55 protein-coding genes and 1 pseudogene are annotated in these 53,903 nt (G+C 39.4%); 22 read left to right on the top strand and 34 right to left on the bottom strand.

Going from position 1 to position 53,903, the window contains the following annotated elements:
* Positions 1 to 180 precede the first annotated feature (180 nt).
* The 5 genes and pseudogenes from V7150_RS04925 to V7150_RS04905 form a co-directional block, all read right to left on the bottom strand.
* Positions 181 to 433, bottom strand: a pseudogene (locus tag V7150_RS04925) (DUF2573 family protein).
* Complete coding sequence (gene fhuF / locus V7150_RS04920; protein ID WP_335514270.1) at positions 405 to 1,190, bottom strand: siderophore-iron reductase FhuF; 786 nt, start codon at positions 1,188 to 1,190, stop codon at positions 405 to 407. Before fhuF ends, V7150_RS04925 begins: the two are co-directional and overlap by 29 nt.
* Positions 1,183 to 2,001 carry an ABC transporter ATP-binding protein gene (locus tag V7150_RS04915; protein ID WP_335514393.1) on the bottom strand — a complete coding sequence of 273 codons (819 nt, stop codon included), beginning with the start codon at positions 1,999 to 2,001 and terminating at the stop codon, positions 1,183 to 1,185. Before V7150_RS04915 ends, fhuF begins: the two co-directional genes overlap by 8 nt.
* A 71-nt stretch (positions 2,002 to 2,072) precedes the next feature.
* Entirely contained in the window at positions 2,073 to 3,128 is a 1,056-nt protein-coding gene (locus V7150_RS04910; RefSeq protein ID WP_335514267.1) for a FecCD family ABC transporter permease, read from the bottom strand.
* Entirely contained in the window at positions 3,125 to 4,129 is a 1,005-nt protein-coding gene (locus V7150_RS04905) for a FecCD family ABC transporter permease (RefSeq protein ID WP_335514263.1), read from the bottom strand. Before V7150_RS04905 ends, V7150_RS04910 begins: the two co-directional genes overlap by 4 nt.
* Positions 4,130 to 4,368: 239 nt before the next feature.
* Between V7150_RS04905 and V7150_RS04900 the strand changes: the two genes are divergently transcribed.
* Positions 4,369 to 5,337, top strand: a complete 969-nt coding sequence (locus V7150_RS04900) for an ABC transporter substrate-binding protein (RefSeq protein WP_335514261.1) — start codon at positions 4,369 to 4,371, stop codon at positions 5,335 to 5,337.
* A 432-nt stretch (positions 5,338 to 5,769) separates the two neighbouring features.
* Here V7150_RS04900 and V7150_RS04895 read toward each other — a convergent pair whose 3' ends face one another.
* Both V7150_RS04895 and V7150_RS04890 read right to left on the bottom strand, forming a co-directional pair.
* The gene (locus V7150_RS04895; RefSeq protein WP_335514258.1) at positions 5,770 to 6,936 is read right to left on the bottom strand and encodes an FtsW/RodA/SpoVE family cell cycle protein; all 1,167 of its coding nucleotides are present in this window, start codon (positions 6,934 to 6,936) and stop codon (positions 5,770 to 5,772) included.
* 301 nt (positions 6,937 to 7,237) lie between these two features.
* Positions 7,238 to 7,996, bottom strand: a complete 759-nt coding sequence (locus V7150_RS04890; protein WP_335514255.1) for a DUF4931 domain-containing protein — start codon at positions 7,994 to 7,996, stop codon at positions 7,238 to 7,240.
* 205 nt (positions 7,997 to 8,201) lie between these two features.
* Here V7150_RS04890 and V7150_RS04885 point away from each other — a divergent pair, with 205 nt between their 5' ends.
* Positions 8,202 to 8,984, top strand: a complete 783-nt coding sequence (locus V7150_RS04885; RefSeq protein WP_335514253.1) for an undecaprenyl-diphosphate phosphatase — start codon at positions 8,202 to 8,204, stop codon at positions 8,982 to 8,984.
* 158 nt (positions 8,985 to 9,142) lie between these two features.
* Here V7150_RS04885 and V7150_RS04880 read toward each other — a convergent pair whose 3' ends face one another.
* Positions 9,143 to 9,805 carry an FMN-dependent NADH-azoreductase gene (locus V7150_RS04880; RefSeq protein WP_335514250.1) on the bottom strand — a complete coding sequence of 221 codons (663 nt, stop codon included), beginning with the start codon at positions 9,803 to 9,805 and terminating at the stop codon, positions 9,143 to 9,145.
* Positions 9,806 to 10,260: 455 nt separating this feature from the next.
* Between V7150_RS04880 and V7150_RS04875 the strand changes: the two genes are divergently transcribed.
* From V7150_RS04875 to V7150_RS04860, 4 genes are all read left to right on the top strand, one after another.
* Positions 10,261 to 11,202 (top strand): helix-turn-helix transcriptional regulator, encoded by a 942-nt coding sequence (locus tag V7150_RS04875; RefSeq protein WP_335514248.1) that lies wholly within the window; start codon positions 10,261 to 10,263, stop codon positions 11,200 to 11,202.
* Positions 11,199 to 12,065, top strand: a complete 867-nt coding sequence (locus V7150_RS04870; protein ID WP_335514245.1) for a substrate-binding domain-containing protein — start codon at positions 11,199 to 11,201, stop codon at positions 12,063 to 12,065. Before V7150_RS04875 ends, V7150_RS04870 begins: the two co-directional genes overlap by 4 nt.
* Before the next feature lie 78 nt (positions 12,066 to 12,143).
* Positions 12,144 to 12,842: an ABC transporter permease gene (locus tag V7150_RS04865; protein WP_335514242.1), complete on the top strand. Its 699-nt coding sequence runs from the start codon at positions 12,144 to 12,146 to the stop codon at positions 12,840 to 12,842.
* Positions 12,839 to 13,636 carry an ABC transporter ATP-binding protein gene (locus V7150_RS04860; protein ID WP_335514239.1) on the top strand — a complete coding sequence of 266 codons (798 nt, stop codon included), beginning with the start codon at positions 12,839 to 12,841 and terminating at the stop codon, positions 13,634 to 13,636. The genes V7150_RS04865 and V7150_RS04860 overlap by 4 nt, the downstream gene beginning before the upstream one ends.
* Before the next feature lie 35 nt (positions 13,637 to 13,671).
* On the opposite strand, the gene V7150_RS04855 is transcribed toward V7150_RS04860, so the two are convergent.
* A complete protein-coding gene (locus tag V7150_RS04855; protein ID WP_335514236.1) occupies positions 13,672 to 13,905 on the bottom strand; it encodes a hypothetical protein in 234 nt (77 codons plus the stop codon).
* Positions 13,906 to 14,080: 175 nt separating this feature from the next.
* On the opposite strand from V7150_RS04855, the gene V7150_RS04850 reads away from it, so the two are divergent.
* The gene (locus tag V7150_RS04850; RefSeq protein ID WP_335514234.1) at positions 14,081 to 14,890 is read left to right on the top strand and encodes a (S)-benzoin forming benzil reductase; all 810 of its coding nucleotides are present in this window, start codon (positions 14,081 to 14,083) and stop codon (positions 14,888 to 14,890) included.
* 90 nt (positions 14,891 to 14,980) lie between these two features.
* Here V7150_RS04850 and V7150_RS04845 read toward each other — a convergent pair whose 3' ends face one another.
* From V7150_RS04845 to V7150_RS04800, 10 genes are all read right to left on the bottom strand, one after another.
* Positions 14,981 to 16,354 carry an ATP-binding protein gene (locus tag V7150_RS04845; protein ID WP_335514231.1) on the bottom strand — a complete coding sequence of 458 codons (1,374 nt, stop codon included), beginning with the start codon at positions 16,352 to 16,354 and terminating at the stop codon, positions 14,981 to 14,983.
* Entirely contained in the window at positions 16,332 to 17,042 is a 711-nt protein-coding gene (locus tag V7150_RS04840; RefSeq protein WP_335514228.1) for a response regulator transcription factor, read from the bottom strand. Before V7150_RS04840 ends, V7150_RS04845 begins: the two co-directional genes overlap by 23 nt.
* Positions 17,043 to 17,372: 330 nt before the next feature.
* On the bottom strand, positions 17,373 to 18,893 hold the full coding sequence (locus V7150_RS04835; protein ID WP_335514227.1) for a flotillin family protein: 1,521 nt from the start codon (positions 18,891 to 18,893) through the stop codon (positions 17,373 to 17,375).
* A gap of 14 nt (positions 18,894 to 18,907) precedes the next feature.
* Positions 18,908 to 19,453, bottom strand: a complete 546-nt coding sequence (locus V7150_RS04830; protein ID WP_335514225.1) for an NfeD family protein — start codon at positions 19,451 to 19,453, stop codon at positions 18,908 to 18,910.
* 437 nt (positions 19,454 to 19,890) lie between these two features.
* Positions 19,891 to 20,625: an amino acid ABC transporter ATP-binding protein gene (locus V7150_RS04825; RefSeq protein WP_335514224.1), complete on the bottom strand. Its 735-nt coding sequence runs from the start codon at positions 20,623 to 20,625 to the stop codon at positions 19,891 to 19,893.
* Between the two features lie 27 nt (positions 20,626 to 20,652).
* The gene (locus V7150_RS04820; RefSeq protein WP_335514221.1) at positions 20,653 to 21,351 is read right to left on the bottom strand and encodes an amino acid ABC transporter permease; all 699 of its coding nucleotides are present in this window, start codon (positions 21,349 to 21,351) and stop codon (positions 20,653 to 20,655) included.
* A complete protein-coding gene (locus V7150_RS04815; RefSeq protein ID WP_335514218.1) occupies positions 21,338 to 22,156 on the bottom strand; it encodes an amino acid ABC transporter substrate-binding protein in 819 nt (272 codons plus the stop codon). The genes V7150_RS04820 and V7150_RS04815 overlap by 14 nt, the downstream gene beginning before the upstream one ends.
* Positions 22,157 to 22,309: 153 nt before the next feature.
* Positions 22,310 to 23,734 carry an amino acid permease gene (locus tag V7150_RS04810; RefSeq protein WP_335514215.1) on the bottom strand — a complete coding sequence of 475 codons (1,425 nt, stop codon included), beginning with the start codon at positions 23,732 to 23,734 and terminating at the stop codon, positions 22,310 to 22,312.
* A gap of 326 nt (positions 23,735 to 24,060) precedes the next feature.
* Positions 24,061 to 24,882, bottom strand: coding sequence for an ammonia-dependent NAD(+) synthetase (gene nadE, locus V7150_RS04805; RefSeq protein WP_335514211.1), 822 nt, complete (start codon positions 24,880 to 24,882; stop codon positions 24,061 to 24,063).
* A 42-nt stretch (positions 24,883 to 24,924) separates the two neighbouring features.
* Positions 24,925 to 26,001 (bottom strand): serine hydrolase domain-containing protein, encoded by a 1,077-nt coding sequence (locus V7150_RS04800; RefSeq protein WP_335514209.1) that lies wholly within the window; start codon positions 25,999 to 26,001, stop codon positions 24,925 to 24,927.
* 163 nt (positions 26,002 to 26,164) lie between these two features.
* Here V7150_RS04800 and V7150_RS04795 point away from each other — a divergent pair, with 163 nt between their 5' ends.
* Positions 26,165 to 26,677 carry an acyl-CoA thioesterase gene (locus V7150_RS04795; protein WP_335514206.1) on the top strand — a complete coding sequence of 171 codons (513 nt, stop codon included), beginning with the start codon at positions 26,165 to 26,167 and terminating at the stop codon, positions 26,675 to 26,677.
* A gap of 120 nt (positions 26,678 to 26,797) precedes the next feature.
* On the opposite strand, the gene V7150_RS04790 is transcribed toward V7150_RS04795, so the two are convergent.
* Entirely contained in the window at positions 26,798 to 27,772 is a 975-nt protein-coding gene (locus V7150_RS04790; protein ID WP_335514203.1) for a cation diffusion facilitator family transporter, read from the bottom strand.
* Positions 27,773 to 27,917: 145 nt separating this feature from the next.
* Here V7150_RS04790 and V7150_RS04785 point away from each other — a divergent pair, with 145 nt between their 5' ends.
* Positions 27,918 to 28,625 carry a DNA alkylation repair protein gene (locus V7150_RS04785; RefSeq protein WP_335514202.1) on the top strand — a complete coding sequence of 236 codons (708 nt, stop codon included), beginning with the start codon at positions 27,918 to 27,920 and terminating at the stop codon, positions 28,623 to 28,625.
* Between the two features lie 71 nt (positions 28,626 to 28,696).
* Here V7150_RS04785 and V7150_RS04780 read toward each other — a convergent pair whose 3' ends face one another.
* The 12 genes from V7150_RS04780 to V7150_RS04725 form a co-directional block, all read right to left on the bottom strand.
* Positions 28,697 to 28,930: a hypothetical protein gene (locus tag V7150_RS04780; RefSeq protein WP_335514199.1), complete on the bottom strand. Its 234-nt coding sequence runs from the start codon at positions 28,928 to 28,930 to the stop codon at positions 28,697 to 28,699.
* A gap of 82 nt (positions 28,931 to 29,012) precedes the next feature.
* Positions 29,013 to 30,017, bottom strand: a complete 1,005-nt coding sequence (locus V7150_RS04775) for an AI-2E family transporter (RefSeq protein ID WP_335514196.1) — start codon at positions 30,015 to 30,017, stop codon at positions 29,013 to 29,015.
* Between the two features lie 84 nt (positions 30,018 to 30,101).
* On the bottom strand, positions 30,102 to 31,112 hold the full coding sequence (locus V7150_RS04770) for a polysaccharide deacetylase family protein (protein WP_335514193.1): 1,011 nt from the start codon (positions 31,110 to 31,112) through the stop codon (positions 30,102 to 30,104).
* A gap of 410 nt (positions 31,113 to 31,522) precedes the next feature.
* A complete protein-coding gene (locus tag V7150_RS04765) occupies positions 31,523 to 31,843 on the bottom strand; it encodes a helix-turn-helix domain-containing protein (RefSeq protein ID WP_335514191.1) in 321 nt (106 codons plus the stop codon).
* Between the two features lie 67 nt (positions 31,844 to 31,910).
* The gene (locus V7150_RS04760; RefSeq protein WP_335514189.1) at positions 31,911 to 32,843 is read right to left on the bottom strand and encodes a type II secretion system F family protein; all 933 of its coding nucleotides are present in this window, start codon (positions 32,841 to 32,843) and stop codon (positions 31,911 to 31,913) included.
* Positions 32,844 to 32,847: 4 nt separating this feature from the next.
* Positions 32,848 to 33,810 carry a type II secretion system F family protein gene (locus tag V7150_RS04755; RefSeq protein WP_335514186.1) on the bottom strand — a complete coding sequence of 321 codons (963 nt, stop codon included), beginning with the start codon at positions 33,808 to 33,810 and terminating at the stop codon, positions 32,848 to 32,850.
* Entirely contained in the window at positions 33,807 to 35,153 is a 1,347-nt protein-coding gene (locus tag V7150_RS04750) for a CpaF family protein (RefSeq protein WP_335514185.1), read from the bottom strand. The genes V7150_RS04755 and V7150_RS04750 overlap by 4 nt, the downstream gene beginning before the upstream one ends.
* A gap of 13 nt (positions 35,154 to 35,166) precedes the next feature.
* Positions 35,167 to 36,351 carry an AAA family ATPase gene (locus V7150_RS04745; protein WP_335514183.1) on the bottom strand — a complete coding sequence of 395 codons (1,185 nt, stop codon included), beginning with the start codon at positions 36,349 to 36,351 and terminating at the stop codon, positions 35,167 to 35,169.
* Complete coding sequence (gene cpaB, locus V7150_RS04740; RefSeq protein WP_335514181.1) at positions 36,348 to 36,971, bottom strand: Flp pilus assembly protein CpaB; 624 nt, start codon at positions 36,969 to 36,971, stop codon at positions 36,348 to 36,350. Before cpaB ends, V7150_RS04745 begins: the two co-directional genes overlap by 4 nt.
* Before the next feature lie 181 nt (positions 36,972 to 37,152).
* Positions 37,153 to 37,524 carry a TadE/TadG family type IV pilus assembly protein gene (locus tag V7150_RS04735; RefSeq protein ID WP_335514177.1) on the bottom strand — a complete coding sequence of 124 codons (372 nt, stop codon included), beginning with the start codon at positions 37,522 to 37,524 and terminating at the stop codon, positions 37,153 to 37,155.
* On the bottom strand, positions 37,524 to 38,033 hold the full coding sequence (locus tag V7150_RS04730; RefSeq protein WP_335514174.1) for an A24 family peptidase: 510 nt from the start codon (positions 38,031 to 38,033) through the stop codon (positions 37,524 to 37,526). The genes V7150_RS04735 and V7150_RS04730 overlap by 1 nt, the downstream gene beginning before the upstream one ends.
* Positions 38,034 to 38,113: 80 nt before the next feature.
* Entirely contained in the window at positions 38,114 to 38,281 is a 168-nt protein-coding gene (locus V7150_RS04725; protein ID WP_335514171.1) for a Flp family type IVb pilin, read from the bottom strand.
* Between the two features lie 238 nt (positions 38,282 to 38,519).
* On the opposite strand from V7150_RS04725, the gene V7150_RS04720 reads away from it, so the two are divergent.
* From V7150_RS04720 to arcC, 12 genes are all read left to right on the top strand, one after another.
* Complete coding sequence (locus V7150_RS04720; RefSeq protein WP_335514168.1) at positions 38,520 to 38,858, top strand: DUF192 domain-containing protein; 339 nt, start codon at positions 38,520 to 38,522, stop codon at positions 38,856 to 38,858.
* 193 nt (positions 38,859 to 39,051) lie between these two features.
* A complete protein-coding gene (locus tag V7150_RS04715; protein WP_335514165.1) occupies positions 39,052 to 39,195 on the top strand; it encodes a Tad domain-containing protein in 144 nt (47 codons plus the stop codon).
* A 512-nt stretch (positions 39,196 to 39,707) separates the two neighbouring features.
* Entirely contained in the window at positions 39,708 to 39,875 is a 168-nt protein-coding gene (locus V7150_RS04710; RefSeq protein ID WP_335514162.1) for a hypothetical protein, read from the top strand.
* 130 nt (positions 39,876 to 40,005) lie between these two features.
* Complete coding sequence (locus tag V7150_RS04705; protein ID WP_335514160.1) at positions 40,006 to 40,974, top strand: Tad domain-containing protein; 969 nt, start codon at positions 40,006 to 40,008, stop codon at positions 40,972 to 40,974.
* A 442-nt stretch (positions 40,975 to 41,416) separates the two neighbouring features.
* Positions 41,417 to 41,770, top strand: a complete 354-nt coding sequence (locus V7150_RS04700) for a hypothetical protein (protein ID WP_335514158.1) — start codon at positions 41,417 to 41,419, stop codon at positions 41,768 to 41,770.
* 199 nt (positions 41,771 to 41,969) lie between these two features.
* Positions 41,970 to 42,422, top strand: coding sequence for an arginine repressor (argR, locus tag V7150_RS04695; protein WP_335514155.1), 453 nt, complete (start codon positions 41,970 to 41,972; stop codon positions 42,420 to 42,422).
* 31 nt (positions 42,423 to 42,453) lie between these two features.
* Positions 42,454 to 43,152, top strand: coding sequence for a Crp/Fnr family transcriptional regulator (locus V7150_RS04690; protein ID WP_335514153.1), 699 nt, complete (start codon positions 42,454 to 42,456; stop codon positions 43,150 to 43,152).
* A gap of 301 nt (positions 43,153 to 43,453) precedes the next feature.
* Positions 43,454 to 44,749 carry an arginine deiminase gene (gene arcA, locus V7150_RS04685; RefSeq protein ID WP_335514150.1) on the top strand — a complete coding sequence of 432 codons (1,296 nt, stop codon included), beginning with the start codon at positions 43,454 to 43,456 and terminating at the stop codon, positions 44,747 to 44,749.
* 25 nt (positions 44,750 to 44,774) lie between these two features.
* The gene (gene argF / locus V7150_RS04680; protein WP_335514391.1) at positions 44,775 to 45,785 is read left to right on the top strand and encodes an ornithine carbamoyltransferase; all 1,011 of its coding nucleotides are present in this window, start codon (positions 44,775 to 44,777) and stop codon (positions 45,783 to 45,785) included.
* Between the two features lie 198 nt (positions 45,786 to 45,983).
* Positions 45,984 to 47,351: a M20 family metallopeptidase gene (locus V7150_RS04675; protein ID WP_335514148.1), complete on the top strand. Its 1,368-nt coding sequence runs from the start codon at positions 45,984 to 45,986 to the stop codon at positions 47,349 to 47,351.
* 165 nt (positions 47,352 to 47,516) lie between these two features.
* On the top strand, positions 47,517 to 49,007 hold the full coding sequence (locus tag V7150_RS04670) for a YfcC family protein (protein WP_335514146.1): 1,491 nt from the start codon (positions 47,517 to 47,519) through the stop codon (positions 49,005 to 49,007).
* Between the two features lie 165 nt (positions 49,008 to 49,172).
* On the top strand, positions 49,173 to 50,135 hold the full coding sequence (gene arcC / locus V7150_RS04665; RefSeq protein ID WP_335514143.1) for a carbamate kinase: 963 nt from the start codon (positions 49,173 to 49,175) through the stop codon (positions 50,133 to 50,135).
* A 47-nt stretch (positions 50,136 to 50,182) separates the two neighbouring features.
* Here arcC and V7150_RS04660 read toward each other — a convergent pair whose 3' ends face one another.
* Positions 50,183 to 50,794 (bottom strand): undecaprenyl-diphosphatase, encoded by a 612-nt coding sequence (locus V7150_RS04660; RefSeq protein WP_335514140.1) that lies wholly within the window; start codon positions 50,792 to 50,794, stop codon positions 50,183 to 50,185.
* A gap of 329 nt (positions 50,795 to 51,123) precedes the next feature.
* Positions 51,124 to 52,371 (bottom strand): MFS transporter, encoded by a 1,248-nt coding sequence (locus V7150_RS04655; RefSeq protein WP_335514138.1) that lies wholly within the window; start codon positions 52,369 to 52,371, stop codon positions 51,124 to 51,126.
* A 564-nt stretch (positions 52,372 to 52,935) separates the two neighbouring features.
* Here V7150_RS04655 and V7150_RS04650 point away from each other — a divergent pair.
* Positions 52,936 to 53,403, top strand: a complete 468-nt coding sequence (locus tag V7150_RS04650; protein ID WP_335514134.1) for a hypothetical protein — start codon at positions 52,936 to 52,938, stop codon at positions 53,401 to 53,403.
* The last annotated feature ends 500 nt before the right edge of the window (positions 53,404 to 53,903 follow it).

The following is a 53,903-nucleotide window of genomic DNA, read 5'->3' as shown; positions in this document are numbered from 1 at the left end:
TTCATTGACCTTGTGAAGGCCATTTCTCTAGTTTTCTTGATGGGTTTTGGCCTTCTTTGACCTTGTGAAGGACTGGATGGTTCCTGAAAAGTTCTGAGAGTTAAGCTGTTCTGTTATGCTTTAGACCTTAGTCGTGAACCCGTTAAGAATTCCTACGCATTTTCTAGGTAAAAATAAACCTTACTTCTTTACTGATTTCCGATACTGTTCATTCAATTGTTTAACTTCATGAATGATTTGCTTCATTTCTTCCTTTGCCTCAGGGTATAGTGCACTCCAATGGTTGATTAATGCCGGCATCAACCTTAGCGATATGAGAGTACAACGCCCAAGCCTTCACTTTTTCCTTCGTTTCCGCGTTGCTTTCACCAACTAATAGTTCACTGTATTTTTCAAGCAAAGCTTCAAACTGCTCCGCAAATACTTTCTCCATCGTGACACCTTCCATCTTTACCTAAATGAGTACATGGACATGTTTTGCAGCGCTTACCTGCCGGGAGCTGATAGGAAAAGCAGCATGTTTTTCTAATTCTTACCTCTTCATCGCGTTCTTTCAAATACATCTTTTCAGTAAAGTATTTTTGCAGCGGGTTTAGGTTATAAGCACCAAATATTTGCCCTTCTGCTTCTAATATTAAATATCGAAAATCGTCCTTAGTGTTAGCATTGTCGCTATCATTCAGTTCACTTTCATATAGCCAAAATAAATATACAACAATATTTTCCCACAGAATCAACTTGGAAATACCGACTGTTTTTTCCAGATGAGAAATCATTGGGTAAATGTTATTTGCAAAAAGATCTTTTAGAACACTTTTGCGCCATTCTGGACGATTCTCATTCGAACCCAAGCTTTGCACTTCGGCATCCTTTAAAGAAAAGGAAGGAAGCCAATCTCTCCCTTGTTCGGATGGCTCCATTTTTACGTTATCCAACGATACATGAAGCTTTTTATTCAAAGCGGTCATCGCATAGAGCGACATCACCGCTAAAAAGGCATACCGTTTGATAAAAATCGATGCGGCAACTTTTTCTGTAGGGGCACCAATCGCAAGGGATAAATTTTTCAAAAAGTCCTTAAGGGACGATTCATCCAATAGATCAGCGAGACTAAATGAATGTTCCAAGCTGGTATTGAACCTGAATTTTTTTAATTGAATCCTTTCCTGTTCTGTCAGCATACTAGCCATTCATCGCCACCGCCTGATTAAGGATACATCTTCCTTTGCCATAAGGAATGCAAAGTGGTGTCCCAAATAGTGGGTCCATTGTCACCTCACAGTCCATGCCAAACACATTTTTGACAAGACTGCAGTTGATGACATGCTCTGGCTTCCCTTGGGCAAATACCTTCTTGTCCTTAATGGCAACCACATTATGAGCATAACGGCAGGCAAGATTGAGGTCGTGAAGCACCATGACAACGGTCCGCTTTTTCTTTTCATTTAATTCAAAAAGCAAATCGAGTATTTCAATTTGATGGGTCATATCTAGGTATGTGGTTGGCTCATCTAAAAGGATGATATCAGTGTCCTGGGCCAAGGTCATTGCAATCCATGCCCTCTGTCTTTGCCCGCCGGAGAGAGAATCCACCGTTCTCTCTTTTAATTCCTCCAAACGAGTAGCTTTCAGGGCATCATTAACCTTTTTCTCGTCTTCCTCGGACCATTGCTTTAACCACGATTGATGTGGATAGCGCCCTTGTTTGACGAGTTGGAGAACGGTTAACCCTTCCGGAGCAGTTGGTGATTGGGGCAAAATCGCCATCTTTTTTGCAATTTCCTTTGTTGAAAGTTTGGCAATCGCTTTTCCTTCGAGCAAAACGCCACCGGACTTCGGTTTTAGGAGGCGGGCGATGGAACGAAGGAGAGTGGATTTCCCACAGCCATTTCCCCCGATAAAAACAGTAATTTCACCCTTTGGAATTTTCAAATCCAACTCATTAATAATGAGCGTCTCTCCGTAGGAAAGGGATAAATTTTTCGTTTCAATCGCATTCATCATCTTGCCAGCTCCTTTTGCCATTTATCTAGACAGCAGGTGCGGAATTATGTTCACCTGCATTTTTCGTTTTATGCGTTTCTTGTTTTAAAAAGTAAGTAAATAAAGTATGGTGCACCGATCCCGGCAGTAAACACACCGGCAGGCACTTCTAACGGTGAAAACATCGTCCGGCCGATTAAATCAGCAACCATGACCAGGATGCCTCCCAGCAGTGCTGATGTCGGAAGCAGCGCCCCAAATGATGATCCCACTAGCCTTCTTGCCATATGTGGTGCCATTAAACCGACAAAGCCAATGCCACCTGCAAAAGCGACTGAACTGCCAATCAAGGCGGTGCTGATCATTAATAGTAGAAAACGTTGTTTTTGTACCTTGCCGCCTAAACCGGTGGCAACTTCATCGCCAAGCTCTTGAATATTAATCGTTCTTGCTGCCACGATGGCAATGATGAGAAAAATAACAGTCCACGGTACGAGCGTTGCTACGTTTTTCCAATTAGAACCATAAACCGTACCGGTAATCCAAATATTCGCTTGGCTCGCCTGATAAATTGGCCCCATGACCATCATTAATGTTGTTAATGCCTGCATCAAAGTTGAAATCCCGATACCAATCAACACGAGTCGAATCGGTGAAACACCATTTTTCCATGCAAGGAAGTACACTAAGAACGCCACAATCCCTGCTCCTAAAAAAGCAGCTAACGGTAACCAGGCGATGCTGACGGTTAAGGCATTATTTGAATCACTAAAGAAAGCTAAAAAACCAACAACAGCCACCGATGCGCCACCAGTAATCCCTAGAACATCCGGTGAGGCGAGCGGATTTCGAATCATTCCTTGTAATATCCCACCCGCTACAGCTAATGACATTCCAACCATTAAGGCGACGATAATTCTTGGCAGACGGAAGGATGTAATAATCAGCTTTTCCATCTCCGGGCCGCCGCCAAATAAAACTTTTACCACGGTGAGTGGGTTAATTTTCATATCTCCTATACCAGTACTAAGAACAAACACTATGAATGTGACAAGGATCAGGATGAAAAAAATAAATGCAGCTTTTCGATCGATTAAAAAGGATAGTTTGCCCTTAAAAAGACGGAAATTTTTATATTTGCTCATCGGCCATTAAACCCCCTTCTCGCAATGTAAATAAAGAATGGAGTTCCAATAATGGCAGTCATGACACCGACGGGTACTTCTGAAGGCATTAATATATATCTTGCAGCGATATCTGCTGCAAGTAACAAGATCGCACCAAGAACACCAGATAACGGAATGACCCAGCGATGATCAATCCCGATGACAGACCTTGTAATATGGGGAACGACAATCCCGACAAAGCCAATTGGCCCTGCCACTGCTACGGAACCCCCGGCTAATAAAATAACAATGATACCAATGGCGATTTTAACAAGACCGGTATTTAGCCCCAGTCCTTTCGCGACATCTTCCCCCATGGACAGGATATTCATTTTTCCTGCAATCAGAACGGCACCAACCCAGCCAAGCCCGATGAATGGTAAAACCGAAACGAGCGTCTCCAGCTTCCGGCCTTGAACAGACCCGGCAAGCCAAAACAGAACCTGCTCGAGTGCGGCTTCATCCACAACTAGTAGTCCTTGAGTGAATGAAGAAAACATCGCTCCTATTGCAGCACCAGCTAACGTAAGTTTCATCGGTGTTAAACCTTCTCTTCCGAAAGAACCAATTCCATAGACGCTGACGGCAGCGACTGCAGCTCCTAAGAAGGCAAGACCATTGAAGGCTTGTAAATCATTAACCGAAAATAAAGTTACAGCAGTTACAACTGCAAAACCTGCGCCAGCATTGATCCCGAAGATTCCAGGAGATGCAAGAGGATTTTTCGTCAAGGTCTGCATGAGTACCCCTGCAATTGCTAGGCTTGCCCCTACCGCCGACGCTATTAAGGCTCTGGGAAGTCTTACAGTTTGAATAATAATATGTTCGTTTGAGCCATTATAATGCGTAAAAGCATCGATTGCCGTCCGCCAGCTTGTATCTGTATAGCCAAAAATGATACTAGCACACATAAGCAGCAGCATGACTAATATCGCGATAATAAATCCGATCCATTTTAATGATGTATTTTTTAACAGCATGTGATTGAAACCCTTCTAACTTCTTTTAGTTCATTAAATGTAGTCTATCTCTAATTGATAACTATTGTCAATGAATTTGAGAATCATTTTCAACTATATCTATTACCGTTCACAAATATGTAAATGATTTTGAAAATCATTTTCAATTAATGATTGACAGCCTCCTTTACTTCATTTTATGATAAGAATGTCATTGAAAATGATTATCATTTACAAATATTAAGGAGGATACATACAAAATGAAAGCAATAAAAACTCTACTCTCTCTCTTCTCCATCATGGCAATTTTCTTATTAGCTGGTTGCGGCGGTACAGAGGAGAAAACAACTGACAAGAAAGAAGCGCCAAAAACAACGGAAGAAAAATCGTATACCGTTGAACATGCGATGGGATCTACAACTATTAAGGGTACCCCAAAAAGAGTCGTAATTCTTACGAACGAAGGAATTGAAGCACTTTTAGCAATGGGAGTCACTCCTGTCGGTGCGGTTAAACCTGCTGTAGGTGACACATGGTATGACCATATTGCCGATAAAATGAAAGACGTAAAAGTTGTTGGTATGGAAAGTGAAGTAAATGTGGAAGCGATCGCTGCCCTAAAACCTGATTTGATTATTGGCAATAAAATGCGTCAGGAAAAGATTTACGAACAATTAAGTGCGATTGCTCCAACCGTATTTGCAGAAACTCTTCGCGGCGACTGGAAGGAAAACTTCAATTTATATGCAAAAGCACTTAATAAGGTAGATAAAGGTAATGAAGTCATTCAAAAATATGAATCCCGTATTGCTGATATCAAAGAAAAGCTTGGCGACAAAAAGAATATGAAAGTCTCTATGGTCCGCTTTATGGGTGGCGAGGTTCGTATTTATCATAAGGATACATTCTCAGGTGTTATTTTAAATGACCTTGGCTTTGCCCGCCCCGAAAGTCAAAATGTGGATGATTTTGCTGAAAGAAATGTCACAAAAGAACGAATTCCAGCAATGGATGGAGACATCCTATTCTATTTCACTTACGATACTGGTGACGGCACAGGATCTGAATTGGAAAAAGAATGGATAAACGACCCTCTGTTCAAAAACCTTGAGGTAGCGAAGAAAGGTGAAGTTCACAAGGTGAGCGATACGATTTGGAATACTGCCGGCGGAGTACTGGCTGCAAACCTGATGCTTGATGATATTGAAAAGATCTTTTTGAAAAAATAAGATTTGTGATAAGGACCGCCTGCATGTCAGGTGGTCATTGTTAATTATTCCGCCAATTTGGTGTGTATTTCCGCCGATTGCCGGATTTATTCCGCGAGTTTGAAGCTTATTTCCGCGTACTTTCGAATTAATTCCGCCAATTTTTACATTTTTTCCGCCAACCCCATTCAAAATTACCTTTTTTATGATAATTTCTAACCATGGTTTCGTTTTTTTCATCAGCTGCTTCTCCTTGCCAAGGGATTCCGCTAACTTGAGCCAGATTTCCGCCAACTTGAGCCGGATTTCCGCCAAACTACGCTCGATTTCCGCCAACTTTTATATTAATTCCGCCAAACTACGCTTGATTTCCGCCAACTTTTGTATTAATTCCGCCAAACCAGTTTTCAAGCAACAAAAAAAGAGCGAACTGACCTCGCTCTTTGTACAATTTTATGCCGTTGTTGAAAACATGTATTTTTTATAATGGTAGCGAATTGAAAAAATTAACCCCATCGCAAGCATGTTTGCCATTAACGCGCTCCCGCCGTAACTGATAAACGGCAGCGGAATACCAGTGATCGGCAGGACTCCGATGGTCATTCCGATATTTTGGAAAACGTGGAAGGTAATCATGCTGATGACTCCAACGCAAATATACGTATAAAAATTATTCTTCGTTTCCATGCCAACTTTTGTAATATGGTAGATCAATAGGAAAAATAAACTGATTAATACACTCGCTCCAATAAAGCCATATTCTTCACCGACAACACTAAAAATAAAATCAGTTTGACTTTCAGGTAAATAGACTTCTCGATTACCGAACCCTTTGCCGCCTGTCTGCCCAGAACCGATCGCGAGCAAGGATTTCGTCAGCTGATAGGCATCAGTACCTTGGTAACTATAAGGATCTAGCCATGAATAAATTCGACGCAGCTGATATTCGCCAACCCCAAGATACTTTGACAAAATATCGGGGTGCCAAAGGACAAAATAAAAAACTGTTCCGATCAGGACAATCCCAGCAGAAAACATTGGCACAAGTATTTTCCATGAAATCCCCGAGATAAAAATCATTCCCATTAAAATGGCTAGAAAGACGAGTGCAGTCCCTAAGTCCTGCTTGATGATTAGCGCTAATGGAACCATCGTTACGATCCCCATCTTGATTAACAACCAAAAATCAGATTGCACGGACTTGACCGGATTTTTTTGGTGATGTTGATCGATGACCCATGCAAGAGCTAGGATAATAAAGACTTTGACAAACTCCGATGGCTGCAAAGAAATCCCTGGAAGCTTAATCCAGTTTTTCGCACCATTGATTACCGGGGCAATACTTTCCGGAGCAACAATTAGAAAGCAAAGTAGAAAAATACCAAACCCGTACGCATACCAGGTGAGCTTTTTTAATTGATCCGAATCGAGGGTTATGACGGCTGCAATAATCCCCGTGCCCACTACGTACCAAACAATTTGCTTGATTAAAAAGTTTTCCTTGTACTGCCCGCTAGCCTGCGCACTATAAATTGCTACACAGCTCGCTAAGAAAAGTAATATCAATATAAAAACAAGATTATAATCGAGTTTAGAAGTTGTATTGTTTTTTAAAGTCATTTTGGTTCCACCTTACTAAAAACTTGTACATTCCTTCATTATATTTTTAAAAACAATAAATCTCAACTTCTAACCTGCTAATGGTTTTATTTACATAAAGAAAACTCGCCGATTGGCGAGCCCCAAAGGGCGAAGACAGAGGCGTAGTTGTCCTTATGCCTGATAGGAAAGTTATACTTTCCTATCGGCTAAAAAAGGAAGTGTGTGCAGAGCAGTGGTTTACTTAATTCGTTACGTGAAATGTGTTTTTTTCATTACAATTGGATTTACTGATTGGTTTTGAGACGCTCCGCCCTTTTCCTTAGGAATAGATTCGCCTCACCTCACCTGCCATCCACTCCAAGTTATTCGGCACCTGTGGAATGCCGTATCCGATATAAAGCGGAGTTGTGACAAAACGAGAAACAATTTTCGCATAAATTTTATTGTCAATATGATGAAAAAACACATTATAGCTCGTCGCCTTGAACGGAAAATGGTTCAGGATATAGTGTACAGCCATCTGCATGTATTCCGAAAACTTCTCCTTATAACCAGAATCCTGCATCTCGACATTAAATTCATAAAAACCAACGCGCGGCTTTGTTGAGAGCGTAAACCGAACACCCTCAGCTTCCATAATAACGATTCCCTGGAACATTTCATGGAATACCTTCTCTTTATAGTCAATGTCATGTAAACCGACAATCTGCATATGGGGATGGGCAATTGTCCCACCAGACAATGGTCCATGGTTTTTGAAAAAAATGACCGATCGATATCTTCCAGTTTCCTCCATATCCAACCAATGTCGCAAGCCGAACCTAATCAATCTATGTAGATGGTCTTTTGAATAGGTTGATAAATCAGCATGGCAATTGTCTGTTTCAATCAACACGGTTTGATAGGTATTTTCCAATACAGGATATTTATTTTTCAAAAGAATAATTGGACCGTCCACTGCGATGAGGTCTGTTAGCTTGTCTCTTTCGCAAAACGGGCAGGCCTGTTCTTTGTTCCGAATACTTTCCGGCTTTTTGACACCGATAGACGTATTAAAATACAGATGTTTAGTTTCCAAACGTGTATCTCCTTTCAAAAAGACTATATTTCTATTTTATGGGAGAGGACGGATGGTTTGCACTTATTTTGATTAGCAACTGAAATTTTCATTGACCGTACTGGTAAAATAATCCCAAAATAGAGTTGAATTTCATTAAATGGCTGTTTCTTGCATATCATTTTAGTGTACTGGCTTATCATTATTTAAGAATGAGAGGGAGTTTATGTTAACAAAACTAGAAGCATTTATCCTCGGGATTATCCAAGGGTTAACGGAATTTTTACCGATTAGCAGTACGGGGCATCTTTATTTAGGAAGAAATTTATTTGGCTTACAGGAAGCCGGGCTTTTGCTCGATACGATGCTTCATGTCGGTACACTTCTTGCTGTCTTTGTTTTTTATAAGAATGAATTTATAAAAATTATTAAAAATCCTTTTAGCAAATTAACCTTTTTATTAATTGTAGGGACGATTCCAGCAGTCATTTTAGGACTTGCCTTTAAAGATTATATTGATGAAATCTCGAAGACAGGGGTTACCATCGGCTGGGAGTTTTTAATTACGGGGATTTTTCTGTGGCTCGCTGATTCAGCCAAAAATGGCTATAAGAAAATGGACGATATCAGCTATAAGGATGCATTCATCATTGGTACCTTTCAGGCGGTTGCCATTATGCCTGCGATTTCTCGGTCCGGAATGACCATTGTTGCTGCTTTATGGCGAAAGTTAGACCGTGAAACGGCAGCATACTTTTCCTTCCTCTTATCAACACCAGCGATTGCAGGGGCGATTGTCCTGCAAACAAAGGATTTGATCGGCGGTCAAGGGGAGGAAATCTCTTTATCTGCCTTGCTTGTCGGTATCGTTGCCTCTGCCCTCTTCGGTTATATCGCTGTTAGATGGATGATAGGTTATTTGAAGAACCATTCTTTAAAACCGTTTGCTATATACGTTTGGGCACTAGGATTACTCGTGCTACTTTTCCAATTCACAGGAAAATTTTAACCAAATTTGGTCATGCAAGACGATTTGCAAATAAATGAATTAGTTTTGCAAATAAACTCATCAGTTTCGCAAATAAAAAATTTTTTTTGTAAATAAAAGAGCAATTATGGCAAAATTGAATACTAAAAAGCGACTCACACATCGAGTCGCTCTCTTTTTTATTGTGCAACAGTTTGTTTTGCCATTTCTCTTGCTGCATCTGCTGCTTGTTCTTTCGCTTTTGCCATAATTTCCGGCACCTTTTTTGGAAAATGATCCATTCCCTCTGCAACGACCGTATCAAAGATCTCGAATCCTAGGAATTTAAATACCTTCTGTAAATAACGGTCGCCCATTTCAAATTCAAACATAGGGCCGCTTGAATAAATGCCGCCGCGGGTTTGAATGTGGATGGCTTTTCTTCCGGTAAGCAGCCCTTTTGGTCCTGATTCTGTATTGGTAAATGTTTTTTCTGCAATAAATAAGTTATCAATGAACTTTTTCAAAATTGATGGAGCGCCGAGATTCCAAATTGGTGTGACAAACACATAATAATCAGCAGCGATAAAACTGTCAGCAAGCGCATGCATTTTTTCAAGCTTTGTCCGCTCTACTTCCGATAACTGCTCTTTCGTATAACCCATGAACGATAATTTTGCCCTGGCGTACAAAAGATCCATATCAATATCAGGGATATCCATATTATATAAGTGCCAGCGCTCAATTTCGACATTCGGTTGTGCCTTTTGAAACTCTTCTAAAAAAACTTCCCCGATTTGCATCCCTTTTGATAGTTTAATGTCATTCTTCGGATTTGCAGTAATATACAAAAGTTTTGACATGAACATCCCTTCCCTTTAGCCACAATTTTTTTCTTCAATTACTATACTACAACAAACTTCTTTGCTCACCATTGAACAATAAGTGAAATTTATGAAATAAATGTGAATTCATTAGAAAAGCGGAGGCGTCCGATCAGTGACGTATGGACTAGAGCACCCTGACTGAGATAAAGGAAAATCTAAAAGATTAAGCGACTTGAACAGGCGCTTAATCTAGACAAAATTGAAAACGCTAGTGATTCTATGTTGACTTATGTAGGGAGTAGCTTGATGTACACTTTCCAACGCAGGACCTAGACACTATTCAAAGTTTAAAGCTTATTACTTATTTATTTTCTTGAACAATTCGTGACAATTCTAAACAAAACTCAACGAAACTCAACAAAACTTAACAAAAGTCACATTTAGTATGATATTCTTTTTATAAAATAAAACTGGAAAAAGGAGGGTGACTAATGGACGAAAAGGCGTATACTCCCGATGAGGTGGCACAAATCTTTCAAATCTCAAAACATACCGTTTATGAGCTGATTAAAAGAGGCGAGCTGCAGGCCTTTAAAATCGGAAATAAAATGAGAATTGAACATGCCGAGCTGGAAAGATTTAAGGAGAATATGAAAGCTCCTGCAAAGAAACCTTCAGTGGAACAAACGAGCCCTGTAAGCAATACAAACATGCCAATCCTGCTTTCCGGCAGCCATGACTTTCTTGTCGAACATTTTGCCAAACAAGCAGCACAGGCGTTACATTTGCAAATTCAGCCTTCCTTCATCGGCAGTTTAGAAGGTCTAATGATGCTTTATCGAGGTCAATGTGATATTGCAGCTATTCATCTTTTAGATCCGACATCGCATGAGTATAATCTGCCATTTATCCATCAGCTGTTTGTCTACGAATCTATCTTGGTTGTAAGATTGGCCGTAAGAGAGCAAGGCTTTATTGTCGCAAAAGGCAATTCAAAAAGTATTCTAGATTTTTCTGACCTCACGAGAAAAGATGTTCAATTTATTAACCGCCAAAAAGGGTCAGGGACAAGATTTTTACTAGATTCAAAGCTTTCAAGCTATGGTATTGCCCCTAGTAAAATTAATGGATACGGCAATGAAGAATGGAACCATTTGTCAGCAGCTTCTTACATTGCGAGAGGCATTGCCGATGTTACTTTTGGCATTCATTCTGCAGCCAGCCATTTAGGGCTAGATTTCGTACCGGTAGCGAAAGAACAGTTTGACCTTGTTTTCCGCTTTACCGATGAGAACAAACAAAGCTTAACGGAATTAATTCATTACTTACAGTCTGATCTCTTCAAAAACAGCCTAATTGATTTAGAAGGCTATTCTATTCAAGATTTAGGAAAAATCATCTATCAAACAAGTCAAACGGAGGAACTCGTATGAAAAAAAATCGCTTTTTAATCGCATTATTTGCTCTGATGCTGCTAGTTTTATCAGCTTGCGGAAACTCTGACACAAAAGACACTGCTGCAAAAGAGAAAAAGCCGGCACCGAAACCAGCGCCAACAGAAATGATTCTCGCTACGACAACAAGTACACAGGACAGCGGATTATTGGATGTAATAGTCCCAATGTTCGAAAAGGAAAATAACGTAAAAGTCAAAACGATTGCAGTTGGTACAGGCCAGGCATTAGAAATGGGTACAAGAGGGGAAGCCGATGTCCTTCTTGTTCATGCTCCGGCAGCTGAAAAAGCAGTTGTTGATGCAGGTGACGCGATTAACTACAAACGTGTTATGTATAATGACTTTATTTTAGTAGGACCTAAGGACAATCCAGCAGGGGTAAGCGGAAATGACATCAAAGCAGCTTTCAAAACATTGGCTGATACGAAGTCTACTTTCGTTTCACGCGGAGACGACTCTGGTACACATAAAAAAGAACTTGGCATTTGGACTGCTGATAACATTCAACCTGCTGGCGATTGGTATGTATCAACTGGCCAAGGAATGGGACAAACCTTACAAGTTGCTGCAGAGAAAAAAGGCTATGTTTTAACAGACCGTGCTACATGGCTAGCGCAAGAAAAGAATTTGAATACATTAAAAATCGTCGTTGAAGGCGGAAATGATTTAATGAATATCTATCACGTAATGCAAGTAAATCCTGAAAAACATGACAAGATTAATAGTAAAGACGCAGAAAAATTTGTAAACTTTATGGTAGATAGCAAAACTCAAGACGTCATCGAGAACTTCGGTAAGAAAGAATACGGACAATCCTTATTCTTTAAGTACACAGAATAATCTTTATCATAGATAGCAAGGACCTATAGGTCTCCTTACTATCATTCTTCCAAAGAGAATCCTGGAGGCATTACGTATATGGAATTACTAATAGATGGACTGAAAAAAGCAATAGAAATGATCTTTTCCGGTGACAGGGAAGTTTTTGCGATTACCTGGCTGACACTTAAGGTCTGTCTCATTTCCATTCTGATTAGTAGCATCATCGGATTGCCGCTTGGAATTTTACTCGGATTAACTAGATTCAAAGGGCGCAGACTGCTCTTATTATTCATTAATATTGGTATGGGACTGCCTCCTGTTGTTGCCGGTCTTTGGATTACAATGCTGTTATGGCGCTCCGGCCCATTAGGCGACCTTACCCTACTCTATTCGCCGACAGCGATTGTAATGGCACAAATTTTAGTTAGCCTGCCAATCGTCACGAGCCTGACATGCACGGCATTCCAGCAAGTCAGCGATAAAATGCTGCTGCAAATTAAAGCACTGGGAGCAACAAAGCTGCAAACACTGGCGATTCTCATTAAGCAATTAAAAATTGCGATTTTTGCGGCAGTCATGGCCGGCTTTGGCCGCGTAATAGCTGAGGTTGGCGCCGCAATGATGGTCGGCGGAAATATTCAGGGAGATACACGCATTTTAACGACGACGATTGTGATGGAAGTTTCAAAAGGGAACTTTGACATTGCCTTAGCCCTTTCATTCATTTTATTGTCGGTTGCCCTGTTGATTACAGCCGCGTTAACATTTTTACAGCAAAGGAAGCGAATATCATGAACCCGTTAATTGAGCTGAAAGACATCACCTTTAAGGCCCATACTAAAACGATTCTTGATATTCCTGAATTTCAGATTTACGATGGTGAATTTCTTGGTATTATGGGACCAAACGGTGCTGGAAAAAGCACTCTGCTAAAGCTGGCAGCATTTCTTGAGCAACCAACGAGCGGCGATATCCTCTACCGCGGGGAGATCATTCCTAATGGAAATGCCCCGCTTGATTTACGGAGAAAGTTTTCAATAGCCCTGCAGCAATCGTTGCTTTTAGATGGCACCGTTTTTCACAATATTGCGATTGGTTTAACCTTAAGGAAAGTTTCGAAAAGTGTCATTAAGGAAAAAGTGGCCCATTGGATGGAGCTGTTTGGCATCAGCCATTTGGCGAAAAAAAATGCGCTTTATCTGTCCGGCGGAGAGGCTCAGCGCGTCAACTTAGCGCGGGCGATGATTGTTGAGCCGGAAGTTCTTTTTCTAGATGAACCCTTTTCAGCTTTAGATTTCCCAACCAAAATTAAGTTAATGGAAGATTTCAAGTGCATTACCGAAACTGCCCAAACAACGGCTGTTTTTGTCAGCCATGATCTGTTGGAGATCAATTACCTCACGAATCGCCTGGCGATTATCGTGAATGGTGAAGTAAAGCAATCCGGACCAACCCCTCAGGTCCTAGAACATCCTAACGCTTCTACTCAATCCTTCCTAAATGAGTGGAAGAAATTCTATCCCGCATTAACGGGCAGTAGATCCCCTTCCTCAAATTTTAAAAGTGTTGAAAAAGTATCATTGAGGTAGTACTGTCCGAAAATGCAGGATTGCTGAGATACAGTTCAACTAACCGATGCGTCAGCAAAGGTTAGTTGAACCCTATCCCTTAGCACGTTAATTTGCAGTTCCATCTGGAGCTGCTTTTTTTTATCCCGCATTAAAGGGAAGTAAGACTCCACCATCAAGACTTTGAGAGAACCAATCAGGGGCAATTGTGGGATCAACTGCCCTAAGTGAGATACAGTGAAACTTGCCGATGTACTTTTCATCGGATTAATTGAACCAACCGTGTTCATACTGTCTCTTTATCTAGTGAATAGCCTTGATTTTAGAGACAGTAGAACGTGACTAACAATCAGTGGAGGTGAAAAAAACCACACTGGTTGAAGTTTCACTTTTATTTGCTTTAAAATTCCTTGAAGCATAAAATAGGAAATACATAGGTAACTGGGTTTTAAGGGGGAGTTTTACATGAAATATGCAATTATTACCGGAGCATCAAAAGGGTTAGGCGAGGCAATTACAACGCGGCTCATTCATGAACAAATCGCCGTTGTTTCGGTTTCTCGGACAGAGAATGAAGAAATAAAAAGACTTGCAATAGAAAAAGGAATTGAATATAAATACTTTTCCTGTAACCTTTCATTAGAAAAAGAAGTTCAGGAAGTCTTTATGGAGATTGCCCATTATATTTTTCAAAAGGATCCAAAGGAAATTCTTCTTTTTAATAACGCCGGTGTGATTGAGCCCATCCAGACGGTTGGTAATTTAGATCAAACTCCAGTCATTCGGAACATCCAGGTAAATTTAACCGCACCCATTCTTATTACCAATTTATTTTTGAGCAAGGCTCAGTTAACCAATACAAAGATAACGGTGATCAATGTTACTTCAGGTGCAGCGGTTCGTTCAATTGAAGGCTGGAGTGTTTATTGCAGTTCCAAGGCTGGGTTAAATATGTTCACGCAAACGGCCGCAATTGAGCAAGCGGAAAGGAAAACAAACAACAAAATTATCGCTTTTAACCCTGGCGTGATGGACACAAAAATGCAGGAAGCCATCCGTTCCTCCACCAAGGAAGCGTTTAAAGACCTGGAACAATTCAAGGAATTTAAGGAAAAGAACATGCTATTACAGGCAGATGTAGTTGCTAATGCTTTAGTGGAGCTCATTCTAGGCGGTAATGTTGAAAGTGGAAAGGTATACAATATTAAAGAACTATTAAAATATAAAGAAAACTCGCCGATTGGCGAGCCCCTAAGGGCGAAGACAGAGGCGTAGTTGCACTTATGCGTTAGGAAAGTGTAAATTTGAAAAATTTATACTTTCCTATTAGCGTACAAAAAGGCCGCTTCGAGTTTAGCAGCCTTTTTAGTCTTTCTGTGGAAACCACAAGGTAATACTAGTTCCCTTATTCAACCTGCTTTTTACCTTAATGATGCCTTTATGGGCATCCATTAACGCCTTTACAATGGAAAGACCGATGCCGATCCCCCCTGTTTTGCGATCGCGGGATTTGTCACCGCGATAGAACCGTTCAAAAATATGCGGGATATCCTCCTCTTTCATTCCTGAGCCTTCATCTTGAATCTTGAAGCCCACAAATCCATCCATTTCCGTAACCACTGAAATCGTAACATTCTTTCCCTCAGGCGTGTATTTCAGGGCATTATTAAGGACATTGGAGAGGATTTGCATCAATCGGTCTTTGTCCGCCTCAAATATTTCCTCCTGAGCAAGTTCTTCAATTCGAAGACCAACGCCTTTTTCTTTAAAAATAGGTAAAAACATTTCCCATAACGCTGCTAACACACTTCCGGCTTCCAGTTCCATTTTTTCAAGCCTGATTTGCGGGTTCTCAGCAGCAAGCAATTTTTCTAACTCGTTTACAAGCCGTACTAAGCGCATCAATTCTTCATGACTTACCTGAAGCCGCTGCGGGGTTGGTTCCCAAATCCCGTCCTGAAAAGCTTCAATTTGACTTCTTAGTGTTGCAAGCGGTGTCCTCAGCTCGTGTGCCAGGTCACCGGTAAATTGTTTCCGCAGCATTTCTTCCTTTGCCAATGATTCAGCAAGATTATTGAATGAAATCGCGATCTGCTTTACCTCAGTAGGCAAACCTGATAATGGAATGCGAATATCAAGATTGTGCTGCTTAAGCTCACCAGCTGCGAACGACAGCTTTTTCAATCCTGAGGTTAACTTTTTCGAAAAAAGCATACTAATGACAATCGCCAACACAATCGTTAAGCACACAGCCGCCAATATATACAATTGGATGGTTTGGATAAACGTGTATTCATCGTCAATTAAACCTTCAGGATAGATGGCAACAAGTTTTCCAATAATGGCATTGTCGACTTTCAGCGTATAGGTTTTGGAGTGCCACTCTTCCCCATTCAGTGCCGGTTCTGTTAAGCCAAAGCTATTTAGCATACCGCGAATGTTAGACGAATCCATTTGAATTTGTCCAAAACGATCATACAATTGAAAATAAAGCTGATCGGTCATCGCATGTTCATGCAGCAGTCCAAACACTGGATCGCTCGTAAAATGGCCATTTTTTCGATAATCCTTCTCAATTTCCGTGATAATTCTATCAATCTTTTTTTCACGATTCCGGTCTAAATAACTATTAAAACTTTCTTCAAAACCATATTGGATAAAAAAGCTGACAATGAAAATCCCGATCATCGAGATGAGGACTAAATAAAACAGGATCTTAGACCGGAGTGTGTGCAGCATCTTGGACCCCTCCAAATTTATAGCCCATCCCAAACACGGTTACAATAAAATCTGGCTGCCTCGAGTCTGATTCAATTTTTTTACGCAGGTTTTTGATATGGGTATCAACACTCCGTTCATAGCCTTCATAATAAATACCTTCATCTTGAATCTTTTCAAGCAAATCCATCCGGCTGTAAACCCGGCCTGGATTGACCGCCATATTGGTTAGAAGTTTATATTCAATCGGAGTTAAGGTAACATCCTCACCATTTACCGTTACTTCTTTCTTTATTAAATCAATGGCTAGTTTTTTACGGTTGAATTCGAGGCGTTCCACTTTTTCCGTCTTTTTCACACGCCTTAAAATCGCCTGGACGCGGACGACCACTTCCCGCGGGCTGAATGGCTTGGTTAAATAGTCGTCTGCTCCCATGACAATCCCATTGATGCGGTCATCCTCGGCCGATTTTGCCGTTAGCATCAGAATTGGGACATCCGACTCTTTTCGTACTAAACGGCAAACCTCTTCACCGGAAATATCAGGCAGCATTAAGTCTAAAATGATTAGGTCAGGGTCAATTGTTTTAGCCTTTTTTAAGGCATCTATTCCATTATCAGCACTATGAATTTCATAGCCTTCTCTCTCTAGGTAGGCCTCGAGAACTTCAATGATTCTGCGTTCATCGTCAACTAATAAAATTTTCATGAATCACCACTCCCCATACTATAACTATATCACCTTAAGTCTGTGATTTTTGTAACTTCACAAATTAACCACAAAATCCTCATAACATCTTCAATTTTTCCCGCTAAGATGTAATTGTAATTAGTAAGAGGTGATAACTTGAAGGACTCTCTAGCATTAAGTTATCGACTCTTTGATGCAGTCATGGTGATCGACTATCTAACTCATCCCTAATTTAACCTCTCTCTTTTATATACCAAGGGTGCTCGGAAAGGCGGGGCACCCGTATTTTTTTATGTGAAAACGGCATAAAAAAACCCTTATCGAAGTCGATAAGGATTTTTTGTGTATTTATTCGTCTTTCTTTTTAACCTCTTCTGTTAGTTCTTCAATGCTTCTTCGCACATTACCTTTACCTGAGTAGTTTTCAATCAGTTCTTTTACATCGATCCCGCTTGATGCCTTTAATGACTCTTGCAGGCTCGCCATTAAGTTAGTCGCATAACTAGTAATTTTATTGGCACCGCCATTTTCTCCTGAACCGCCGCCAGTATCGACAACGGTAATTTTATCAATATTAGATAATGGAGCTGCCACTTGCTTCGCATATTCAGGAAGCATTTTGACCACCATGTCGAGAATAGCTGCTTGACCGAATTGCTCGAATGCTTCGGCGATTTTTTCCTTTGCTTCGGCTTCTGCCAAACCTTTTAGGCGGATAATTTCTGCTTCTGAGGACCCTTGAGCCTTTTGTGCTTCTGCTTTGGCAAGACCGTCGAGGCGAATCCGTTCTGCTTCCGCCTTTGCCATAGCTTCGATACGGTATTTATTGGCTTCCGCCTCTGCAATTTCTCTAGCCTTATTAGCTGCTGCAGATTGCTCGACGGAATAACGGTCAGCATCGGCTTTTTTCTTCACTTCAGAATCATATTGGCGTTCACGGCGAAGAATTTCTTTTTCTTCTAATTCGATTTGCTTTTGTCTTTCAATGATCTTGATTTGCATTTCTTGTTCCATTACGTCCTGCTTGGAACGTGCACTTTCAAGGTCGTAAGCTTGGTCGGCCTTTGCTTTTGCGATATCCTGTTCACGGCGGAATTCCGCAATTTTCAGTTGATTGATTTTTTCTGCTTCGGCAATTTCTGTTGCCCGCTCTAATTCATTACGCTTTGCCTCCTTAGAAGCTTCTGCTTTTTTGATACGGGTTTCTTTTTCTGCTTCAGCTGTGGCAATATCGGCATCTCTTCTAACCTGAGCAATTCGCGGTTTACCAAGGGAATCAAGGTAGCCATTTTTGTCCCGAACATCTTTAATCGTGAACGATACAATAACGAGTCCCATTTTTGCAAGATCCTGTGACGCAACTCTTTGAACCTCTTGAGAAAATTTATCGCGATTTTTATAGATTTCTTCAACAGTCATTGAGCCGAGAATCGATCGGAGGTGACCTTCTAGGACTTCTCTTGCTTCACTTTCGCGTTCTTCCTTTGGCTTTCCAAGGAATTGTTCAGCTGCAGTCGCAATTTCACTAATCGAGCCGCCGATTTTAATAATCGCAACACCATCGGCCATGACCGGTACACCCTGCTCTGTGTAAACCTCAGGTGTAGTAACTTCTAGTTTACTAGATAACAAGCTTAAAGGCTTTGCTTGTTGAAATACTGGTAAAATAAAGCTACCGCCACCCCGGATAATTTTGACTTTATTTCCTGATTCGTCTACGTGTACATTTCCGTTTCCAAGAAAGCTTCCTGTAACAATTAGAGCCTCATCCGGCCCGGCAGTTCTGTACTTAGTGATAAAGACACCGATTAAAGCAATTAAAATAAGTGCAACAATCCCAATAATAATCCAAATAACGTTAAATTCCATTTCTTAAAACCCCCTTATAAAAATTTCTCTAATTGATGATGAACTGTTACTTCGAGGACTCCATTTTTCACCTGGACAACGAGTACACTCGTGCCATTTGGAATCTCGTCACCATCAAAGCTTGATGCCGGTTTTGCTATTCTTCCACTCGTACTGTCAATCATCACTTCGCCATAACCGTCAGCTGGAATCGTCGTGATGACAGTCCCAATCCGGCCTTGCAAATCAGATTCTTTATAAACAAGTGACTCCTCCGCAGAAGATAACGGTACGAGAACAAAGACATTTAATAGGGTAACAACAACAAAGGCGATTACTGCCGAGATAGCTAAAATGAGTAAATAATGTAATGATGATAGCTTTTCAAATAAGTAGCCGCTCGCAGACAGAATGGTCACGAAGGCAAAAATCAAGACAGGGTTAAGGAAGTCCAGTCCGCCATCCCCAGCTCCGTGAAAATGAAACACATCTGCAAATAAAACATATAAAACCGTTAATACACCCGAAATGATTAGTCCATACAAATAAATCGTTTCTAAAGGTATGCTGAAAGGTTCCATGTGCATCATTCCTTATTTTTTATTATGGTGAAGAATACAAAGGAAAGTGTACTGTGGTCTATGATTTCAAAAAATTTTAGGCATGGAGCATCCTTCCCTTCCCCTGAGTTATGTAATATTAGGTAATACGGATGAAAATGTAAAAGGTTTCACACTTAAACCAATTTTATCATTATTTGCCAATTTAGAACATAACAATCTTCGACAAAATTTGGATATTTGTACTGGATGCAAAGAATTTTGAACATTGCTAGCTTTGTTGTCACTATAGGAGCTTCTTTTTTTGGGGGGAATGGAACCTCTTTAATTTACCACTCGATCCACTTTTTCCGTTTATATTCACGTAGTACCCTTCTAGCTGACCGACGAATCCTTTCTTCCCGTTTACTTTCACTTAAACACAAAAAAAGTGCCATAGCAACTTAAGCTACAGCACCTTACTGAATCAGATTCAAAAACTTCTTTGTTCTTTCTTCTTTAGGATTGGTGAAGATTTCATTCGGCTTGTCTCGTTCGACAATAACTCCCTGATCCATAAAAATGACCTCATCGGCAGCTTCACGGGCAAAGCGCATTTCATGGGTCACAACGATCATTGTCATCCCATCCCTGGCAAGATCCTTCATTACTTTTAATACTTCACCGACAAGCTCAGGATCAAGCGCCGAGGTTGGTTCATCAAACAGCATGACTTCCGGCTCCATCGCTAATGCCCGGGCAATCCCGACACGCTGCTGTTGACCCCCCGAAAGCTGAGTGGGATAGTAATCCTTCTTATCACCAAGACCAACCTTTTCTAATAAGGCATGCGCTTTTTTGCGTGCAGTGTCTTTATTCTCCCCTTTTACAATCACTGGTCCTTCCATAACATTCTCAAGAGCAGTTTTATGAGGAAAAAGATTATAACCTTGAAAAACCATTCCTGTTAAGCGGCGGAATGAAGCGATATTTTTTTTCGGAACGTTTTTAGAAAAATCCAGGCTTTGGCCTTCGATGGAAATGACACCTTTTGTGGGGATTTCCAACACATTTAAACAGCGGAGCATGGTTGTCTTTCCGGAACCTGACGGCCCGATGACAACAACTACTTTCCCTTTTTCAACCTCGAGGTCAATTCCTTTTAAAACCTCTAATTGACCAAATTGTTTATACAAACCTTTAATAGATATCATCGTAAAACCCCCTTTCCCCGTACATTCTTAAGATGCGTAACGATCCAGTCTCTTTTCCATAAATCCTTGTATTAAAGAAAGGAAAAAGCAAATAACCCAATAAAGAAATGCTGCTTCGGAATAGACCAATAAAAATTCATAATTGGTTGAAGCAATTTCCTGGGCGCGGCGAAACATCTCGGTTACAAGCACGAGTGAAGCAAGCGAGGTATCTTTTACAAGACTAATAAAAGTATTCGATAACGGCGGAATCGATACTTTTACAGCCTGGGGCAGAATAATTCTTTTTAATGCTTGTGTATAGGTCATACCAATCGAATAGCCTGCTTCCCACTGACCTTTTGGGATGGAAAGAATCGCAGCACGAATTATTTCTGATGCGTACGCACCAACACTTAAGGAAAAGCCAATTACAGCAGAAATAAATGGATCAAGCGTAATTCCGATATTTGGAAGACCATAAAAAATAATAAATAATTGCACCAATAATGGCGTTCCGCGAATAGCAGAAACAAAGACTCTTGCAACAATTTGAAAAAACTTAACATGAGAAATACGGGCAAGGGCTGTCAGAACAGCCAAAATCAACCCAATAATAAACGAAATAATAGTTAAAGGGATGGTATTCATAATAGCTCCCTCCAGCAGCGGCTGAAGGGAGGTTTTGGCGATATCGATTAATCTCGCTGTTCTTTCCGGGTCAGCAAAAATACTATTTAAGTACATCTACACCAAACCATTTCTCAGAGATTTTTTTGTAAGTGCCATCATCGACCATGTCTTTTAATGCTTTATTTACTGCATCTACAAGTGTGTCATTTTTCTTCCTAAACATAAATCCACTAGATGAGACATCCTCGGCAGTTGCAACAATTTTGATTGGTGCATCTGGCTTTTGCTTTGTATAATCCAAATAGGCAATTTTATCATTGACGGTTACATCGACACGTTTCTGTGCAATCAGTTCAACTGCTTGTTGGAAACCATCTACACCGACAATATTAGCACCGTTCTTTTTTGCAATATCTGCATAGTTACTCGTCAAGGATTGAGCAGAATTTAATCCCTTCATGTCCGCAAATGATTTTACTTTATCATTGTCTTTTGAGGCGATTAACACAGCAGCAGAGGTAATATAAGGATCAGAGAAATCGTACTTTTTCTGACGGTCGGGACGAATTCCAACCTGGTTTGCTACCATATCAAAACGCTTCGCATCAAGACCGGCAAACATCGCATCCCATTGTGTTTCCTTGAACTCTGCCTTCACGCCTAAACGCTTGGCTACTTCTTCTGCAACCTCAACATCAAATCCGGTTAGCTTTCCATTTGCATCATGGAACGTAAAAGGAGCATACGTACCTTCAGTACCAATGATAAGCTTTCCTTCATCTTTTACTTTTTTCAATAAATCCTGATTAGCCTTTTCAGCCGGCTTGTTGTCTTTAGCGGCATTATTATCCTTACCGCATGCAGACAAAACAAACATAAAACTTAGTAAGAGTGCAAAAATAACTGTTATTTTTTTCATCTCGTAACATAAACCCCCTAATTCTGATTGTTTTTCTAGGATTTAATAATCATATTATATCCCTTCCAATCTGTCAAAAGAAAAAATCAAATAGAATAAATTTATTTTACCCTTTTAGAAAAAATAAAAACCTATCAGAGAATTACTGACAGGTTAAGCTGATAACGCCTCTTTTTGTTTAACTTTATCGTGCCTTTTCATTAATGGACCGTAGAAAAGAATCCCGCTTGCTATCAAGATTATTCCATAAATAAATGTTTTTATGTCCGCTGTTCCAGCGATTATAATCCAAATGGAATAAATTGTGGAAAGAAGAGCGATGATTCCATCTGCGATTCTTGATCGATCACTCTTATACGTTTCTCCGGTAATAACTAATTTAAGCTGGTAAATGGATGAAATAAAGTAAGGTACTAAATAGGCTAGAGTAGCTATCAGAATAATGAAATCGAAAGCACCTGATATCGACTTTGATACCGTTGAAAAAATAAATAACTGACCAATTCCACTTGTCAAAAGAAGAGAAAAGGATGGTAACCCCTTTTTATTTTCTTTTAAAAAAGCAGGAAGAAATAACCCTTGTTTTGCTGCTTGATAGGGAACTTCGGCACTTAGCATTACCCAGCCAATCGTTGATCCAAATAAACTGATTAAGCCGATTCCAGCTAACACTTTGCCGCTTAACGGTCCTAAAACAGATTGTATCGCGTCAATCATGGGCTTGTCAGAGTGAATTAGTGTGTTTTGATCTAACATCCCCATTACAAGTGTGCTAATCCCCATATAAATGGCTAAGGCAATAAATAAACCAAGAACCGTCGCCCGTTTCACATCCGTCTGTTTTTTAGCACGGCCGGCAAACACAACCGCTGACTCGATGCCAATAAACGCCCACAATGTGTTTACGGCTGCATTGTTGACTTGAGACATTATTCCAAGGGCGTGTCCTGCCTCGTCTGCCCTCACTGCCACAAACGGCAGGATATTGCTTTTTTCAAAGGCAAACAATCCAATAATGATAAACAAGAAAAAACCGATGACCTTTGCCGCTGTCGCAACAAAATTTAATTTCCCGGCACTTTCCATTCCGCGCATAATGATTAAGTGAATTCCCCATAACATAACCGTACAAACGATAAACGTTAGTCCATTGCCAACCATGAGGGTAAAGCCGCCAATGGTAAACCATGGGGTCTTGCTTGTTAAAATCGGAAAGAAAGTTGATAGATAACCGGCGAAGGTTGTAATAACAGCCACAATTCCGGCAAGATTTCCGACCCAGTATCCCCAGGACGACATAAAGCCCGCTAAAATTGATGCCTGTGAACCTGGTTTAAATAGCTCCTTGGCATAAATTTGCGGCCCGCCTGTTAAGTTTGGCTTGCGAATCGCTAAATTTCCAAATACTAGGGCAATCATCAAAACACCGAAGCCGGTTAACAGCCACGCCATAATGACCCCAGCCGGACTAGCTGCCTCTGATAATGATCTTGGCAGCATGAAAATCCCTGAACCTACCATATTTCCAACCACAAGTGCCGTTAATACCCAAAACCCTAATTTATTTGTCTTCCCCATTGTGAGAACCCCTCTCGATGCATTCATCTCTTTTATGATTTCCGAATAATGATTATGTTACTAGAATACGCTCGAGCATATCCTTTGTCAATGGAAAATTTTATCGTGATAAAGCATTAGAGAGTTAAAATATTAGTATTAAAAAAATGTACACATGTTGTTACTTTTTAAAGGATCAATATTCAAAAAAGAGACTGCCCTTTATTAGGCAATCTCTTCACTCCGCATTTTTTATTTGTATGAGTTCTTTTACCCTTGATAACTGTCTAGCCCCAGCTCCTTAGAGCTCAGGGTCATAAGCCCTATTCAAGGCGCTTCCGAATTTCTTATTTCCACCAATCATCAAACATACTAGCAGGAAGTTGCCGTTTATGTACAGTGATGATATACCGCTTTTCAATCTTTTCTGCGACTTCTTTAGAAACTGACTTCCCTTCAAGATAGTCATCGAGTTCATCATAGGTTATCCCAAGCTCTGTTTCATCCGCCTGACCTGGTTTCTGGTCAAGCAGGTCTGCAGTTGGAACTTTTAAGTAAAGTCGTTCGTCTGCTCCAAGTTCTTTAAGTAAAGATTTGCCCTGCCGTTTCGTTAAGCCAGTCAATGGAAGGAGGTCTGCGCCGCCATCCCCGTACTTTGTATAGAAACCAGTAACCGCTTCTGCGGCATGATCTGTACCGATCACAAGCAGCCCTTCCATGCCGCCGATGGCATATTGAGCAATCATTCTCATTCTCGCCTTAACGTTACCTTTTTGATAATCACTTATCGGCCCGCCCTCATAACTTTGGTCATATTCTTTTTGCACTTCATCAACAGCTGCCATGATATTAAAGGTTGTTTCCCGATCAGCCTGAATAAACGCTAAAGATAGCTTAGCATCTTCCTCATCCTGTTGGACACCGTATGGAAGACGGACAGCAACAAACAGCGCATCGGTTCCTTCGTTACGCAGTTCCTCAACTGCCAGCTGGGCGAGACGTCCGGCAAGTGTCGAATCCTGGCCGCCGCTGATTCCTAATACATAGCCTTTTGCCTTTGTTTTAAGCAGGTAATTTTTTAAAAAATCAATCCGCTTTCGAATCTCCTCTTTTGGTTGAATGTCTGGTGTAACATTTAATTCCTTCATAATCAGTCCTTGTAAACTCATCCCTTGAGCCCCCTAGCTAAAATTATTGATATATGTACTTTATCATAAATGCTTTTCATTCATCATCTTATAAACGTCCTTGGCAACCTGATGAATGTCAATCCCTTTGTCTCGAACATTCAAGAGGATTGCGATTGAGGTTTTATTTTTAAAATAAACATGAAGCGATTCCCATCCCCCCACGGCACCCCTGCTATAAACCATGGAATCTAAGACATAAAGTCCTAAACCATAGTTAGATTTCGGTCCTGGAGTCAGCATTTCCTTTAAACTTTTTTTAGAAACAAGCTTTCCGCTCATTAATGCTTCATCAAATAAACATAAATCCAGAACTGTGGAATAAATATCACCGCATCCAAAAAGCAAATTAATATTCAATCTCTTTGCTGGTATCAATTGGTTTCCAAGCTTTAAATAGCCTGTTGAATAAACCGGAGGTATATCCGAAATAAAACCCGAATTCCCCATCGAAGCCTTGTTGAATATATTTTTCTGAATGTATTTATGGAGTTGTTCCCCGGTTACTTTTTCCACTATAAACCCTAGTACCAAATAATTAATATCATTGTAATCCCATTGAGTACCTGCAGGGAACCTAAACGATGTTGTATTGAGCCTTTTCACAATGACTGCAGGCTTCTTTCTACCCGAATGCCAACGAGGATCCTGGATTCCAGAGGTGTGGTTTAATAAATGGATGAGTTTGATGTTCTTCCCATTTGGAAAGTCTGGTATGAAAGTTGACACAGAATCTTGGATGGTTAATTTCCCTTGATCCTGGAGCTGCATAATACTTGTCGCAACCATCAGCTTCGTAATTGAAGCAATCGGATGTGCTGTGGATGGTTGGTTTGCGATTTGCTTTTTCCTATTTGCAAACCCCACTCCCTCTTGAAAAATAATTTCATTCTTCTTTACAATAGCAATACTGCCATTTACATGATGAGAAATTAAATATTTTCTTATTCCTTGTTGAATACTGTTTTCTGTCTGATTATTTTCATAGTTTGCTGAAACGTTATATTTGGATTTGAGTATGTTTATACTATTTTGGCAGCCTGCTGTCCCGAAGAAAATAGAAGAAAATAATAATAACCATTGAAAATTTTTTCTTCTCATTTTAAACCACTTCTTCCTTTTTCCAGTTGTTTATTCATGTACTTATTATGTATGATTAAACAATGCGTTACTCCATTTTTGCTGCTTTTAGAAGGTTTTTTCGTTTATAGAAGTAGTTTTAGGCAAAATATAAAGAATTATTGAAGAGTTGGAGGTACTAAAAATGGAAGCAAAAACGTGTAATGAATCAAGAGTCGTAAGAACGAGCAGGATTTTTCCGAATGATGTTAATAACCATAATACCTTGTTTGGCGGGAAGTTACTTAGTGATATTGATATGGTTGCCTCTATTTCTGCAACAAGACATTCCAGGGCTGAATGCGTAACGGCATCTATTGATTCTGTCGATTTCCTAAGCCCGATTACACCGAAGGATTCTGTTTGTATTGAAACCTTTGTCACATCTACTGGGACGTCTTCAATGGAGATTTTCGTCAAGGTCATTGCAGAAAAGCTAATTTCTGGTGACCGAAAAATTGCCGCCACCGCCTTTTTAACGTTTGTCGCGTTAGATGATAATGGAAAGCCATCAAAAGTCCCAGGCATTATCCCTGAAACTGAAGAAGAGAAAAAGCTTCATGAAACCAGCGAAGAAAGAGCGGAGAAGCGGAAAAAGCATCGGAAAAGCAGTAAAGAACTGGCCAGTGTTTTTACTACCCATAAACCATGGGAATAAAGGTGCCATCAAAAAAACGCAGAAAAGGTTCGTGCATATAAGCGCGAACCTAATTCAATTTCTGAGGATCTTTATTCCCAATCACGGCAACAATATATTCACCTTCATGAAGCCCATTTCCTATTCTGCTGGTGATTCACTGCGGTTTTGCCATGTCATCACGCCATCCTCTTCATCAATCTCGATTGTGACATCGACGACCCCTCTTTCCGCCATAATTTTTTCCTCTAAACGGTCTTTAATATCATCAGCGGCAGCAACAGTTAAACCTGGATCTATTTCAATTTCCAATTCAACGTGCAGGTCTTCTCCCTCTTTAATGACAGTAATGTCCTGAATGTCCTTTACATCAGGATCTTCCATAACAAGTACCCCGATTTTGTTTTCCATTTCCTCATCTGCCTGCCCAATTACACCCGCAGCATTGTCTAAAAAGACCTTCCCAACCACAAAAAACATCATCGCACCAATCAGCATCGAAGCAATCCCCTCTAACTGATGGAAATTTGTAAAGTGGGCAAGCACAACGGCTAATATCGCTAACAATCCGCCCAAAGTTGCCACAAGGTCTTCCATAAACACAAGCTTTGTCGCCGGTTTTGCTTTTCCTAAATTGGCAAAACTTTTTACAATAACACTCGGACCACTTACTTTTACATCAATATCATGTAATATTTCTTTCATTGCTTTAAACAAGACAAATGTTTCAAGAATCGTTGAAACGGCTAGAACAAGAATATTAATCATAAACCCGCCGGACTTTGTTGGATGTAAAACATGGTGCCATCCTTCTTTAATAGTTTCAAACGCCATAATGCCGACAATCAACACTGCGCCCAAAAGAACTAAATTTACTAAGCGGCCAAATCCATTTGGAAATTTTTCTGTTGGCGCCTTCTTACTTAAGGCTGATCCGATAAACACAAATAACTGATTGGCTGCATCCCCGAGACTATGCATCGTTTCGGCAAACATCGCAACATTTCCAGTATACAAAAAGGCAACACCTTTAATAATCGAAATAATTGTATTAATAATGGCGGCAAGCATGGCCGACTTATTTCCGCGTTTCAAAAGCTGTAATAATTCTCCCATCGAATCCTCTTTTCTTAAATATTATTAAATTGTCCTACTTTAATATTTTCTAACATACCATATTTCATTAATAATTGATGTATTGCAAAAGGAAATTTTCCCAAAATGATGATAAAATGAGGAAAAATGCTAGGAGGGTTCCAAAATGACATTAGATGAAATCATGTGGAAGCTTGCAGAGTTAGGAACAGAGCAAACGAAAAAAACGTTTATCAACCATGGTGCACAAGGATCCCTTTTCGGGGTAAAGGTGGGCGATTTAAAAAAGCTGGTGAAGCCGGTTAAAAAAGATCAAGAGTTAGCATTGGCATTATACAATACTGGCAATTCCGATGCCATGTATTTAGCAGGGCTTTCCGTCAACCCAAAATTGATGACGGAAGAAACGCTTCAAGATTGGGTTAAGCATGCCAACTGGTATATGCATGCCGAATATACGGTGGCAAGAGCCGCCGCTGAAAGCCCCTATGCACTTGACCTGGCACGGGAATGGATGAAATCAGATGTAGAAATGACGGCCGTAGCCGGGTGGAGTACATATGCGAATTACTTATCGATTACAGCTGATGAAAAATTAGACCTAAAGGAAATTCGTACCCTTTTACAGCAAGTGGAAGCCACCATTCACAAAGAAAAAAACCGTGTCCGTTATGTGATGAATGGCTTTGTAATCAGTGTTGGGGCCTATGTTACGGCATTGCATGAGGAAGCAAAAAAGGTGGCTGAAAAGATTGGCAAGGTACATGTCGATGTCGGGAATACAGCTTGTAAAGTGCCTTTAGCAGGCGAGTACATTAAAAAAATTGAGCTTCGGGGCAAGATTGGAGTTAAGAAGAAAACCTGTATTTGTTAAAGGTAATTTAAAAATCTATTGTGTCTAAGTATGAAAACAGCCCCTGGCTCAGCGCGCAGGGGCCCTCTTCATTAAACGTTCTTTAGGACCAAATATAAGCGGTTATTTCTTTCGTTCTGTTCTTCAACCGATGCTAAATCATATTTTTTTAAGAGATGAAAAACTTCATTTAAAATAGCTTGTGTATGATCTTTGGTAAAAAACTGATTAAATAACGGCTTCATCTCCTCAGGTAAAAAAGCTGCTTGGGATTCGTATTTACTTATAACATCTTCCTGCGAGTGATCTAGCTTGCAGTCGCTCATAAAGAAATCCTCCTTATAAAGTTCATACTTTTAGAATAGCAGAAATCAGCCAAAAGAAAAAAGCCTATTAGAAAAGGCTTTTTCACAATACTTTTTTACTATCCGTCACATCTAATACATCCAAAAGGAACACAAATATAGGTATTCCAATAATCAGACCCCACACTCCAAAAAAGTGCTCTGAAAAAATCAAGACAATAAATGTATAGAAGACAGGAAGATTTGTTTTTGAACTCATTAAATTTGGATTTAAAATATAAGTTTCAATGCCATGAATAACCGCAATCGCAATCCCGACATAGAGAACCTTCATTATGCCGCCAATACTATAGGCAATAATCACAAGTGGGATTAATGAAATAATTACACCGGCAACCGGGATTAATCCTAAAACAAAAATCATAATCGATAAACCGCCTAGCTGCGGGAAATCAAGCAGCCATAAGAAGATGGTTGTAAGAATACAGTTCACCAAGGCAATTATTAATTGTGCTTCAATTACTTTACCGAACGTTCCAACGAATTTGTGTGCAAAATATTCAATTTCCACGTAGATGGATGAGATCTTGCTCGTTCTAAATTTCTTTGTAAATTCAATTAAGCGTGGTTTTTCTAATAAGCAAAATAAGCTCAACAAAAGCGCCATTAACACTTGCAAGGTAATTTTACTAATATCAGTTAAATTCTTAATTAAGAAGGTAAAGCCCTGCTCCAGGTAACTGGAAATTTGAATTTCCTCAAAACGGCTCATCACATAACTCAAGACGATATTATCATGCTTCGAGGTATAAAAAGCAGTTAACTGTTTGATCAATGCGGTAATTTCACCAGCAATCATCGGCAGGTACATGACTAAACCGTAAGAAAACAAGCCGACAATACAGGCATATGATACAATCACAATCAACCTGCGATTAAGCGGGATTTTCTTTTCAATAAATTGAACTAACCGATCCATTAAAAAAGTAAAAATAAACGTAAGTAAAATCAAATTTATCATAGATCTCATCGCATATAAGATGATCGCAATCAACACAAAAATTGCTATTCTTTTAAATCCACTGCTCTGCAAAAGTTTATTTATCATGCAATATTCAAACCCCATTATTTTTACTTTTTTTATATGTGTTTATTATATCAAACCTCTAGGTAATCTGTCCTTATAAAAATGCTATCTTGCACTAAATTGAACCGGTGTCATGGTACTGTCAATTGCTTTACCTTCAAAGCCTTGTTGACTTAAATAGTCAAGCAGCGCTGGCAGATGGGCAAGCGTTTCCTGTCTTTCGTGTAAAAGAATCACGATTGGCCCATTATGGTCTGCTAATCTATTTAATTGCTCAATGACGCTGTCGACATAGCGTTCATCCTTATAAAACCAGTCCTTGCTGTCAATATTCCAATCCCACATTAAATATCCATTATCATGAACTGCTTGGCGATATCCCACTGTCATATGGGGAACGCTGCCGTAAGGGGTTCTCATAATATATGAATCAACACCGGATATTTCTTTTAACGTGTTCCGGTTTTGTGTTAATTCCGAGATAATAGAATTGGCAGATGCATAAAAAACTTTCGGGTTGTGGGACACACTGTGAAGGCCAACTGTCTCTCCATTCTGAACCATCAACTTTACCGCATCAGGGTATTTCCGGATATTTCCGTCAATCATAAAAAAAGTCGCTTTATAATGATACTGTTCCAAAAGTGCAATAATCTCACCCGAGAAAGCTGCGGGACCGTCATCAAATGTTAGATATACCGTTTTATGGTTCCCCTCTGGCTGCGTATTATTTTGCTGTGGCTGGGTTGCATTGGATTCCTTTTCCGGTGTTTGAGGAGTTCCTGTTTCTTGAGTGGCATTTTGTGCCGCGGCAGTGTCCTTAGTAGTAGTTTCTTGTTCTTGATCTTGTTTATTTCTCCAAGATATCGCTTTATCTTGCTGTTCTTGCATCCGTTCTTTTTCAAGTTTTAAATCCTTTGAGTTCTTGACAATCGATTCTTGTGTTAGTCTTTTGGCTGCTGCACGTTTAATATTTTCATTTTTTTCGTGATTACTAGGTTCACTTGCAGCTTTCGCCTGAAAATAATTGCTCACAAATATCCCTGCAAACAAGAACCCTATCGCAATAATGACAATTACTATCCCTCTTGACCATCCGCTTTTTAGATACCCCATTGTTCATACCCTCTTTGTTGTTTTTTCCTTCCTTCATTATAGACGAACGAAAGGCCAAATTGTTTCTAATCTATTAAAAATATTACAATTCTATTAAATTTAATGGATATTACTAGTAAATTCGACAACAAGTTTTGACAAAAACGTGTAAAACCCAATTTCCACATGATAATTTACAACTTTTTACCAATATATTATATCAACAATAAATGGAAAAAGTAGCAAAAGGAAAAAATAAATTAGAAACCTCAAAAAGGAGTTCTGTTACAGATTGACATACATATTCATTGAACAAGATTAATGGAGGTGTGATTTGTGTCGAGTCGCGGACTCGTTTATTGAGGGAAAATTTTTGAGCAATAAAAAAAGAGAACAATTTTCAACTTAGAAAATCGAACTCTTTACAATTGTTATTCTGTATTAATCGCATTTATTAACTCTTTTATTTGTTTTAATTTCTGAGGGTTTAATTGATCCTCAGATAATTCAATTTCCACTTTTAAAATGCTCTTCACTGAATGTTTCTCTTCAACTTTATTATTTTTCACAAAATCTTCCACTTCAATTGCAAACGTCTTTGCAAGTTTCTCTAAGATTTCTAAACTGGGATTCCTTTGGATGCCCCGTTCAATTAGACTTAAATAAGACTTTGAAATACCGGTAAGTTTGCTTAACTTAGTCAACGAATACCCTTTGTCTTTTCGTAACCTTTTGAGTTTACTTCCATCCATCGTATCCCTCCAATCTAAACACCTGCCATACAGTTATTATAAAACCTATAATTCTAGCTTCGTTTCACTAACCACCAAGGCCTTTTGTTATCAACTGAATAGCCAATGGACCTAAAATCACAATAAATAACGAAGGAAAGATGAAAAATACCATTGGAAACAGCATTTTCACCGGGGCTTTCATTGCCTGCTCACGGGCTGCCTCACGTCGCTGCTCGCGAACCCGTACGGTCAGATTTCCTAATACCTTTGCCATCCCAATCCCAAGCTGGTCAGCCTGAATCAACGAGGTAATAATACTTTGAAACGAATCAGAAGGAACACGTTTCCGAAGTTCGTAAAAGGCTTCCCGTCTCGATTTTCCAAGCTTCATATCCTCTAGCGTTTGAATAAACTCATCTGCCAGCGGGCTTTTTATTTTTTGCGAAACCTCCGCTAACGCCAAATCGAGTCCCATCCCGGCCTCAAGCAAAAGGTTTACAGTGTCAAAAAAGTCCGGCATTGAAACGTTAATCGCTTTTATTCTTGCTGTCTTCTTTTTTCCAAGATAAAACACTGGGAGTCGGAATCCTAATAACGCCATCGTAAAAATCATCACCCAGGTTAACATTTTGTTATCTGACGCCGGCAATATCAGCAGAAAGATTGGCAAGCTGAATCCTACACTTAGGACAATTTGGAACAACCTGAAGTCGATTGCCGACTTAAAAGGGTAGCCTGCATCCCGTAAGAGCATGTCAAGTTTTTTTCTTTCTACTTTTGAGACTTTCTTATTTAATATTTCTGTTCCTTTATTCCAGTAAAGATCAATAACCTTCTTTATACCTGTTTCTTTACTTTCATTTAAAGGATCCACTTTTTGTTTTATCACCGGTTCACCAAAAACCATATTTACCCGTTCATTAAAAGCTATTTGCCGTTTAAAAACGGTTAGCAAAATTCCTGCGAATAAAAAAGTCGTAAACCCACCTAATAAAAATAACAAAATAACATTCAACATTGTCTCACACCTCAATTCGGATGATTTTTCGGATAAATACCCAGCCAATAATATTGGCAGCTGCCCCAGCAAACAGCATCATCCAGCCTAATGGGTGCTTAAACATTGGTGAAAAATAATCCCAGTTTACCAGTCCTAAATATAATCCTAATGCAACTGGCAGCAAGGTAATTATCCAGGATGACATCCTTCCTTGAGCTGTCAAGGTTTTCAATTCTTCAAGAATTCGCACCCTGCCTCTGATCGTTTCTTCCATTGTCTCGAGAAGTTCAGCTAAATTACCGCCACTTTTCCTTTGGGCAAGGATCGCTTGGACGACCACATCCAGCTCTTTATTAGGTAAACGCTGTACTAATTCCACAAAAACATCATCCACCGGAACGCCCAATCCTGCCTGACGAACCACCCGGTCAAATTCTGGCCCAAGCGGGTCGGGTATTTCTTTTCCGACAAGCTGCATTGCCTGCATAAAGCTGAAACCAGCTCTCATCGAATTAGCCATTGTACCCAATACTTCGATTAATTGATAGTTGATCCGCGCTAACCGAATTCTCCTTTTTCGTTTCATCAAATTTTTAGGGATAATGAAGCCAATGATAACGACAACCATTATTAAATACCATGGTAGTCCGATAAGGGCGGTAACAATTCCACTACCAGCAGCAGCTAGAATTCTTATGGCAAAGAACTCTTCCGGTTTCAAATAACTTCCAGCTTCTAATAATATTTTCTCCGTGCTTTCGCTAAATTGCACATTTTTAAAAATGGTGGAAATGGACAGGATAAAACGTTTAATAATGGATGGTCCTTTTTCTTCTTCATTAGTTGCTTCATCCAATTGAAGAGACGGCAGAAATTCTTTAATCCGCTTATTCATCCTTCTATTATGAGAGTAACTGCTCAAGATAAGAAAGATTAAAACACTAGCGATACTAAAAAAAATGAGCAATTCAATCACTATTTTCATTTCAACCACTCTCCAACGAACCATGACGCAGGCATTTTGTAGCCATTTAATTCAAGCAGCTCGGTGAACTTTGGACGAATGCCTGTACTCGTAAAATTGCCTTCAATTCGTCCATCATGGGTAAAGCCTGTTTCTTTAAATACATAAAGATCTTGGAGAACGATTGTTTCACCTTCCAAGCCTAACACCTCAGTGATATGAGTGATTTTTCTCGTTCCATCCTTCATCCTTGCTTGTTGAACAATTAAATCGATAGCATTTGCAATTTGCTCACGAATCGCTTTTACTGGTAATTCAAATCCGGCCATCAACACCATTGTTTCCAAGCGCGAAAGAATATCTCGAGGAGAGTTGGCGTGCCCAGTACTTAAACCTCCGTCATGACCCGTATTCATAGCTTGGAGCATATCTAATGCTTCAGCACCACGAACCTCACCGACAACAATTCGGTCAGGCCGCATCCGCAGTGAGTTTCGCACCAAATCCCGAATCGTAATTTGCCCTTTTCCCTCGATATTCGGCGGCCGTGATTCAAGGGAAATGATATGTTCCTGGTGAAGCTTAAGCTCGGCAGCATCTTCAATCGTCACAATCCGGTCTTCATTTGGAATAAAGGAAGATAATACATTTAACGTCGAGGTTTTTCCTGAACCTGTTCCGCCGCTAATAAAAATATTGAGTCGTGATTTAACACACATCTCCAGAAATTCTGCCATATCATTCGTTAAGGTTCCAAATTGAATTAAATCTTTTATCGTAAAAGGGGTATCGGAAAATTTACGAATCGTTAAACAAGGCCCTTTTAAGGCAAGCGGAGGAATGATGGCATTAACACGTGAGCCATCAGGCAGACGGGCATCCACCATCGGGGAGCTTTCATCAATTCTGCGGCCAATCGGTGAAACAATTCGCTCAATGACTCGCATGACATGCTGGTTGTCGATGAAATTGACAGTGCTCCGATAAATCTTACCGTTTTTTTCATAATAAACTTCGTCAAAATTATTCACCATGACCTCACTGATTAATGGGTTCTCTAACAGCGGGGTAATCGGTCCATATGCCAAAAGTTCATCTTTTACGTAATGCAAGAGTTCTTGCTTTTCTTCAAACGTCAGCCTAGTGCCCTCTTGATCAAAAAAAGCTGCACCTAATTCCTCAATTTTACCTTTTTCTTCTTCCTTACTCTGTCCAGGGAATTTTTTCAATTCTTCTAATAAGTGATTGTGAAGCTCGGCTTCTAAATCCCAAAATTCCTGTGACTTTTTCGGAACGATGAACTCTTGGACATCCTTGCTAAGAGTATCTGTTGACCCTTCGATAAAACGTTTAAATAATGACATTTTCCTCCCCGCCTCACTTTCCTACCTGAAACCATTTTCTATCTTTCTTCATCTCGGCTACCTCACCACTTTTTTGTACAAACAGATTCTGGGATAGCTTCCAAACTGCCTTGCCAAGATGGCTTCGCGAGTTTGCAAGCATAAATGGCTGTCCTGCTTTAATTGAGGAAGCTGCCACATTTGTTTGTTCCGGTAGGCTGAAATGAACTTCGACTCCGAGAATTTCCTCGATTTTTTTCACATCAAGGCCTTGGCTTTTGACATATCGGTTCAAAATGAGTTTTACTTTATCCTTTAACATAATAGACTCTAAAGATTCTAAATAGAGCTGACTTAAACGAAGAACAGATATTTCGTTTGTGGTTAGCAGTAAAATCTCATCCGCCAAATCAAGGAATCGCAGATGAATCTCAGATAAATTTACTGGCATATCTATTAAGACGATATCAAATAAATTTTTCGCCCCCTCGACAGCCTCTTTAATATGTTTTTCGGAGATCCCTTCAAAGAACTCTGGGCGAGGTGGTGCTGCAAGGACGGATACCTCCCCATCAACAAGGGTCATATATTGGTCAATCGAATAATTGGCGTGCCCATATCCTTCCTTTACCCATTCATAAATCGTTCTTTTCGGTTTCATATTATAGTAGATGGACACTTCACCAAATTGGAGGTTACCATCAATAACAGCGACCTTCTTCCCCATTTTGGAGAATGCCACGGCCAGATTAACAGTTAACAGCGTCCTGCCCACACCACCCTTTGGACTCGAAACGGCTATAACCTTACTATTCTCTTTAACTAGATTGGTAACACTATGTTCTTTTTTCGCCCGGTGTTGCATGAATTTCTTCGCATTGGCAACTGCTTCAGATAGTTCCCCAAGATTATAGGAAGAGCGAAGCGTATCCGAGGCACCCATTAGCATCGCCTGTCGAAGATTTTCCTGTTCTTCAGGAATAATCAAAATAATATAAACATGAGGGTAAAGCACAGAAATCTCCTGGCAAAGGTCATAGACGTTATAATATTTATCTACGTTTAGGAATAAAACCGATTGATTACTATTATTTAAAAGGCCATAAAGACTTTCAATTTGACTGGTTACTGTCAAGTTAAATTGTTGTCTTTCTAGAAGTGTTTCGATTTCTTCAGGAAAAGTATTCGTATCTGAAAAATAAACCCAGTTTATGTTCATTTCTTTTCGGCAGCCTCCTCTTTGATCACTTCTCTAGTTTGCTTCAATCCAGCCTTTCCCGTTTCCTTATCTTCTGAATTTCTTAGCATTAAATAAAACCCATCTTTATCTTTAGAAGCTAGTCCGAGCACGACCCCTTCTTCCGGCGTCACTTCCAATGTAACCGTCTCATATTGAAGCGCCGTTTCCTTATTGTCAGATGATTTACCAGAAGTAAGCACCTTCACATTTTCAAGGACAAGAACTGCAGATTTGAATTCTTTTTTAGTAGCATCATCCTTGGTTGTTGCATAAGCAATCACATCAACCATTGATTTCGGTGCAATATACCCTGAAACACCTTCTTCCAGTTTTATTTTAATCGAGAACGCCCTCTTCCCTTTGCTGACTTCGACTATTGGATTAATGAACTCTCTTGCAAGAGCTTTTTCTTTCTCATCTTGTTTCTCTTTTTCAATTTTCTCAGGAGACTTTTTATCCTTTGTTTCTTCATTGTCCTGAGAAATCGGGGCACTTGCAGGGGTGGAAGGTTTTTCTTTTGCGATAATTGTTATGTACAAAAAACCCGCTACCGCCAACCCTAATATTAATGAAATTAACCAAATTTTCTTTGTGTTCATAAAAGTGCTCCTCCTAAGTCCTTAAAACCTGAGATTTCACATCAACAATTTTTCTACTTAATTATTTCTATTTCTAAGAAAACTTTTCTCCATCTATCGTTAAAGCAGTGTTGCAAAATTGAAATTTATTTGGAGGTAAAAAAATAAATGCACCACAGCTTTTATTCGCAATTTAAATATTTTATTCTACTGTCATAACAGTAGTGTCTTTCAATTGTATTGTCTTTACTAAGGGTCCAAGGACAGGAGTAATAAAATTAAATGGATAGGTAATTGTAATTTGGACTTCAGTTCCTGGCGTCCGTGATGTTGTCGAGACATCTACCCAATCTTCTTTTAAACCAATACTAGTCGCCCGATTCTTCGCAATTAGCTTTACTGCAGCATTATCTTTTCCAATGCTTGCTGCCCTTGCAGCCTCTCTTCCGGCATGATCAATGGTCAGATAAGCATGAAAAGCCCTGCCAAAGTCAACAATCCCAAACAACAACATTACTAATACAGGAAGAATCAACGCAAATTCAACCAGAGATTGGCCGTTTTCTGATTTCATTAATAACCACCCCAGATAAGTGTACAGAGTGTTCCTAGAACAATAGCAACTCCATAAGGAAATGAAATACTACTTTTTTTATCCTTCTGTAAAATAACTGACCCAAGGTTACTTTTTAAAAAAACAGTATTAAAGAAAAGTGATTTAAATGAGTTATTAAAACCGTTTGTTTTAATAACTAATATTAGTGCTATCAGTCCACCAATTATAGCTGTATAAATAAATGAATAAAAAACGAAGCTAGTTCCCATTAGCGCCCCAATTGCAGCCATTAGTTTTACGTCTCCTGCACCCATACCTCCTAGTAAATACGGGATTAGTAAAAGGCCTAGTCCAACTAGAAAACCTTTTCCGCTAAAAAAGAATCCATTTACTCCTAAATTTAAAGTGTAATAGGAAAACGCAATTAGTATCGTAGGTAAGGTAACAATATTTAATATTTTTCTCTTCATAACATCAGTTATCAATGAGATTATTAGAATGGTAAGTAGTATAATGGTAATAATCATATTAAGACCTCTTTTTTTAGAATTTAAGCCCTACTTTAAAAAGTAGGGCCCGTTTTCAAACAAATGTAATTATCTTCCTATTACGTAGTTAAAGCGGTTTTAATTTGTCCAAAGAGGGTATTTAATTGTCCACCAACCGCAGTTAAAGCAATAATAACTGCAAGTGCAACTAATGCAATAATCAGCCCGTATTCCGTTAATGCTTGCCCTTCTTCTTCAACAACTAGATTCTTCATTTTTTCTAACATTTGTTTTCCTCCTACTAAGCTTTTTTTGTTTTTAGGTTCTATATTAAGAACTTGTATTAAATATAAAACGAACAAAATATTTTGAAAACATTCATTTTTGTTCGTTTTAACGGATTATTGCCTAATATTCTTCTTTTTCCTCTACTTTTCTCCTTTTTTCTTAGTTTTTTGTTCTTTATATAAAATTTTTCGTTTATTATAATGAACTTATTGTTGAAGAGTTGGAAGGAGTTATTTTATGAAGGAAAAAAACATTACTATTTCTTTTCAAATTAAAGTGGCAAATTCTTTTTTTGCTAGACTAAAAGGGCTTATGTTTCGAAAGGATCCGATTAAGAATGAAGGACTTTTGATCATACCATGTAATGCCGTGCATATGTTTTTTATGAAGTTTCCAATCGATATTGTTCTTCTTAACAAACAAAATGAGGTTGTAAAGGTTTATCAAAATTTGAAGCCATGGAGGATGACAAAACCGGAAAAAAATGCGTACTCCACACTAGAACTTCCAGCAGGTTCTATTAATCAATTTGGAATTCGAGTTGGAAGTATTATTCATTGTACAAACATACATTAAGTTTTTTTCATCGAATATCTTTTAGCATTCTTCGTACTGAAAATAAAGTGTTCTAGTCGAATCAATAGGAAAAATAATGGCACTTTCATCTGTACAAAGAATAACTTTCATATTATCATTCTTTATAAAGAACAAATAAGGAGGTTATTTTTTATTGCTTAAAAGGATTCTATAGGAAGAAAAAGGGCAATCCATGGTTCTTTTTACTATTTTTATCATTACATTATTTAGGTTTGCAGGGTTAGCAATCGACGGAGGGAGATTATACATTGCTAAATCAGAACTTCAAAAGGCAGTTGACGCGGGTGCACTGGCAGGTGCACGAATATTAATTTGATGATTATTTAATTCCAAATAAGAATTTTAATTTCAGTGAGGATGAAAAGATTAAGGGGAGAGTTAGAGGCATAGCTTTAACAATAATAATTCCGGCACCTATACCCCAAGTGGAGATTATGTATCCAATCGAACAGAAAACTTCTAAAAGGTTGAAGGCACGGAAAATGTACGATTAATGTTTATGCCTGTATTAGGAATTGCAAAAAACACGAATGTAAAAGCAATAGGGAGAGCTAAAATTATCAAATAAACTATACCTGGTTTAAACATTGATAATATAATACCGATTGGAATTAGTGCCATTCCAAGCAGCAATCAATGCGAAATATGTAAGCTAGTTTCCAACCCAGTGAGGGGACAACTGGAAACTATAACTTTTTGAATTTCTCAAAAATTGAACCTCCAGAAAATACGCTTACTAAACAAGACTGTAATAGCAGCGGTTCAAATATTGATGGATATATTTTAACTGGACCTCCTGCTTCTAAACCAATATACATCAATTAGTATTTGTGTTCTAAGCCTGGTCAATCTGATACAAAAATTGCTGAAGCCATTAATAAAAGAATTACAGATGGGAAGACAATAGTTTATGTACCCATTATTACTGGCTATGGTACAGGTACTAGTCCTACAACAGTAGTAGGATTTGCTGCATTTGAACTACAGCCTATATAAGATAAAGTTAAAAATCATGATATATATATGGAAAATTTCTCAAACAAGTTATGCCTGAAGAATTTATACCAATTTCTTCATATAAATCAAAACTCGATTTATAAAGAATATATTTTTAAGGGGTGCAATTATGTTTAAAAAATTTCTAAAAGAAGAAACAGGTCAATCACTAATTCTCATAGCCGTCTCAATAATAGCATTATTGGGATTTGCCGGTTTAGTTATTGATGGGGGAAGATTGTATCTTGCAAAATCTCAACTTCAAAAGGCGGTTGATGCTGCATCCTTAGCAGGTGCAAATGTATTGGTAAATTCCTTAAAAGCAGGCGGAAAAAGTGCAGTAAATTTTACTGCCATTTCTGAAAAAGTATCTATTATATCTGAAGGAAACTATGAGGATGGAAACTATTCCTATAATCCTGATTTACATGGAATAAAAGCAGTTGAAGTATCCGGTAATGAAACAGTAAATTTAATGTTAATGCCTGTTTTAGGAATTAATAAAGATTCTACAGTAAACGCAGTCGCTAGAGTAAAAATCGGTAATGTAAGTAAAGTTGGTAAAGGAGTTCTTCCAATAGGAATAGATTTTGATATACTTAAAGATCCTACTGATCCAACTGGTACGAAACTAAAATATGGAGTAGAAATGACTATTACTAATAGCCCAGGAACAGGGGTAAATGGATATTATGGTTTTTTAGATTTTTCTTCCCTTCCTGGGACTAATGGAAAGGGTGGAGCAGACGGCCTTAAAGATTATATCTTAAATGGGTCAGATGTGCCTATTTCTGTTGACCAAGCCATTCCACCGAAAAATGGTGAAAATAAAGGCCCCGTTGAATCTGCAATAAAACAGAGAGAAGGGGATATCGTATATGTCCCCATTGTTACTGGTCCAAATTCTGATGGAAAATTAATTGTTACAGGTTTTGCTGCCTTTCAATTAATTCATTATGTGACAGAAAAGGAAGCTAAGGATAACAACCTACCAGAATCACATGTAATAACAGCGAAGTTTCTTCAACTTGCCACTGAAGGTGATGTCGGAGATGGTATTATTGATTACGGAATATATAACGCTAAGCTTGAATTGTAACTTTTAAGATGGTACTAAAAATTGTGTTAAAATAATTAGCGATGTTTTTAACAATATTCATCCTATCCTTCACAACATTATCAGTTGCCTTAGCTGCCAAACCTACTACTGGACCTACTTCCTCCACAGCTCAGACAACTACTATTTTAGACCTTCAGTCAGGAATACACATCATCAACATTGAGGGATGACATCAAACTGAGTTAACTTGCCAAGGGCAGTCAGTCGATTGTGATACCCGAACCTATTGTCATAATACCAATTGAAGTAACAGCAAACTCAAACGCTGATTTTTCCGCTGAGAACGAGTTTGCAAATACAACTTTGCAAGTAGATGAATATGTTATTTTTCTAAATAATAATAAGGTTTTTTATGGGTATCAGGAATTGACAAATTCCATTTTTTCAAACCTTGCGCTAAGTCAGAACTATACCATTCGAGTTGAGGTATTTTCCAACGGAAATCTTACTGGAAAAGAAATCACCACATTTACCACCATATTACGATTTTCATATAATTGAAGCAAGAGAAGCTGTTGTTACATTTTCTTACGAAGCCACCCTTCAACTTTCAGGCCGTAAGGTGATTACTTGTAAAAAAGTGATCTTATCAAATGGAGTTCCAACCGAACTCCCTGATTCTGAAGGGGTTTATGATAGGATACCGATTGATTCAAACACAGAAAAACAGTTCAATATTAAAGTCATTAGGTCCAACTATTATGTAGTTACTTGTCAAAATGGACTACTAGATGGGTCAAGAAGTTTTTCGATTCCCAATATTTTTGATTATTAAAATACGGTTTAATAATGGGCTTAAACTCAAAGGATTACATTGAGTTCAGCCCTTTTTCTATTTTAATTTTTCTGTTGTCTTTGTGCCAATTAAGAGATTTTCATTTATTTTAATTTTGTTCACTATTTGTACATACCATTTGAGAGTAATTGGCAATATGATGTAAATGAAAGAATTCTATAGAAAGCGAGTATGACCTATGAAAAAAGAGATGAGATTGCAAACGATTTCAAAACTTATCTCTGAGCATGAGATAAAGACGCAAGAAGAGCTGGGGCAATGGCTAGATTCTAGCGGTTTGCAAGTGACGCAGGCGACCATCTCCAGGGACATTCGTGAATTGAAACTGATCAAGGTCCCTTCCAAAGACGGCAGTTTGAAATATAGTTTTCAAATAGATCAGGACCATTTGATTTCTGAAAAACTGCGTAATAAATTGAAGGATGCGCTTGTTGGTATGGAGGTCATTAACTATTTTGTTATTATTAAAACACTGCCAGGACATGCCCATTCTTTTGGGGCGCTGTTGGATTCAATGGAGATCGATGGTAAAGCCGGCACCATTTGCGGAAACGATACATGTTTAATTATTTGCCGCTCACCTGAAGAGTCTGTCAGTATCAAGCAGCAAATAGATTTATATCAAAAGTAACGAAAAAATCACATGATAAGGAGAGAGTACGATGCTCAATTCGCCTGTGATCAATATGGATGTGCTTTCTGATTTACAGCAATTTGATGTTTTTTCCTGCCTGTCTGCAAAAACATTAAAAAAATACATGCCTTATTTTTATTTCCGCAGTTACAAAAAGAACCAATGTCTGTTTATGCAGGGGGACCCGCGCGACAAACTCTTTTTTTTGCTTGATGGGTATGTAATGTTTGAACGTGCCAGTGAAGAGGGCAGTATGCTTTATTTAGACTTTATTAAAAAAAATCAAATGTTTCCCACTGGCGGGATTTTTCACGATAACGTTTACCACGATACGGCCATTGCCGTTACCGATGTTCATTTGTACTTCGTCCAAACCCACATCTTAGAGGAAATACTCAAAACCAATCCAAAGCAATTACTATCTATTATTACTAAACTGTCAGAAATTCTAGACCTTCATCAGAAACGAGTACAACGAATCCTCATTCCTCATGCCCAAGAACGCGTGATGCATACGATTCAGTTTTTAATGGAGGATCTCGGAGTGAAGGATGACAATGAGGTGGATATCCCCTGTCCCCTTACGGCCGCCCACATTTCCAAGCTATCTGGAACAACAAGGGAAACGGTTAGTCTGCTTATTAACCAGTTAAAAAGAGAAAAGATAATCTCGGTTAAGTCCAAAAAAATGAGAATCCATCAACCGGATTATTTTAAAGAAATATGAATACATAATAGAGGCTGACCCCGTTTTTTCGGGTCAGCCTTTTACTTTAGCTCCATAATTTTCTTAATTTTAGAACTTTATCTGTGAACTTATTATGACATTCAAGGTTTATTCAGGCTATTACCTTTGAAAAGACTGATTCGCATTAAATTATACATATTTATACAACTGAATTTATATGAACGACAAAAAAACGTTAGGATTATTACATTTTGTTTGTAAGCGCTATTACAAAAGAAAGGGCTTACATCACTTAGAATAAAGGTGTAGCAAGGATAGTTCAAAAAAGGGAGGAAAAAAAATGAGCAGTATAAGCAGTATAGCAGAAATCACTACTCAGCAGGAAACGGAAAAAAAATTAAAGCACCCGATCCATGTTACCTCAGAAATCGGTACTTTAAGAACGGTTTTACTGAAACGTCCTGGTAAAGAAGTAGAAAATCTAACGCCTGAATATCTGCAGCGACTTTTATTCGATGATATTCCTTATTTACCGATTATCCAGAGAGAGCATGATTATTTCGCCGAGACATTAAAAAATAGAGGCATAGAAGTCCTATACCTCGAAAAATTGGTAGTTGAAACATTAAGTAATACAGAGATAAAAAAACAATTTATTGATGATATTTTACGAGAAAGCAAGGCAAATGTCAATGGAGCAGCCCACGTGTTAAAGGAATACCTTCTTTCTTTTTCCACGGCGGACATGGTTGACAAAGTAATGAGCGGGATTCTTAAAAAAGAGATAGAAGCAGAGAAGAAGTCTCACCTTTACGAATTAATGGAAGATCACTATCCATTCTATTTAGATCCAATGCCAAACCTTTATTTTACCCGTGACCCGGCGGCAAGCATAGGAAACGGTCTATCGATTAACAGGATGCGGGAACCTGCACGAAGGCGCGAATCCTTGTTCATGCAATACATCATTAAGCATCATCCGCGATTTGCCGACCATGATGTTCCTGTATGGTTAGACCGTGACTTTGGCTTCTCGATTGAAGGCGGAGATGAACTCATTCTTAGTGATGAAGTAGTGGCAATCGGCGTTTCCGCCCGGACATCTGCCCGTGCGGTTGAAAAAATTGCACTAAACCTATTCAAAAGACAAGATACGATTAAAAAAGTAGTCGCCGTGGAAATTCCAAAATGCCGTGCCTTTATGCATCTTGATACCGTATTTACGATGGTAGATTACGATAAATTTACGATCCACCCTGAAATTCAAGGACCACAAGGCAATATGAATGTCTACATTCTTGAAAAAGGTGTCGATGATCAGCATGCCAACATCACACACCGCACCAACCTTCAGGAAGCATTAAAAGAAGTTTTGGGATTAAGTGAACTCATCTTAATTCCATGTGGCGGCGGTGACGAAATCGCGGCTTCACGTGAACAATGGAATGATGGTTCAAACACTTTAGCGATCGCACCAGGCGTTGTCGTCACCTATGACAGAAACTATATTTCCAATGAATTATTGCGTCAGCACGGAATAGAGGTAATTGAAATCTCAAGCTCGGAATTATCCCGTGGCCGTGGGGGTCCTCGCTGCATGAGTATGCCAATTGTTCGTGAAGATTTACACAAATAATTTTATCAAAAGGAGAAAGATGACAATGGTAATCACTGCACCTAAATTTTACGGCAAGAGCTTTCTTTGTGAAAAAGATTTTTCAAAAGAAGATTTTGTTTATTTTATCGATTTAGCAATGAAATTAAAAGATGAGAAAAAACATGGCATTCCGCACCGCCATTTGGAAGGCAAAAACATCGCGTTGCTTTTTGAAAAACCTTCAACTCGCACACGCTGCGCTTTCACTGTTGCTTGTACCGATCTAGGCGCACACCCAGAATATTTAGGAAAAGATGATATCCAGCTTGGTAAAAAAGAATCGATTGAAGATACGGCAAAGGTATTGGGACGTATGTTTGACGGCATCGAGTTCCGCGGCTTTGAGCATAAAAAGGTTGAAATGTTAGCAGAACATTCAGGTGTGCCGGTTTGGAATGGCTTGACCGATTTATGGCATCCAACGCAAACACTTGCTGATTTCTTAACCGTAAAAGAAAACTTTGGCCGCCTGGAAGGAATTAAATTTGTCTATGTTGGCGATGGTAGAAATAATGTGGCCAACAGTCTGCTAGTTGGCGGTGCCCTTGTTGGTATGGACGTTCGTATTTGTGCACCTGAATCGTTGTTCCCTGCTCCTGAAATCGTGGAGTTAGCGAGGGGCTTAGCTGAAAAATCAGGAGGCCGCGTAACAGTTACCGCCGATGTTGAGGAAGGTGTTTCCGGTGCAGACGTAATTTATACCGATGTTTGGGTGTCTATGGGTGAAGAAGATAAGTTCTCTGAAAGAATTGCCCTTCTATCCCCATATCAAGTCACAATGGAGATGGTGAAAAAGACAGGCAACGACAACATGATTTTCCTACATTGCCTCCCTGCTTTCCATGACCTAGAAACAAGCTATGGTAAGAACATTTTTGAAAACCACGGCCTTGCAGAAATGGAAGTAACGGATGAAGTCTTCCGCAGCGAGCATTCAAAGGTATTTGATCAAGCGGAAAATAGAATGCACACGATTAAAGCGATAATGGCTGCTACACTTGGGCATTTAGAATAAAAGATTACTGGGAGCGAGCTCATTGCTCGTCTCCCTGCTCCTTATCAATTAAATTCGCTGATAAAATGGTGAAGTTCGCCGATATAACACCGAAATCCGCTGATAAACCATTAAATTCGCTGATAAGCGACTTCTAGAAAGTTGAAATACCTGCATTTTTACGAAAACGGTTTAAATAAACGTAAATGGAGGAATAGCATGAACAACATTTCAGAAGTGTTAATTCCAGAGCTGAGAAACATCGAAAGAGATTTTCAACAAGCATTAGCGCAGCTGATCGAAATCCCGAGTGTGATTAATGAAACCGAGGGAGATACCCCTTTTGGTAAAAACATTGACTTGGCCCTTAAAAAGACACTAGAAATTTGCGGGCAACTGGGCTTTAGTACGTATTATGACCCTAAAGGATATTATGGCTACGCTGAAATCGGTATTGGCGAAGAAATGATCGGTATCCTTGGACATCTTGACGTTGTTCCCGCAGGCAGCAATGAAGAATGGGTAACTCCTCCCTTTCAGGCAAAGATTAAAGACGGAAAAATGTACGGAAGAGGTACACAGGATGACAAAGGTCCGACACTTGCCGCCCTATTTGCCACGAAGGCATTAATGAATCTAGGGATTACTTTTAATAAACGAGTCCGATTTATCTTCGGAACAGACGAAGAAACGCTGTGGCGCTGCATGAACCGTTATTGTGAGCTTGAAGAAATTCCAAGTATGGGCTTTACACCAGACTCCGTCTTCCCGCTCGTTTATGCGGAAAAAGGCCTGCTCCAGCTGCTGTTAGAAGGGAAAAATGAAACAAAGCTAAGACTGCAAGCAGGCAATGCCTTTAATGCAGTGCCTGACACAGCAGAATTTTCCGGTGAAAAGCAAGCTGAATTAAAGGCTGCATTTGACGCGTTAGGTTTTTCATATGAAACGACTGGAGATAAGGTTGTTGTTCTAGGTAAAGCCGTCCACGCCCAGGTAACTGAAAAAGGAATCAACGCCCTTAATCGCCTCCTAATTGGAATGAAGCAGATTGGGTATACCTCTAAAACCATCGAGTTTGTTAATGATTTAGTCAAGGAAGATCCGTTTGCGGAGAAAATTTTTGGCGAATGTGAAGATGAAGCATCAGGAAAATTGAAATTCAATATAGGAAAAATAGAGTTGAGCGAGGAAATCGAAAGGTTGTCGATTGATATCCGTATCCCGGTGACAGCGGATAAACAAGTGATTGTGAATACACTCACAAAAATCGCCAAGGAATACGGCTTAGACTACAAAGAGTTTGACTATTTAAAATCAATCTATGTACCGAAAGATCACTATTTAATTCAAACATTAATGAAGGTGTACCAAGATGTGACAGGTGATTTAGTTTCTGAGCCAATTTCTTCAGGCGGTGCCACCTATGCCAGAGCGATGGACAACTTTGTGGCCTTCGGAGCTGTTTTTCCACAACAAACGAAAACTGAGCACCAGCCAAATGAACATATCGATTTAGAGGAAATGTTTAATGCAATGCACATATATGCAAAAGCAATTTACCGCTTATCCCGCATTAACGGGCAGTAAGACTCCATTTATATGACCCAATTGTGCAAAAGATTATTGGGGTCAACTGCCGTAAAAAAAAACGATTTGTTCAACTAACCATCAATGGGAATGAAGAAACTCCACATTGATGGAAGTTTCACCTTAACCCGATAGATTTTCATCTAATTGTATGGGGGAATTCCTATGAAAAAAATAAAGATGCCTACTGCTTATACGTTATTATTTTTGATTATTGTTGTCATTGCAGCATTAACCTGGGCAATCCCCGGTGGAAAGTACGATACAAAAGTGGATAAAGCGACACAACAAGAAATCCCTGTAGCCGGAACCTATCATCAGTTACCTGGAAAAGAGCAAACCCCTCAAGGTGTATGGGAAGTATTAAATGCTCCAATTAATGGATTTTTTGATGCCAAAGATATCGCCCTGTTCGTGCTGGTCATTGGCGGCTTCCTTGGGGTTGTTATGAAAACAGGTGCGATCGATGCCGGAATATCCCGTGTCATTCGAAAATTGAAGGGGCGAGAACAATGGCTGATTCCCATACTGATGGTCCTTTTTGCAATCGGTGGATCGACCTACGGAATGGCCGAAGAAACCATCGCCTTCTACCCTATTCTGATCCCTGTGTTGATTGCAGCAGGATATGACGCCCTAACGGCAGTATCGATAATCGCTCTAGGGGCCGGGATCGGCTGCCTTGGTTCAACCGTTAACCCGTTTGCAACAGGTATCGCCTCCGGATTTGCCGGTGTTTCAATCGGTGACGGGATGGGTCTTCGCCTGATCATCCTTGTTGTTACCTTAATCGTTACAATTATGTTTGTCATGCGCTATGCCAAAAAGGTTAAAGACGACCCTTCCAAATCCCTAATTGCCAATATGAAGACAGAAAATGAACAGCATTTCTTATCACAAAAGACAGAGGACATTGAATTCACTGGGCGTCGAAAAGCTGTTCTTAGTGTTTTCGGATTAACCTTTGTTGTGATGATTTTAGGGGTTATCCCATGGGCCTATAAATTTAATATTACTATTTTCGAAGATTTGGTCAAAGCATTAGGAAAAATTCCGTTCATTGGAAAATTACTTGGCGGTATGGTTCCGCTCGGTGACTGGTGGTTTGGGGAATTAACGATGTTATTCTTAACATCCTCCATCATTATTGCCATTATTTTTAAAATGGGCGAAGAGAATTTCACAAGTACATTCATTAACGGTGCGCGCGATTTATTAGGTGTTGCCATTATAATCGGAATTTCCCGAGGAATCACCGTTGTCATGGATGCCGGCGGAATGACGGCAACGGTTCTCCATTGGGGAGAAGGAATGCTAGATAATATGGGTTCTATCCTGTTTACTAATCTATCATTCTTATTTTACTTGCCATTATCTTTCCTAGTGCCATCAACATCAGGACTGGCGACCCTTTCGATGCCGATTATGTCACCTTTAGCAGACTTTGCTGGGATCGGCAGAGATCTAGTGATTACCGCCTATCAAAGTGCTTCAGGAATCGTGAACTTAGTTACGCCAACAAGCGCCGTAATCATGGGAGCACTCGCAATTGCACGTATTCCATATAGCACATACCTCAAACACGTTTGGAAATTAGTTTTGGGATTAGCTGTCATCATTATGGTGATTATGAGTATAGCCGCCATTATGAGCTAAGAATTTAATTTAATCCCTTGGTAGAAATTCATTGTGATTATAAAAATATGAAAAACCTTATTATAAAAGCTAGCGGCTCTATTGGAGACAGTTGAGACAGCTAGTTTTTTAAGAAGATCAAACTATCATTAACAGAGTTTTTAATATAATAAAGGAGATAACCTTATGAAAAAACAAAAAGTAGTCATTGCTCTAGGGGGTAATGCGATCCAATCTGGTGATGCAACAGCAGAAGCTCAACAATTAGCCCTTGAAAAAACAGCACGCCAGCTCGTAGATTTTATTGAAAAAGGCATTGATATTATTATTTCCCATGGGAACGGGCCGCAGGTCGGGAATATTTTACTGCAGCAGGCTGCAGCCGATTCGGTAAAAAATCCTGCGATGCCGCTTGATACATGTGGTGCCATGAGTCAGGGCATGATTGGCTACTGGATGCAAAATGCAATGGATAAAGTTTTGAAAGAACGCTGTATTTCGAAAAATGTGGTGACGGTTGTGACCCGAGTCGTTGTCGATCAAAATGACCCTGCTTTTTTAAATCCAACCAAACCGATTGGACCTTTCTATAACGAAGAAGAAGCTAGGAGAATTATGGAAGAAACGAATACTTGTTTTAAAGAAGATGCTGGACGCGGCTGGCGGCGGGTTGTGCCTTCACCAAAGCCTGTAAGCATTCGCGAGCATTCGGTCATCAATTCTCTCGTCGAGCAAGGAAATATTGTCATTTCTGTCGGCGGCGGCGGGATTCCTGTCGTCGAAACAGACAATGGCTTACTTGGAATCGAAGCGGTGATTGATAAAGATTTTGCGTCACAAAAGTTAGCTGAACTTGTCGATGCCGATGCCCTTATCATTCTCACCGCTGTCGACAATGTATATATTGATTTTAATAAACCAACGCAGAAGAAATTAGAGGATGTAAGTATTGAAGAGTTACAGGCTTATATCGCAAGCGGGCATTTTGCAGCTGGCAGCATGCTCCCTAAGGTAGAAGCGGCTATCACTTTTGCTGAAACAAGTCCAGATCGTAAAACAATCATCACCTCATTAGACCAAGCATTTAATGCTATGGACGGAAAAGCAGGAACGGTCGTCACCTTACATAGTGCCAGGGTTCTTGCCTAAACATGACAAAACCTCTTTGAATCTACGTTCAAAGAGGTTTTGCTTTTTTAAAAATCATTTGACTGGTCGACAGTCTTAGCTTTTATCGGCAATATAGATTGCTCCACTTTTTCATATTTCATAAGGACAGATTTAATAACGCTTAGCTTCGGAACAATCCAGTAGGCAAAGAGGGCTGCACATATTCCGATTATGGCACCGGTAAGAACATCCCCTGGAAAGTGAACCCCTACCCAAATACGGGAACCCCCTACTAAACAGGCAACCGTCAGCCATACCCATCCTTCTTTTTTGCGTACTAACCAAATCGAAAAACAGACGGAGAAAAACAGAATGGAGTGGTCACTCGGAAACGCATTGTCAACCGCATGTTCAATAAGCTTGTTTACGTGTGGCAGCTCAACAAATGGCTGAAAATGGGAATTGAATATCCCTGCGATTTTTCCAAGAACTTCAGCAATCACAAAAGCAAATACACTCTGAATGACCATCATTCTATTTTGGTTGGTCCGGGTAAACCAATAAACTATCAATCCTATTAATAAAACATACACCATATAGTCCGCTATGAAGATGGCGATTGGGTTTAGGGAATCGTATTCTTTTCCTAGATCATTAATGGCTCGAAAGACATCAATATTTACTTGCGAAATAGACATTTTTGACTTTTCACCCCTGATTCATCACTTTTTTAAGTGCACTGTAATATTATCGGGTAATAAGTTTTAAATTGTCCTTAACCATTTCTTAATTTTTTCTTAAAATACAACAATACCTACATCGAGAATGAAAAAGAATGGACTTGTAGACTAATTTAAAAGCTTAATTTCATGTAGTGTCAGGCACTTATGAAAGACTCGCCGATTGGCGAGACCTCCTCTAGGACGAAGTCAGAGGTGGAGATCCTCGTATGTCTAAAAAAAAGCGGAGATATAGCTCCTCGTATGTCTGAAAGAAAAAAAGCAGAGAATTAGATTTCTCTGCTCTGCTATTTTGAATTTACCACTTCAGGTTTCGTTTGTTGTTTTTGATTGTATAGCGGCAAAATGAAGAGTAAACCGATGATAAACAAGACGGCCGATGTTTCAAACGTAGTCACCAATGAAAAATTCTCTTTTAAAACACCCGCAACACTCATCGTTATGACCATTGATCCGGCGAACAGCGGGCTTAAAATCCCATTCACTCGACCAATAAAGGCCTCTTCTGTTTTTTGTAGGATCAATGTATTAATCCCGATTTGAATACACGGCATCATCAGACCGTTACAAAACTCAGCAATCAGTGTAATCCACAGGTTTGTCGACCATCCCATTACAGCAATGCCGATCCCATTGACAAGCATTCCAAAAACAAGCAGTCTTTGCGGTGCCACATTTTTAGCAAAAATCATCGCTGCTGCCCCACCGAGAATCATCCCGGCACCATTGATCATAAGCAGCCACTGAAGGTTTTCCTTCGGAAGGTTTAATTGCTCCGTAACAAGGAAAATCGATAATGGGTTAATGAACCCGATGCCTAATCCTGCAGCCATGAAACACAGGCCTAATAGGCTCAATTCTTTTTTTTCAAGAACATACTTTATTCCACTTTTCATTTCCTGCAATAATGTTGATTCACCCACTTCTTCTAATGGACGGTCCTTTGGCAGGAATGCGAGTGCACCAGCTGAAAGTAAGAAGGCGATGCCCGTAACAGCAATCGAGACGTCAATTCCAAACGATTGAAAGACGAACGTTCCAATAATCGGGCCTAATACCATAAATAAAGCAAAGACTGTTTGATAAACAGACATCGCTTGCTGCACTTGGTCTGCAGATAAATGCATTTTAAACAATTTCATCCCTGATGGCTGGGAGAATTGTGAGAGTATGGCTGAGATTAAGGTCGCGAAAAATACTACCTTCCACGTTCCGAAAATAAGTGTAATCAGCACGGCAAAAATAGATACTGCACTTAAAATATCGCACCAGACCATTGTCTTTTTCGGTGCCCAGCGGTCAGCAAATGTCCCGCCGATAAAGGAAAAAATAAAGATTGGCGCAAATTCAGCCACCGAGATCATCGAGACTGCAAATGCGTCGCCTTTGGTCTGTTCCATTACAAACAGTAGAACGGCAAAGTTCCGGACCCAAATTCCTACCTGTAAAAATAATCCTGACATTATAATCGCGAGAAAGACACGATTGCGAAATAAGCCTCCAGTTGGTGCTGCTTGTGTTACGTTGTTTTCCATATAAAAACCTCCTACGCAAATTTCTGGTAGGAGGCGGTACAATACAATTTCAAAGCGGCAAAATATCCCTGACAGAAGGGACACAATGATCTTATCTACTTGTATAAAAGTACATACTAATCCTATCCAGAAAAAAGGTTGTATTTTTTTCATGAGTAATAGGATTATAAGATCATCGTTCCAAGGTCACCCTTCCGTTTTTTGTAAGTTTTATTCTAAATGATTCCAATCATGAATGCAAGTATTTTCATTCAGTGGATTTTACCGCAAATTTCGACAGAGGCTCGGGACTTTGTGACAGTATGTGAGGAAAATATATCTCCACGGGCATCTAGAGTCGGTCTTTGTAAACTAATATGAACATTTCCCCTTCTGAACTGGTACTTAGAGTCGGGTTTTTGTGATCCTTAGTATCAACATTACCTTCTCACGGATACTTAGAGTCAGTTTTTGCGACCGATAATGTTCAAATGACCGTCAATTTTAGGATGATAATTCCATTGACAATGATTCTCATTATCTATAAAATGACCAATATAGACATTACATCGGAGGGGATACAACATGTTTAACATGCTTTTTGGGTTGAAGGATATTCACACAGTTCTAGCTAATCAACGAAAAATCGGCGGTGCAGCGGAAGCAGATTCGATTCGCTTATCATCTGGTGAAACCTACTTAAACCCAGTGTTTACAAATGTTGATATCTCAAAAGGACAATATGTTTCCGTTGGATTTATCGATGAAGATGGGCAAAATATTATCGCCCACGTCGACCAAATTGCCATTATTAAAGGCTTACAGCACAAATTGATTTGCCAGCTAAATAACACTTTTATTAAAGAAATAATGGTCCGTGATACATTACAATACTTACAAAGATTATGTGAAGTAAACGCAGGGTTCATTACACCTACTTTTAAAAAAGAAGCGTTGAAGCTTGTTCATGATATCAGTGTGAATGAATTGAAAAACCATAATATATCATTGCCATTCCCTCTTGAAGATAAAATAGTTCGTTTACATGCATAAACGAGGTCCAATTGTTGGATCTCGTTTTTTTGTCAAAAAAAACTTTGATAAATGCCTTTTTAAGGTAAGCAAACTTCTTTCTTTCTTTTTTCAAGTAAAAGTCGTTGTAGAGACCTTCTACTTTTACTCTTCATTTTTCGCGCAATGCCTACGTAGAACACTTCTACATCGATGTTTACTTGCTTTTTTTGAAGATACACCTACGTAGAACCCCTCTACATCGATGTTTGCTCTCTTTTTTAAGCGAAACACCTACGTAAAACATTTCTACATCGATGTTTGCTTTTTTTTTGACGAAATCCCTACGTAGAGCCCTTCTACATCGACGTTTGCTTGCTTTTTTTGAAGATACACCTACGTAGAGCCCTTCTACATCGATGTTTGCTTTCTTTTTTTGACGAAATCCCTACGTAGAACATTTCTACATCGATGTTTGTTCTCTTTTTTAAGCGAAACACCTACGTAGAGACCCCCTACATCGATGTTTACTTGCTTTTTTT

Source organism: Neobacillus drentensis (genome assembly GCF_036965245.1).
Taxonomy (GTDB): Bacteria; Bacillota; Bacilli; order Bacillales; family Cytobacillaceae; genus Neobacillus; species Neobacillus drentensis_G.
Note: the sequence above shows the minus strand (reverse complement) of the source record. Positions and strands in the feature narration are given on the sequence as shown.

Coding starts and splice junctions, on each gene's coding strand:
- V7150_RS04760 (WP_335514189.1), bottom strand. CDS start 32,843: ATGTTGAATGTTATTTTGTTATTTTTATTAGGTGGGTTTACGACTTTT.
- V7150_RS04850 (WP_335514234.1), top strand. CDS start 14,081: ATGAAATATGCAATTATTACCGGAGCATCAAAAGGGTTAGGCGAGGCA.
- argR (WP_335514155.1), top strand. CDS start 41,970: ATGAAAAAAGAGATGAGATTGCAAACGATTTCAAAACTTATCTCTGAG.
- V7150_RS04840 (WP_335514228.1), bottom strand. CDS start 17,042: ATGAAAATTTTATTAGTTGACGATGAACGCAGAATCATTGAAGTTCTC.
- V7150_RS04735 (WP_335514177.1), bottom strand. CDS start 37,524: ATGAAATCAGAAAACGGCCAATCTCTGGTTGAATTTGCGTTGATTCTT.
- V7150_RS04650 (WP_335514134.1), top strand. CDS start 52,936: ATGTTTAACATGCTTTTTGGGTTGAAGGATATTCACACAGTTCTAGCT.
- V7150_RS04750 (WP_335514185.1), bottom strand. CDS start 35,153: ATGTCATTATTTAAACGTTTTATCGAAGGGTCAACAGATACTCTTAGC.
- V7150_RS04800 (WP_335514209.1), bottom strand. CDS start 26,001: ATGAGAAGAAAAAATTTTCAATGGTTATTATTATTTTCTTCTATTTTC.
- V7150_RS04785 (WP_335514202.1), top strand. CDS start 27,918: ATGACATTAGATGAAATCATGTGGAAGCTTGCAGAGTTAGGAACAGAG.
- fhuF (WP_335514270.1), bottom strand. CDS start 1,190: ATGGCTAGTATGCTGACAGAACAGGAAAGGATTCAATTAAAAAAATTC.
- V7150_RS04795 (WP_335514206.1), top strand. CDS start 26,165: ATGGAAGCAAAAACGTGTAATGAATCAAGAGTCGTAAGAACGAGCAGG.
- V7150_RS04670 (WP_335514146.1), top strand. CDS start 47,517: ATGAAAAAAATAAAGATGCCTACTGCTTATACGTTATTATTTTTGATT.
- argF (WP_335514391.1), top strand. CDS start 44,775: ATGGTAATCACTGCACCTAAATTTTACGGCAAGAGCTTTCTTTGTGAA.
- V7150_RS04820 (WP_335514221.1), bottom strand. CDS start 21,351: ATGTACTTAAATAGTATTTTTGCTGACCCGGAAAGAACAGCGAGATTA.
- V7150_RS04810 (WP_335514215.1), bottom strand. CDS start 23,734: ATGGGGAAGACAAATAAATTAGGGTTTTGGGTATTAACGGCACTTGTG.
- V7150_RS04755 (WP_335514186.1), bottom strand. CDS start 33,810: ATGAAAATAGTGATTGAATTGCTCATTTTTTTTAGTATCGCTAGTGTT.
- V7150_RS04855 (WP_335514236.1), bottom strand. CDS start 13,905: ATGAACACGGTTGGTTCAATTAATCCGATGAAAAGTACATCGGCAAGT.
- nadE (WP_335514211.1), bottom strand. CDS start 24,882: ATGAGTTTACAAGGACTGATTATGAAGGAATTAAATGTTACACCAGAC.
- V7150_RS04875 (WP_335514248.1), top strand. CDS start 10,261: ATGGACGAAAAGGCGTATACTCCCGATGAGGTGGCACAAATCTTTCAA.
- V7150_RS04775 (WP_335514196.1), bottom strand. CDS start 30,017: ATGATAAATAAACTTTTGCAGAGCAGTGGATTTAAAAGAATAGCAATT.
- V7150_RS04830 (WP_335514225.1), bottom strand. CDS start 19,453: ATGGAACCTTTCAGCATACCTTTAGAAACGATTTATTTGTATGGACTA.
- V7150_RS04715 (WP_335514165.1), top strand. CDS start 39,052: ATGGTTCTTTTTACTATTTTTATCATTACATTATTTAGGTTTGCAGGG.
- V7150_RS04915 (WP_335514393.1), bottom strand. CDS start 2,001: ATGAATGCGATTGAAACGAAAAATTTATCCCTTTCCTACGGAGAGACG.
- arcC (WP_335514143.1), top strand. CDS start 49,173: ATGAAAAAACAAAAAGTAGTCATTGCTCTAGGGGGTAATGCGATCCAA.
- V7150_RS04675 (WP_335514148.1), top strand. CDS start 45,984: ATGAACAACATTTCAGAAGTGTTAATTCCAGAGCTGAGAAACATCGAA.
- V7150_RS04720 (WP_335514168.1), top strand. CDS start 38,520: ATGAAGGAAAAAAACATTACTATTTCTTTTCAAATTAAAGTGGCAAAT.
- V7150_RS04895 (WP_335514258.1), bottom strand. CDS start 6,936: ATGACTTTAAAAAACAATACAACTTCTAAACTCGATTATAATCTTGTT.
- V7150_RS04790 (WP_335514203.1), bottom strand. CDS start 27,772: ATGGGAGAATTATTACAGCTTTTGAAACGCGGAAATAAGTCGGCCATG.
- V7150_RS04745 (WP_335514183.1), bottom strand. CDS start 36,351: ATGAACATAAACTGGGTTTATTTTTCAGATACGAATACTTTTCCTGAA.
- V7150_RS04770 (WP_335514193.1), bottom strand. CDS start 31,112: ATGGGGTATCTAAAAAGCGGATGGTCAAGAGGGATAGTAATTGTCATT.
- V7150_RS04825 (WP_335514224.1), bottom strand. CDS start 20,625: ATGATATCTATTAAAGGTTTGTATAAACAATTTGGTCAATTAGAGGTT.
- V7150_RS04690 (WP_335514153.1), top strand. CDS start 42,454: ATGCTCAATTCGCCTGTGATCAATATGGATGTGCTTTCTGATTTACAG.
- V7150_RS04870 (WP_335514245.1), top strand. CDS start 11,199: ATGAAAAAAAATCGCTTTTTAATCGCATTATTTGCTCTGATGCTGCTA.
- cpaB (WP_335514181.1), bottom strand. CDS start 36,971: ATGAACACAAAGAAAATTTGGTTAATTTCATTAATATTAGGGTTGGCG.
- V7150_RS04730 (WP_335514174.1), bottom strand. CDS start 38,033: ATGATTATTACCATTATACTACTTACCATTCTAATAATCTCATTGATA.
- V7150_RS04880 (WP_335514250.1), bottom strand. CDS start 9,805: ATGTCAAAACTTTTGTATATTACTGCAAATCCGAAGAATGACATTAAA.
- V7150_RS04885 (WP_335514253.1), top strand. CDS start 8,202: ATGTTAACAAAACTAGAAGCATTTATCCTCGGGATTATCCAAGGGTTA.
- V7150_RS04860 (WP_335514239.1), top strand. CDS start 12,839: ATGAACCCGTTAATTGAGCTGAAAGACATCACCTTTAAGGCCCATACT.
- arcA (WP_335514150.1), top strand. CDS start 43,454: ATGAGCAGTATAAGCAGTATAGCAGAAATCACTACTCAGCAGGAAACG.
- V7150_RS04815 (WP_335514218.1), bottom strand. CDS start 22,156: ATGAAAAAAATAACAGTTATTTTTGCACTCTTACTAAGTTTTATGTTT.
- V7150_RS04655 (WP_335514138.1), bottom strand. CDS start 52,371: ATGGAAAACAACGTAACACAAGCAGCACCAACTGGAGGCTTATTTCGC.
- V7150_RS04705 (WP_335514160.1), top strand. CDS start 40,006: ATGTTTAAAAAATTTCTAAAAGAAGAAACAGGTCAATCACTAATTCTC.
- V7150_RS04835 (WP_335514227.1), bottom strand. CDS start 18,893: ATGGAATTTAACGTTATTTGGATTATTATTGGGATTGTTGCACTTATT.
- V7150_RS04910 (WP_335514267.1), bottom strand. CDS start 3,128: ATGAGCAAATATAAAAATTTCCGTCTTTTTAAGGGCAAACTATCCTTT.
- V7150_RS04905 (WP_335514263.1), bottom strand. CDS start 4,129: ATGCTGTTAAAAAATACATCATTAAAATGGATCGGATTTATTATCGCG.
- V7150_RS04780 (WP_335514199.1), bottom strand. CDS start 28,930: ATGAGCGACTGCAAGCTAGATCACTCGCAGGAAGATGTTATAAGTAAA.
- V7150_RS04765 (WP_335514191.1), bottom strand. CDS start 31,843: ATGGATGGAAGTAAACTCAAAAGGTTACGAAAAGACAAAGGGTATTCG.
- V7150_RS04660 (WP_335514140.1), bottom strand. CDS start 50,794: ATGTCTATTTCGCAAGTAAATATTGATGTCTTTCGAGCCATTAATGAT.
- V7150_RS04845 (WP_335514231.1), bottom strand. CDS start 16,354: ATGCTGCACACACTCCGGTCTAAGATCCTGTTTTATTTAGTCCTCATC.
- V7150_RS04865 (WP_335514242.1), top strand. CDS start 12,144: ATGGAATTACTAATAGATGGACTGAAAAAAGCAATAGAAATGATCTTT.
- V7150_RS04725 (WP_335514171.1), bottom strand. CDS start 38,281: ATGTTAGAAAAAATGAAGAATCTAGTTGTTGAAGAAGAAGGGCAAGCA.
- V7150_RS04900 (WP_335514261.1), top strand. CDS start 4,369: ATGAAAGCAATAAAAACTCTACTCTCTCTCTTCTCCATCATGGCAATT.